Here is a 57,464-nt window from a genome sequence, read left to right as displayed (position 1 = left end):
ATCTATTTGCTGATGGATGCGGGCATCGAGCAGCTCAACAGCGCGAAGAAATTTGTGCGTGTTAAGCAGACCGTGCGTGTGGAAGAGGGTGACAAATGGGCTGAGATCAAACCGTATAACGGTTTCTCGCTCGATTTCACCATCGACTTCAAACATCCGGCTATCGATTCCAGCTCACAGCGCTATGCGATGAACTTCTCTGCTGACGCCTTTGTTCGTCAAATCAGCCGGGCGCGTACATTTGGCTTTATGCGTGAAATCGAATATCTGCAGTCTAAAGGCCTGTGCCTGGGCGGTAGCTTAGATTGTGCGATAGGTCTGGATGATTTCCGCGTACTGAATGAAGAAGGTCTGCGTTTTGAAGACGAGTTTGTCCGTCACAAAATGCTGGACGCGATTGGCGACTTGTTTATGTGTGGTCACAACATCATTGGCGCATTTACTGCGTTCAAATCGGGCCACGCGCTGAACAACAAGCTGTTGCAGGCGGTTCTGGCTAAGCAGGAAGCCTGGGAATGGGCAACCTTCGAAGACGAAGCTGAACTGCCAGTGGCATTCAAAGCACCGAATCTGGTTCTGGCTTAACGGCTCCAGAACGCGAAACGGCTGGTTATGCTGACACCCTCTCCGGTCAGCGGTACCAGCCGTTTTTTTATTGCCTTCCGTAATACACCGGATAACTGCGACCTTACCCGCAAAGTGCTGTCAGTTCTGCTGAATTGCTGAACAATCACACGCGTTTTCTCACGCCGCCTCTTTAATCCCAGGTGTGGATGCCCCACATTAATGTTACTATCTGTGGCGCTTTTACAGGCCGAAATCCGTTGCGGCTCGCGGCGGGTACACGAAATCAAGAGCGCAACAGAGCATGCGCGATGGAAAGGTTGTGATCGGGATTCTTCTGCGCTGGCGACAATTGGGTAGACGCTATTTCTGGCCCCATCTCCTGTTAGGGATGGTCGCGGCCAGCTTTGGCCTGCCAGCCTGTGCGCAAAGCTCCGAACTCAGCGCCTCGCCTGAATCGCCGGCCAGCAGTCTCTTTCTGGGCAATGCTAACCGTTTTGATCATTTAATCCGGCTTCAGGACGCGTCCCGACGTCCAGGCTTCAGCGTGGATTACTGGCATCAGCACGCCATCCGCACCGTTATTCGTCACCTCTCTTTCACGCTGGCACCGCAGGTTCAGGCGGAGCAACAGCAATTACCGCTGGCGGCACAAAAGCTGGCGCTGATCGACTCACTGCATAATTTACTGACATCACATTCTGCGCTGCACACTGCACCGCAGCAGATATCTGCACCGCCTCTTTTCACGGCGACTACCCGCTCATGGGTAGAATGGCATGCCAGCGTGCATGGCATTCGCGCCGGACCCGCCCGATTGTTCTGCTAATATTTTTGGTTTTATTCACTCTGTTTAGATTTCGCAGTCCGGAATGCTCCGGCTGAAAGAGAATATATTTACTATGTTAAGCAAAATATTGACCAAGGTTTTTGGTAGCAGTAACGATCGTACACTGCGCCGCATGCGCAAAGTGGTGGACGTCATCAACAAGATGGAGCCTGATTTCGAGAAGCTCTCTGATGATGAACTGAAAGCGAAAACCGACGAGTTTCGCGAGCGCCTGAAAAAAGGTGAATCGCTGGAGAGCCTGATTCCTGAAGCCTTTGCGACCGTGCGTGAAGCGAGTAAACGTGTGTTCGGCATGCGTCATTTCGACGTTCAGCTGATCGGCGGCATGGTCCTTAACGACCGCTGCATCGCTGAAATGCGTACCGGTGAAGGTAAAACTCTGACTGCGACCCTGCCAGCCTATCTGAATGCGCTATCCGGCAAAGGCGTTCACGTGGTGACCGTCAACGACTATCTGGCCCAGCGTGATGCGGAAAATAACCGTCCACTGTTTGAGTTCCTGGGTTTAAGCATCGGTATCAACATGTCGGGCCTGCCGGCTGTGGCGAAGCGTGAAGCCTATGCTGCTGATATTACCTACGGCACCAACAACGAATATGGCTTTGACTATCTGCGCGACAACATGGCTTTCAGCCCGGAAGAGCGCGTACAGCGTAAACTGCACTATGCGCTGGTGGATGAGGTCGACTCCATCCTGATCGATGAAGCGCGTACGCCGCTGATTATCTCCGGTCCGGCAGAAGACAGTTCTGAGCTTTACACCAAAGTGAACAAGATCATCCCTCATCTGGTTCGCCAGGATAAAGAAGATACCGAAACCCATCAGGGTGAAGGCGACTTCTGGGTCGATGAGAAAGCGCGTCAGGCTCATATGTCTGAGCGTGGTCTGGTGAAAGTGGAAGAGCTGCTGGTCAGCCAGGGCATCATGGAAGCGGGCGAGTCTCTCTACTCACCGACCAACATCATGCTGATGCACCACGTCACGGCGGCGCTGCGTGCGCATGCACTCTTTACCCGCGATGTTGATTACATCGTGAAAGATGGCGAAGTGGTGATTGTCGATGAACACACCGGCCGTACCATGCAGGGCCGTCGCTGGTCCGATGGTCTGCATCAGGCGATTGAAGCGAAAGAAGGCGTTGAGATTCAGAACGAGAACCAGACGCTGGCCTCTATCACTTTCCAGAACTACTTCCGTATTTACGAGAAGCTGGCCGGTATGACCGGGACTGCCGATACCGAAGCGTTCGAATTCAGCTCTATTTACAAGCTCGACACCATTGTGGTGCCAACCAACCGTCCGATGGTACGTAAAGATCTGGCTGACCTGGTTTACATGACCGAGAAAGAGAAGATCGATGCCATTATTGAGGATATCCGTGAGCGTACTGCCAACGGTCAGCCAGTGCTGGTGGGAACCATCTCGATTGAAAAATCAGAAGTGGTTTCTAACGAACTGACCCGTGCCGGTATCAAACATAACGTCCTGAACGCCAAATTCCACGCCCGCGAAGCGGATATCGTGGCGCAGGCCGGTCAGCCGGGTGCGGTCACTATCGCCACCAACATGGCCGGACGTGGTACGGATATTATGCTGGGCGGTAGCTGGCACGCTGAAGTGGCTGAACTGGAAGAGCCGACTGAAGCGCAAATCGAAGAGATTAAAGCGGCATGGCAGATTCGTCACGATGCGGTGCTGGCGTCCGGTGGTTTGCACATCGTCGGCACTGAACGTCACGAATCGCGTCGTATCGATAACCAGCTGCGTGGTCGTGCTGGTCGTCAGGGTGACGCCGGTTCTTCACGCTTCTACCTGTCGATGGAAGATGCGCTGATGCGTATTTTTGCCTCAGACCGCGTCTCGAATATGATGCGTAAACTGGGCATGAAGCCAGGCGAAGCGATTGAGCACCCATGGGTCACCAAAGCGATTGCCAACGCACAGCGTAAAGTTGAAAGCCGTAACTTCGATATTCGTAAGCAGCTGCTGGAATATGATGATGTGGCGAATGACCAGCGTCGCGCGATCTACAGTCAGCGTAATGAGCTGCTGGATGTCTCTGACGTTAGCGAAACCATCAACAGTATTCGCCACGATGTCTATAAAGCCACCATCGACACCTATATTCCGCCACAGTCGCTGGAAGAGATGTGGGATGTGCCGGGTCTGGAAGAGCGTCTGCGTGCTGACTTCGATCTGAACCTGCCAATTGCAGAGTGGCTGGATAAAGAGCCTGACCTGCACGAAGAAGTGCTGCGTGAGCGTATCATGACCCATGCTACGGAAAGCTACGCTGAGAAAGAGCAGATCGTTGGCGCAGAGATGATGCGGAACTTCGAAAAAGGCGTGATGCTCCAGACGCTGGATTCGCTGTGGAAAGAGCATCTGGCTGCGATGGACTATCTGCGTCAGGGCATCCATCTGCGTGGCTATGCGCAGAAAGATCCTAAGCAGGAGTACAAGCGTGAGTCCTTCGCTATGTTCGCTGCGATGCTGGAATCACTGAAGTATGAAGTGATCAGTACCCTGAGCAAAGTGCAGGTGCGCATGCCTGAAGAGGTTGAAGCGATGGAGCAGCAGCGTCGTGAAGAAGCCGAGCGTCTGGCGCAGCAGCAGCAGCTGAGCCACGTAGAAGAGGATGCGCTGGCAGAACCGGCGGCAGAGCAGAGCGGTGAACGTAAAGTCGGCCGCAACGATCCCTGCCCGTGTGGTTCCGGTAAGAAATACAAGCAGTGTCATGGCCGTATCGCCTGATACGCAATGCTGATGAAAAAGGAGCCGCTGGCTCCTTTTTTTATGCCCGCGGCCCATCTCGCCAGAGCAGACGTAAAGCGGTTAACTTCCGCTAGAGCATGTTCTAAAATCAGCCCTCACTCATTACGACCGGACAGTTTCCATGAAGCACCTGCAGGTTGCGGTTGGCATCATTCGCAATGCCAGTAAACAAATTTTCCTTGCCCAGCGCGCGTCAACGTCTTACATGGCGAACAAATGGGAGTTTCCCGGCGGTAAGATTGAAGCGGGCGAAAGCGCGGAAGAGGGGCTCGTCAGAGAACTCCACGAAGAAACCGGTATTGAAGTGACCGATGCGCGCCCGATTGGTCATGCCGACCATACCTATGATGATCTGCGCGTGACGCTGCATTTCTTTCTGGTCGAAGGCTGGAAGGGAGAGCCGTGGGGTAAAGAGGGGCAGCCGCAGCGTTGGGTTGATCAGCAGGCGCTGGTCGCCGACGAATTTCCGGCCGCGAATCATCAGCTGATTGCGCGTCTGGTCGCCGGCGAGCTCTGAGCGGATGGGGCAGTGCGCCCCAGCTTTTTGTCAGCGATCTTCTTCGCTCCAGTTTTCACTGTCGTTCATATCATCGCTGCTGGGAATGCGTTTCTCTTCGGCAGCCCATTCCCCTAAATCGATTAGCTGACAGCGCTTACTGCAAAACGGCCGAAACGGGCTGAGTTCATCCCAGATCACATCTTTGCCGCACTGCGGACAGGAGACGGTCATGACTTCTTGCTGCATAGTTACCTCTAACAACAGGCCAGCTGGAAGTTAAGGCGGGCGGGCACTTCGCCGCGCTCGCTGTCCAGCGGCATAAAACGAATGGCGTAGCGGCTTTTGTGTCCGGACACCTGTGGATAGAGCGCATCGTCCAGCGACAGCTGCAGTCTCAGCAGATCGGCATCCTCGGCATTATCCTGATAAAAGCCATTGAGGCTGGTCTGCGTATGGAACGAACCCGACTGGCGGATCAAATCCAGCACCATCGCCAGGGCATGATGGAGTGGCTCCAGGGTCTGCATCCAGGCCTCAACCTGTGCATCGCGGACTTCCTGTGGCAGATGCAGCCAGATGTGCAGTCCCGGCAAATCAAAGCTGCAGCATCCGCCGGGGATACTCAGTCGCTGACGTACCAGGGCAATCAGACGATCCTCGCGCAGTTGCTGGCCCATACGCGGTGCGTTCATCAACTGCGTTGACTGAATTTTGAGTTTATCGCGCAGGGCATCCACCAGCGTCATATCGACGCCGGGCACGTCAGCCCACGCCCGTAATTTTTGCTGCTGGCGCTCAAGCTCTTTCAACAGTTCTGTCCGCATATCGCCGCGCTCAAAAATATCGAGCAACTCGCCAGTCAGGCGAAAAAAGGTCAGCGCATTAACGGTTTTATCCAGTGGTGTCGTTTCATCTAACTGATTTATCAAAAACTCAACCCGTAACCAGGTTCGCATTTTTTCATTCAGTGGGTGTTCAAACAGAACGGGTGTACTCATGGTATTAATCCTGTTTCGTTGCCGCCAGCCTGAGATAGCGCTGATGAAGTTCGGCTACCTGTGGCAAGGCGTCGTCGGGCTCGCCACTGTTATCAATAATGTCATCGGCACAGGCAAGCCGCTGCTGGCGCGTGGCCTGTGCGGCAAGAATACGTTTCGCCTGTTCGACGGAAAGATGGTCACGTTGCTGGGTGCGCGCTAACTGCGTTGCCTCATCAACGTCTACCACCAGTACCCGATCAGCCTGGTGCTGTAACTGATTTTCCACCAGTAATGGCACCATCCAGAGCACATAAGGTGAGGTGGCCTGGGCGATCAGTTCTCGTGTCCGGGCATTTATCAGCGGATGCAGTAGCGCGTTTAACCAGCATTTCTCTTCAGGCTGCTGAAAAATAATGTCGCGAAGCTGTTTACGATCGAGCATTCCCTGATCCGTCACGATTGACGCGCCATAGCGTGCCTGAATAGCCTGCAAAGCGGGCGTGCCAGGTTCAACAACTTCACGGGCGATCAGGTCAGCGTCAATAATTTCCACGCCAGACGCGGCGAATGCCTGGGCAATCGTACTCTTTCCACTGCCGATTCCCCCTGTAAGCGCGACGGTATAGGGCATGTTTCTCACCTGACTTCATATTCCGACATAGGTTCAGGGTAATGATCTGGATAAAAAAGGCAAAAATGCGCGGCAGATCACACCGATAAAGCACAACTAAATTTAACGGATTGTAGCGTAAATAAAGTGAAATTCGCAGTCTTGTCGCGCAGCGAGAGGCGCGTATCATAACGTCACTGGAGCTGTGCTTACTTCGTGAATGACGATTCATTGCCACTTACCAGGACACTGTTTATGCGTATTGAAGAAGATCTGAAACTGGGCTTTAAAGATGTCTTGATCCGCCCCAAACGTTCAACGCTGCAAAGTCGCTCACAGGTTGAGCTGGAGCGAAGCTTTACCTTCAGACATTCAGGCCTCAGCTGGAGCGGCGTACCGATCATCGCCGCCAACATGGATACCGTCGGCACATTTTCGATGGCCGAGGCGCTGGCCAGTTTCAATATCCTCACTGCCGTCCACAAGCATTACAGCGCAAACGACTGGCGGGCGTTTATTCAGCGCGTGCCTGCGACAGTCCTGAATCATGTGATGGTTTCAACCGGCACGTCAGAAACAGACCTCAGTAAACTGGTCGCGATTATGGCGCTTTCCGACGATCTGCAGTTTATCTGCATTGATGTGGCTAACGGCTACTCACAGCATTTTGTCGATTTCCTGCAGCGCGCGCGTGAAATGTTCCCGGCTAAAACCATCTGTGCCGGTAACGTGGTCACGGGCGAAATGGTGGAAGAGCTTATCCTCTCCGGCGCGGATATCGTCAAAGTCGGTATTGGCCCGGGTTCGGTCTGTACTACGCGGGTGAAAACCGGCGTGGGTTATCCGCAGCTTTCTGCAGTCATTGAGTGTGCTGATGCGGCGCATGGCTTAAGCGGACAGATTGTCAGTGATGGCGGCTGTTCCGTACCGGGCGATATCGCCAAAGCCTTTGGCGGCGGCGCTGACTTCGTGATGCTGGGTGGCATGCTGGCGGCGCATGATGAGTGTGAAGGGCAGGTGGTCGAGGAGAATGGCGAAAGCTTCATGCTCTTTTACGGCATGAGTTCCGAATCGGCAATGAAGCGTCATGTCGGCGGTGTCGCGCAATACCGTGCAGCGGAAGGTAAAACCGTGAAGCTGCCATTGCGGGGGGCGGTCGCTGACACCGCGCGTGATATTCTGGGAGGACTGCGTTCCGCCTGTACGTACGTCGGGGCTGAGCGCCTCAAAGAGCTGACCAAGCGCACGACCTTTATCCGGGTTAACGAGCAGGAAAACCGCGTTTTTAATCGATAGTCTTTCGGGGCGCACTCTGCGCCCCCTCAATGCATTGCATCACCCAGCCCAAACACCGGCAGATACATTGCAATGACCAGCGTGCCGACAATGCCGCCAATCACCACCATCATCATCGGTTCCAGAGACGCCGCCAGTGTGTCAGCGCGCTCTCGCGTTTCTGCCTCGTGCCATTCTGCCAGGCGGGCCAGCATCAAATCCAGTGCGCCCGCCTCTTCACCCACCCGAATCAACTGACCACACAAGGGCGTGAAAAGCGAATGCTGCATCAGCGCCTGATGCAGAGGACTGCCTTGAGCAATATGCTGCTGCAGTCCGGCTATCGCTTCCCGCCAGAGCAATGAGGAGAGCGTGACTTCAACGGCCGCCAGCCCCTGGAACAGGGTTAATCCGGCGCGTTGCGTGAGATTCAGGATGGTATAGATCTGCGTCAGTTGCGTGCCTCGCCACAACCCGGAAAGCAGCGGGATGCGCAGGAAAAGCGTCTGTTCACGACGTTGCCAGCCTGGAGAGCGTCGTCGCAGCTGATGCCATCCAGCCAGCATCAGCGAAACACCAAAGGCCAGCACAGCGCCCCATTCCTGAAGCGCGGCAGATAACTGCATGACCGCGGCTGTAAACGCGGGCAGTGGCGCGTCAAAGGAGTCATACACCGCAACGAACTCTGGCAGCACGAACAGCAGCATACCGCAGGTGACCGCTATCGCCACCAGCAGAATGAACAGCGGATAGCGTAACGCCTTTGCCACCTGATGCCATAACTGCTGCTGGCGGATCTGCTGCTGAGCCAGCTCACTGCAGCAGACATCCAACTGCCCCGTCAGTTCGCCCACTTCCATCAGCGCCGGATAGAGCGGCGGAAAAATCTGCGGCCATTCACGCAAAGCCTGTGAAAAAGGGGCACCGCTGAGTACCCGATGATGCAGGGCAAGCATCAGAGCCCGCCAGCCTGCATGAGGGTGCCCCTCCGCCAGCAAAGCCAGACTTTCTGCCAGTGGCAGGCCCGCTTTGAGCAGGGTAGCCAGCTGACGAATCAGATCGGTTTTGTGCTGCCACGTCCAGTCCCTCTGACGCAGGATTTTTTCCCGCTTCCAGTTCACTGGCAGAAGATCGCGCTGCGCCAGGATGAGTAGCAGGTTGTCAGTGTTGGCAGCCAGAAGCTGACCACTGAGTAACTGGCCCTGGCAGTCGACCGCCTGCCAGCTAAATAAAGCTGCGTTAGCCATCGTCCAGCCCAATCACCCGTTGCATCTCTTCCAGCGAGGTATCGCCCCGGCTTACCGCTTCCAGGCCGGAAACCAGTAAAGTGCGCAATCCCTGCTGTTTGGCCAGACTAAGCAGATTCTCAAGCGGCATCTCGGCTGCAATCGCATTCTGCAGCCTGGCATTGATCGGCAGAAGTTCAAACAGTGCCAGCCGGCCAAAATAACCGGAAAAGCAGTGATCGCAACCGGGCGCCCGCCAGGTTTGCAGGGTGCCGGGCCAGAGTTCCGCAGGATAGTGCGCCACCGCCTCAGCAGGCTGACGGCAATGGGGGCAGAGGCGCCGCACCAGACGCTGCGCAACAATCAGTTTCAGCGCCGACCCCAGCAGATAACCGGGAATCCCCATCTGCCGCAGCCGGGTTAGCGTTTCGGCGGTGGAGTTGGTGTGCAGCGTCGACAGCACCAGGTGCCCGGTCTGAGCCGCTTTCACCGCAATCTCCGCTGTTTCGGCATCGCGGATCTCGCCCACCATGATCACATCCGGATCCTGTCTCAGCAGCGCCCGCAGCACGCGGTTAAAATCGAGACCGTTTTTGGTGTGGATCTGCGTCTGGTTAATGCCGGGCAGCGGGATCTCAATCGGATCTTCAACGCTGCACAGATTTTTTTCCGGTTTATTCAGGGCACTAAGCCCGCTATAGAGCGTAAACGTCTTGCCGCTGCCGGTGGGGCCGGTGACTAGGATCAGTCCCTGTGGCTGGGCCAGTGCGGCGCAGAACAGACGCAACTGGGCAGCGGGTAAGCCGAGCTTATCCAGAGACAGCGCCGCGCTTTCACTCTGCAACAGACGGACCACGGCTTTCTCGCCGCCATAGATGGGTAAGGTCGCCAGGCGGAAAGAGGCGGGTTTACCGGCAATCTCCATGCTGAACTGACCATCCTGCGGTAACCGGCGTTCGGCGATATCCAGACCGCCAAGGATTTTCAGTCGTGCCAGCAACGCCGCAGGTTGAGTGGAAGGCAGTGAAGAGAGCGGATGCAGTACGCCATCAATGCGCAGTCGTACACGCAGACCCTCGCGGCAGGGTTCGATATGCACATCGGAAGCCCGTCGTTCCAGTGCCTGACGCAGGATGAGTTGTGTCGCTTCAATGGCTGACCCGGCAGGTGTCTCTTCGCGCGCTACCAGCGGTTTATCAGCATGCTGGAGCTGGTCAAGCCGGGCCTGCGGCCAGCATTCGATCTCAATCTGACACTGGCTGGCAAAATTGAGTGCTTCAGTCAGTCCGGGCGGCACGCTCTCCGCGACTGCAACGCGCAGCAGACTGGCATCATGGTGCAGAACCAGAGCGCGATAGTGCTGGCATAATGCCGCAATCGTCTCATCAGGCTTGCTCATCGCTGGCTCCTTTATCCGCAAAGCGGAATTGTTCCCGGCAATTGTCCTGCAGGCTGGTGTTACTGCTGGTGCAGCTACGTTGCCAGCTGATGCCGCCCTCTGTGCTGTCCCAGATCGGTAGCATTTCAACGCTCAGGCCATTCAGACTCTCCTGGCCAGTCAGCGTAATCACTCCGTTGGTCACGCTCAGTGCTGAGACATAGCGCGATCCTCTGGCTGCCGGAATACCGGCTTCTCCGGCCTGGCATTGCGTCGGGCCGCCGCGTTCCATGGCGCAAAGCTCAACCGCCGTTTTGTAGGGCACCATCGTCTGCAGCATGTCGGTGAGGGCCGCGCGCTGCAGATAATTTTGATAAGCGGGAAGGCCAATGGCACTTAAGATCGCCACAATACCCACCACAATCATCAGTTCAACCAGCGTAAATCCACGTTGATAATTCATGACTTCGTCTCCTGATTTAAGAAGGCGACAGGGTAAAAATCGGGGGCGGTGAAAGACAGTCAGAGATCGGCGAACTGGAAAGCGTGATGTGAAGAGATTTCAGAATTGCAGCGCAGTCGAAACTGCGCCGGAAGCGGGATCGCAAAATCGCCGTGTTGGAGGACGGCTCAGGCTATTTTTGTTTGAATCGCATCGAGAGGTCCAGCGCCCGCACATGCTTGGTCAGTGCGCCCACCGAGACGTAGTCCACGCCGGTCAAGGCGATCTGCGGCAGAGTGGTTTCGGTGACGTTGCCGGAGACCTCGAGCAGCGTCCGCCCCTGGTTGAGTTCAACGGCTTCACGCATCGCTTCCAGACTGAAGTTGTCCAGCATCACAATGTCGGCTTCCGCTTCCAGCGCCTGACGTAACTCTTCCAATGATTCCACCTCCACTTCAACCGGCACATCGGGTTGCAGCCACTGCGCGCGTTCGACTGCCTGAGCAATCGATCCGCTGGCAATGATATGGTTTTCTTTGATCAGATAGGCGTCAGAGAGGCCCAGGCGATGATTGCTGCCTCCGCCGCACAGTACGGCATATTTCAGCGCAGTCCGCAGTCCTGGCAGGGTTTTGCGCGTGTCCAGCAGCTGCGTCTGACTTCCCGCCAGCAGTGCGACATAGCGGCTGACTTCGGTGGCAACACCCGAGAGCGTCTGTACAAAATTAAGCGCCGTCCGCTCGGCGGTCAGCAGCAGGCGGGCAGGCCCCTCAATTTCAAACAGCAACTGATCCGCTTCGATCCGATCACCATCTTCAACATGCCAGTTCAGAGCCGCATGCGAGCCAAGCTGAATGAATACCTCTTCAACCCAGCGTTTACCACAGAAAACACCGGCTTCACGGGTGATGACCTGCGCATGGGCCTGGGTATCGGCGGGTAACAGCTGTGCGGTAATATCGCGGTCAGCATCGATCTCACCACCGAGGTCTTCTTTTAACGCCAGCGCAACGGCATCCGGGATGTCACTTTCAATGCGTTTAATCAGGGCCTGACGGCGGCTGTCGGGATCATAACCACGGGATGACATAAGCATTTTACTCCAGAAACAGGAAGGACAGAGGCGGTCACAATAGCCTGAACCGGCATCAGGTTCCAGCAACGGATAGTATTTTGTTTAGTATCCTTAACAAAGGGCAATTTAATGTCACCAGACCGACACACTAAGAGGCAAGAATCCTTTATTATTCATGCTATTCTCAGCCTGGTGAAATAAGGAAAAGCGGTATGAAAATCAAACAGGGCTGGCTGACCGGTGTGCGTCACGTGCCGTCAACGCATTGTAATGAACGCCCTGACGATGAGGCGCCTTCACTGCTGGTGATCCACAATATCAGCCTGCCACCCGGTGAATTTGGCGGTCCCTGGATCGACAGACTATTTACCGGCACATTACCGCCCGATGCCCATCCCTATTTTGCGGATATCGCCGCGCTGAAAGTGGCAGCACATTGCCTGATTCGTCGTGATGGGGAGATCGTGCAGTATGTCTCCTTTGACAAACGCGCCTGGCATGCAGGCATTTCGCAGTTTGAAGGACGTGAAAACTGCAACGACTTCTCCATCGGTATTGAGCTGGAAGGAACTGACAGCGAGCCGTATAGCGAGGCGCAATATCGGGCTCTGCAGCAGGTCACGCAGTTACTGCTGCAACACTACCCGGTAACGCCTTCACGTATCACGGGGCACAGCGATATCGCGCCGGTACGCAAAACCGATCCCGGACCTGCTTTTGACTGGGACTACTACAAACAGCTGTTAACGCAGCAAAAATCGTGATTTTTGCGGAGTCAGTATGACGTTGTTTACCTTGTTATTGGTTTTAGGCTGGGAGCGCCTGTTTAAACTGGGCGAGCACTGGCAACTCGAACACCGGCTGGAGCCGATTTTTCGCCATCGCCGCCATTACTCCATGATGCGAACCCTGCTGATGACCGTACTGGCGATGGCGCTGACCGCGCTGGTGGTCTGGAGTCTGAAAGGATTACTGTTTGGCGTATTGCAGTTGCTGTTCTGGATCGTTGCCGGACTGCTCTGCATCGGTGCCGGCTCAGTACGTCAGCACTACCATAACTACCTGAAAGCGGCCAGCCATGACGATGACGCGGCACATCAGGCGATGGCAGCTGAGCTGACGCTAATCCATGGTGTGCCGGTGGAGTGCAGCGAACGTGAGTTCCTGCGCGAGCTGCAGAATGCGCTGATCTGGATAAACTTCCGTTTCTATCTCGCCCCGATGTTCTGGCTGGTGGTGGGTGGACCGTGGGGACCGGTGCTGCTGGTGGGTTACGCGTTTCTGCGCGCCTGGCAAGGCTGGCTGGCCAGACACGGCACACCGATGGCGCGTGCACAATCGGGCGTGGATGCGATTCTGCATCTGCTCGACTGGATCCCGGTGCGGCTGGCGGGTGTCGCTTACGCACTGCTGGGCCATGGCGAAAAAGCGCTGCCCGCCTGGTTTGCCTCGCTGACCGATCGTCACCGTTCTCAGTATCACGTGCTGACGACGCTGGCGCAGTTCTCACTGTCGCGCGATCCGCACAGCGATAAAGTTGAAACGCCACGGGTGGCCGTGGCGTTAGCGAAACGGACTTCGCTGGTGCTGGTTGTTGCCGTCGCGTTGCTGACGATTTACGGCACGCTGGTGTAATCAGCAGGTGGCACGCCGAAATCGGGCGTGCCATCATCCCGCCAGCTGAAATATTTTAGTCGGGTATGGCGGTTCGGATCCCAGAGCGGATCGCCCTCAATTTCCGTGTAATTACGTGCGTGGTAAACCAGCACGTCGCGTCCTGTCTCATCCTGGGTAAAACTGTTGTGGCCCGGCCCGTACTGGTGGTTGTCCCAGCTGGACACAAATACCGGCCGTGCTGATTTCTGCCAGGCCGCGGCATCAAGCGGGTTGGCATCCGCGGTAATCGACAGGATCCCCAGACAATAATTCTCATCGGTGGCGCTGGCGGAATAGGTCACAAACAGCCGATCGCCGTGACGAATGACCGCCGGTCCTTCATTAACGCTGAACCCGGCACACTCCCACTCATATTCCGGCCGGCTCAGCATTACGGGCGTGCCTTTCAGCGTCCAGGGATTCAGCAGCTCAGCCAGATAGAGGTTGGAGTTACCGGGAATGACGGGATCTTTCTGCGCCCAGAGATACCAGTTTTTGCCCTGATGCACGAAGTGGGTGGCATCCAGAGAGAAGCTGTCTAAATGGGTGAAGACCCTGCGGCAGGGCTGCCATTCGCCCTGCAATGGATCTGCGGCCTCGCACACCAGTGCGTACATCCGATGCTGGAATAATCCCTCTTTAATATCGCGCGTCGGTGCCGCCGCGAAATAGATCACCCACAGCCCGTCGATATAGTGCAGCTCCGGTGCCCAGATGAGTTCGCTGCAGGGACCGCTCTCCGGCTTGCGCCAGACCACCACCGGCTCTGCGCTGCGCAGGTCAGCCAGCGTGGTGGCGCGGCGAATCTCCAGCCGGTCATACTCCGGCACCGATGCCACAAAATAGTAGTGCTGCTCATGGCGCAAAATAAAGGGATCGGCGCGCTGCTCAATAAAAGGATTTGGCAGGATTGAAGTCATTTAACATCTCCGGTTGGCGTGGCAGCACGGTTGTGCAGACGAACAGTGTGTAAGTCGTGGAAGTTTTCGCGACGCAGCGCCAGATCCTGCTGGATGGTGAGCATCATTTTGCGGTCAACCTTCATCAGCCGCACCACACCTGCGGTAATCAGATAGCCGATACCCGGAATAACGGTGAACAGCAGCATGATGCCGTCAATCGCCTCGGCTGACTGCTGTTTTGCGCCCGCGTTGTAGCCATATATTGAGAGCAGAAAACCGACCATCGCACCGGCGACCGCCAGTCCTACCTTAAGGAAGAAGAGGTTGCCGGAGAAGCTGATGCCGGTAATGCGTTTACCGGTTTTCCATTCGCCGTAGTCATCCACATCAGCCATCAGCGACCAGTGCAGGGGGGAGGGGATCTGATGCAGAATATTCAGCACAAAATAAGCCACCACGACCATCAGGGTGGCGTGCGGATCGATCCAGTAAAAGCCGCTGGAAAAAAGGGCCAGTACGATATTCGTCCAGAAGAAAACTTTGAGTTTGCACCAGCGATCGGTGAGCAGTTTTGCCAGCGTGCTGCCGAACATCATGCCAATCACTCCCAGGCTGATAAACAGCGTGGCGAAGTGCGTTGACTGGCCCATGACCCAGGTCACGTAATACATGGTGGCCGCCATGCGGATAAAGCCAGGACAGACGTTACAGAAGGTCAGCAGCAGAATGCGCACCCACTGGTCATTCTTCCAGACGTCACGCAGATCTTTCTTCAGGTCATCATTGCTCGGCACGGCCGGGCGAATACGTTCCCGTACCGTGGCAAAGCAGAACAGAAACATCGCCAGACCAATGGTGGCCAGTACCGCCATCGCCATCTGGTAGCCGCGTGCTTTGTCTTCACCACCAAACCACTCCGCCATCGGCAGCAGCGACAGTGACAGTATCAGCGTCGCGATGCCGACCATGACAAAGCGGTAAGACTGGCAGGAGACGCGCTCACCGGGATCGTTGGTAATCACGCCGCCCAGAGAACAGTAAGGAATGTTAATCGCGGTGTAGGTCAGCGACATCAGAAAGTAGGTGACGAAGGCCCAGATTACCTTGTTGTGATAAGTCCAGTCGGGCGTGGTGAACATCAATACGCTGAAGACCACATAGGGCACGGAAACCCACAGCAGCCAGGGACGAAAACGGCCCCAGCGACTCTGAGTGCGATCGGCGATGGCACCCATAATCGGATCGGTGACCGCATCCAGTACTCTGACCGAGAGTAACAGCGTTCCTACCAGCGCCGGGGCCAGTCCGAAAACATCGGTATAGAAGTAGTTCAGGAACAGCATGATGGCACCGCCAATCATGTTGCATCCGGCATCGCCCATGCCATAACCCAGCTTTTCTTTAAATGAGAGTGCTGCGGGCTTCATTTTGCTTCTCCTGCAAACCGTGAAGCCAGTGATTATTAGGGTTGAAGCCGTCTGTGACGCAGCAGCAATTGGTTACAGAGATGGACAAAACAGGCGGGCGCAAAAAAATGTGAACTGATACGCACCAGCGAGCCAGTTCACATTACTTTATAGAGGGTATTTTTAACGAAAGGGGGTTTACGCAGCGCTGTTGTTCTGGCCTTCAACCAGTCCGCCAACGAAGCTGCCAAGCCAGCCACCAATATTGCCAAAGAGAGTGCTGGCAACAGAACCTACTAAACCGGAAATAAATGGCACCGGGATCAGGGAGCCGAGTATATTACCGATTAATGAACCGGCCTGCTTACCCACAGTGGTAGTAATATCCTGAATCATGCCACAGCCACTTACGGCCAAAATTTCTGATGGTGCGAGTTCCCGCATAATAATTTTTTCCTTAATCAGGTTAGAAGCAGGAAAAAATTACCATCTCAAGCCAGTAATAAAAATAGTAATAGAGCTAAAGTGGCCGGTGCGCCCTGACAGCGCGCACCGGATGAGCAAAAAGATCAGGCTTTCTGCGTCTGGTTCTTAATAAAGTAACCTATACCCAGAATGACCAGCCAGACCGGGATCAGCCAGACTGAGATCGCCATACCCGGCGTGGTCGCCATCAGCACCAGAATTCCCGCCAGGAAGATCAGGCAAATCCAGTTACCCGCCGGATAGAGCAGCGCTTTAAAGCGGGTTGTGACGCCCTGCTGATCTTTCTTACGACGGAACTTGAGGTGCGCCAGGCTGATCATCGCCCAGTTAATCACCAGTGCGGAGACCACCAGCGACATCAGCAGGCCAAATGCTTGACCCGGCATCAGGTAGTTGATCAGCACGCACAGTGCAGTGGCAACAGCCGAGACCAGAATTGTTAAGACCGGCACACCGCGACGATCGACCTTGAGCAGCGCTTTTGGCGCATTGCCCTGCTGTGCCAGACCAAACAGCATCCGGCTGTTGCAGTAAACGCAGCTGTTATAGACCGACAGGGCCGCCGTCAGGATCACCACATTCAGCGCATTCGCCACCATGGCATCGCCCAGCTCGTGGAAGATAAAGACAAACGGGCTGACTTCTGACGTAACACGGCTCCACGGCATCAGAGACAGCAGCACCGCCAGCGAACCAATGTAAAAAATCAGGATACGCCACAGCACCTGGTTCGTTGCTTTTGGAATGCTCACTTCCGGGTTATCAGCCTCTGCTGCGGTGATACCCACCAGCTCCAGTCCGCCGAACGAGAACATAATAATTGCCATGACCGCGACCAGACCGCCGATGCCATGCGGGAAAAAGCCGCCCTGATCCCACAGGTTGCGCACGGTCGCCTGCGGACCCGCGTGACCGCTGAACAGCAGCCAGCCACCAAACAGGATCATGCCGATGACCGCGACCACTTTAATAATGGCAAACCAGAACTCCATCTCACCGAACACTTTCACGTTAGTCAGGTTGATGGCGTTGATCATGACAAAGAAGATGGCTGCCGAGGCCCAGGTCGGAAAGTCGGGCCACCAGAATTGGATATATTTGCCGACGGCAGTGAGCTCGGCCATGGCGACCAGCACGTAAAGGACCCAGTAGTTCCAGCCTGAGGCGAAGCCGGCAAAGTTACCCCAGTATTTGTAGGCGAAGTGGCTGAAGCTGCCGGCAACCGGCTCTTCAACCACCATTTCACCCAGCTGACGCATGATTAAAAAGGCAATAAAACCGGCAATCGCATAGCCCAGAATAACGGCCGGTCCGGCGGATTCAATGACCGATGCACTGCCCAGAAACAGGCCAGTTCCCACTGCACCACCCAGCGCGATGAGCTGAATATGGCGGTTCTTAAGACCACGTTTCAGCGCTTCGCCTTGCTGTTGTTCCATACAAACCTCGTGATGTTTTTATTCTTCTTTTGCAGCGCAGTCCGCTGTAATGAAGTAGTTACAATAACGTATTGATTATTTTACGGTATCCGGCGTGCTGAATGCTGCCATCTGCTACCCTGGCGACAAGAATAGTGATAAGCGAATCGCTTTGCACCTGCTTTCGCCTTTCGTGCTGAGAGTTGACTGAAAAAACGCCGTCGCGGTCACGTCTGTCCCCCGCAAACTTCTGCCATGAAATGCCGTTAATGACGAATAGCTTTCACTTATGGTTACCGCTGCGCTCAGGCCCTGGGCGGGTGTAAGGTTTGGTAAAAGTGCATTTATTTAACATCTACAGGAGCATGGATTTTTCATTTTTTTAACCGCGAGTTAGCGTCAGCACAGGCTTGCGGGATATGTGAATGTCGCAGACACCATATAGACACAAGGTGAATACTTTGTTACTTTACCGGCACCTCTTTGCAATTGGTATTACCAATTTACTCCGGACGATTGGCTTAATAAGAAGGGATGATGGCTTACAGTAAGATTCGCCAACCCAAGCTCTCCGACGCTATCGAGCAACAGCTCGAATCCCTGATTATGGAAGGGACCCTGCGTCCGGGAGAGAAGCTGCTCCCTGAGCGCGAACTCGCTAAACAATTCGATGTCTCACGTCCATCTCTCCGCGAAGCGATCCAACGCTTAGAAGCGAAAGGATTATTGCTGCGCCGTCAGGGCGGCGGAACATTCGTACAGGAGCATCTCTGGCAAAGCATGAGTGACCCACTCGTTGAGCTTCTCGCTGACCATCCGGAATCACAGTTTGACCTGCTGGAAACGCGTCATGCCTTAGAGGGCATCGCGGCCTATTACGCGGCGCTGCGCGGCACGGAAGAAGACCTGCTGCGCATTCGCGACTGCCATGTGCACATCCAGCAGGCGCAGGACAGCGGCGATTTAGACGCCGAAGCGGACGCCGTGATGCAGTATCAGATCGCTGTCACAGAAGCGGCCCATAATGTTGTGCTTTTACATTTGCTACGCTCAATGGGCCCTATGCTGGAACAAAACGTCCGTCAGAATTTCGAATTGCTCTACTCGCGCCGGGAAATGCTGGCAAAAGTGAGCGGTCACCGCGCCAGAATCTTTGAGGCGATTGTGGCTCGTGAGCCAGAAAAAGCGCGCGAGGCTTCACACCGTCACCTGGCGTTCATAGAGGAAATCTTGCTGGACAGAAGTCGGGAGCAGAGCCGTCGTGAACGCTCCCTGCGTCGTTTACAGCAACGTAAGGAATAACGTGCGACAAAGATCGTACGGACATCAGACGAGCCTGCCTGCATCTGCTTAAACAGGCTCCCGATTATTCAACGTATTAGACACAGATAAGGAACACACCCATGTCAGAACGTTTACACAATGACGTGGATCCGATTGAAACTCGTGACTGGCTACAGGCGATCGAATCGGTCATCCGTGAAGAAGGTGTTGAACGTGCACAGTATCTGATTGATCAGGTACTGGGTGCAGCCCGCAAAGGCGGCGTAAAAGTGGCTGCAGGTTCGTCTGCAATCAGCAACTACATCAACTCTATTGCCGTTGAAGATGAACCCGATTATCCGGGCAACACCTCTCTTGAACGTCGTATCCGTTCCGCAATCCGCTGGAACGCCATCATGTCGGTGCTGCGCGCGTCGAAGAAAGATCTGGAACTCGGTGGTCACATGTCCTCCTTCCAGTCTTCTGCGACGATTTATGAAGTGTGCTTCAACCACTTCTTCCGCGCCCGTAGTGACAAGGATGGCGGCGATCTGGTCTATTTCCAGGGCCACATCTCTCCAGGCATCTATGCCCGTGCGTTCCTTGAAGGTCGCCTGACTGAAGATCAAATGAACAACTTCCGTCAGGAAGTTGACGGTAAAGGTCTCTCTTCTTATCCGCACCCGAAATTAATGCCGGAATTCTGGCAGTTCCCGACCGTATCAATGGGTCTGGGTCCATTGTCAGCGATCTATCAGGCGAAATTCCTGAAGTATCTGGAACACCGTGGCCTGAAAGACACCTCTGCTCAGACCGTTTATGCCTTTCTGGGTGACGGCGAGATGGATGAGCCGGAATCAAAAGGTGCGATCACCATCGCAACTCGTGAAAAACTGGATAACCTTGTCTTCATCATCAACTGCAACCTGCAGCGTCTGGATGGCCCGGTAACCGGTAATGGCAAGATCATCAACGAGCTGGAAGGCATCTTTGCCGGTGCTGGCTGGGAAGTGATCAAGGTCATCTGGGGCGGACGCTGGGATGAGCTGCTGCGCAAAGATACCAGCGGCAAGCTGATTCAACTGATGAACGAAACCGTTGACGGTGACTACCAGACCTTCAAATCCCGTGATGGTGCCTATGTGCGTGAGCACTTCTTTGGTAAATATCCGGAAACCGCCGCGCTGGTTAAAGACATGTCCGATGATGAAATCTGGGCACTGAACCGTGGCGGCCACGATCCGAAGAAAATCTACGCGGCACTGAAAAAAGCGCAGGACACCAAAGGCAAGCCAGTACTGATCCTGGCGCATACCATCAAAGGTTATGGTATGGGCGACACCGCGGAAGGCAAAAACATTGCTCACCAGGTGAAGAAGATGAACATGGATGGCGTGCGCTATATCCGTGATCGCTTCAACGTGCCGGTTGCTGACGATAAAATCGAAGAACTGCCGTACGTCACCTTTGAGAAAGGCTCAGAAGAGCATGCTTATCTGCACGGTCAGCGTGAGAAGTTAGGCGGCTATCTGCCAACGCGTCAGCCGAAGTTCACTGAGAAGCTGGAAATGCCAGCACTCGAAGAGTTCAGTGCGCTGCTGGATGAGCAGAACAAAGAGATCTCGACCACTATCGCCTTTGTACGTGCCCTGAACGTGATGCTGAAGAACAAGTCGATCAAAGATCGCCTGGTTCCGATCCTCGCCGATGAAGCGCGTACCTTTGGTATGGAAGGTCTGTTCCGTCAGATCGGTATCTACAGCCCGAACGGTCAGCAGTACACACCGCAGGACCGCGAGCAGGTTGCCTACTACAAAGAAGACGAGAAAGGCCAGATTCTGCAGGAAGGGATCAACGAGCTGGGCGCAGGTTCATCCTGGCTGGCTGCGGCGACCTCTTACAGCACCAACAACCTGCCGATGATTCCGTTCTACATCTATTACTCGATGTTCGGCTTCCAGCGTATCGGCGATCTGATGTGGCTGGCGGGCGACCAGCAGGCGCGCGGCTTCCTGGTCGGCGGCACCTCCGGTCGTACGACGCTGAACGGCGAAGGTCTGCAGCATGAAGATGGTCACAGCCATATTCAGTCTCTGACTATCCCGAACTGTATCTCTTACGATCCATCTTATGCCTATGAAGTGGCTGTCATCATGCATGACGGTCTGGTGCGTATGTATGGCGAAGCGCAGGAGAACGTTTACTACTACATCACCACGCTGAACGAAAACTACCACATGCCAGCCATGCCGCAGGGCGTGGAAGAGGGTATCCGTAAGGGTATCTATAAGCTGGAAACGGTAGAGGGCAGCAAAGGTAAAGTGCAGCTGCTGGGCTCAGGTTCTATCCTGCGTCACGTGCGTGAAGCGGCGCAGATCCTGGCGAAAGATTACGGTATTGGCTCTGATGTCTACAGCGTGACCTCGTTCACCGAGCTGGCGCGTGATGGTCAGGATTGTGAGCGCTGGAACATGCTGCATCCGACTGAAGAAGCGCGTGTACCTTACATCGCTCAGGTGATGAATGACGCACCTGCTGTTGCTTCAACCGACTATATGAAACTGTTCGCTGAGCAGGTTCGTAGCTATGTCCCGGCCAGCGATTATCGCGTACTGGGTACCGATGGCTTTGGTCGTTCTGACAGCCGTGAGAACCTGCGTCATCACTTTGAAGTTGATGCATCTTATGTGGTGGTTGCCGCGCTGGGTGAGCTGGCTAAACGCGGCGAGATCGAGAAGAAAGTGGTGGCCGATGCGATCACCAAATTCAATATCGATGCCGATAAAGTTAACCCGCGTCTGGCTTAAGAGGTAATAGAGTAATGGCTATCGAAATTAAGGTACCGGATATCGGGTCTGACGAAGTTGAAGTCACCGAGATTCTGGTGAAAGTTGGCGACAAGGTGGAAGCCGAGCAGTCGCTGATCACCGTGGAAGGCGACAAAGCCTCAATGGAAGTGCCGTCGCCGCAGGCGGGCGTAGTGAAAGAGATTAAGATCTCAACCGGTGACAAAGTTGAGACCGGCTCACTGATCATGGTGTTTGACGCTGAAGGTGCTGCTGAAGCAGCACCAGCACCGGCCGCAGAGAAAAAAGCGGATGCGGCACCAGCGCCAGCCGCTGCTACGGCCACTGCCAGCAAAGAAGTGGCGGTTCCGGATATCGGCGGTGACGAAGTCGAAGTCACTGAGATTCTGGTTAAGGTTGGCGACAAAGTCGAAGCCGAGCAGTCACTGATTGTGGTGGAAGGTGATAAAGCCTCAATGGAAGTCCCGGCTCCGTTCGCGGGTGTGGTCAAAGAGATCACCATTGCGACCGGCGACAAAGTCAGCACCGGTTCAGCCATCATGGTCTTTGAAGCAGAAGGCGCAGCACCGGCCTCTGACGCGAAGCCAGAAGTGAAAGAAGAAGCAGCATCGGCACCCGCCGCTGCGGCAGGCGCAAAAGAAGTTAACGTTCCGGATATCGGCGGTGATGAAGTCGAAGTCACCGAGATCCTGGTCAAAGTTGGCGACAAAGTTGACGCTGAGCAGTCACTGATCGTGGTTGAAGGCGACAAAGCCTCAATGGAAGTCCCTGCGCCGTTTGCAGGTACTGTCAAAGAGCTGAAAGTTGCCACTGGCGATAAAGTCAGCACTGGCTCACTGATCATGGTGTTCGAAGTCGAAGGTGCTGCTCCGGCCGCCCCTGCGGCAGCGAAACAGGAAGCCGCACCGGCACCTGCTGCCAAATCTGATGCTAAGCCAGCCGCCGCGGCACCAGCAGCTAAAGCCGACAGCAAAGGTGAGTTCGCAGAGAACGACGCTTACGTTCACGCGACCCCGGTGATCCGTCGCCTGGCGCGCGAGTTCGGTGTGAACCTGGCGAAAGTCAAAGGCACCGGTCGTAAAGGTCGCATTCTGAAAGAAGACGTGCAGACTTACGTGAAAGACGCCGTGAAACGCGCTGAAGCAGCACCTGCTGCTGCAAGCGGCGGCGGTCTGCCGGGCATGCTGCCATGGCCGAAAGTTGATTTCAGTAAGTTTGGCGAAATCGAAGAAGTCGAACTGGGTCGTATCCAGAAAATTTCTGGCGCGAACCTGAGCCGTAACTGGGTGATGATCCCGCACGTTACGCATTTCGACAAAACTGATATCACCGATCTGGAAGCGTTCCGTAAGCAGCAGAATGCTGAAGCAGAGAAGCGTAAGCTGGATGTGAAATACACGCCTGTCGTGTTCATCATGAAAGCGGTTGCTGCGGCGCTTGAGCAGATGCCACGCTTCAACAGCTCGCTGTCTGAAGATGCGCAGAAACTGACGCTGAAGAAATATATCAACATCGGTGTGGCGGTTGATACGCCAAATGGCCTGGTTGTTCCGGTCTTCAAAGACGTGAATAAGAAGGGCATCACCGAGCTGTCGCGTGAACTGATGGCGATTTCGAAGAAAGCGCGTGACGGTAAGCTGACAGCGGGCGACATGCAGGGTGGATGTTTCACCATCTCCAGCCTGGGCGGCCTGGGCACCACACACTTCGCGCCGATCGTTAACGCGCCGGAAGTGGCTATCCTGGGTGTCTCTAAATCGGCGATGGAGCCAGTGTGGAATGGTAAAGAGTTTACGCCGCGTCTGATGATGCCGATTTCTCTCTCCTTCGACCACCGCGTGATCGACGGTGCTGATGGTGCGCGATTCATCACCATTATCGGCAATATGTTGTCTGACATTCGTCGTTTAGTTATGTAAATGTGAAGAAGGCCGGCGGATGCCGGCCTTCCTTTAACGATTCGTCGCGCCGCTGTTGGCAGTTTGTTAACAATTCTGTAAACTCTTGCGGTGAAAGTCCCGGTGGAACAAGGGCATTATAAGAACGTCTGACCCGCCGGATATCAATTAAGAGGTCATGATGAGTACAGAGATTAAAACCCAGGTCGTGGTACTTGGGGCAGGTCCTGCAGGTTACTCTGCAGCCTTCCGTTGTGCGGATTTAGGTCTGGAAACCGTACTGGTAGAGCGTTACAGCACCCTCGGTGGTGTTTGTCTGAACGTCGGTTGTATCCCATCTAAAGCGCTGCTGCACGTTGCTAAAGTGATTGAAGAGGCAAAAGCCCTTGAAGAGCACGGCATTGTGTTTGGCCAGCCATCTACTGATATCAACAAGATTCGCAGCTGGAAAGAGAAGGTTATTAACCAGTTGACTGGCGGCCTGTCAGGTATGGCAAAAGGTCGTAAAGTCACCGTGGTGAATGGCCTCGGCAAATTCACCGGTGCTAACACCCTGATGGTGGAAGGAGAAGGCGGCGCGACCACCATCAATTTCGACAACGCCATCATCGCTGCGGGTTCACGCCCAATCGAACTGCCATTCATTCCACATGAAGATCCACGCGTCTGGGACTCTACCGATGCGCTGGAACTGAAAGAAGTGCCGAAGCGTCTGCTGGTCATGGGCGGCGGTATCATCGGTCTGGAAATGGCGACGGTCTATCACGCGCTGGGTTCAGAGATCGATGTGGTTGAGATGTTCGACCAGGTTATCCCTGCTGCGGATAAAGACGTGGTGAAAGTCTTTACCAAGAAAATCAGCAAGAAATTTAACCTGATGCTGGAAACTAAAGTGACCGCCGTTGAAGCAAAAGACGATGGCATTTACGTTTCAATGGAAGGCAAAAAAGCACCAGGCGAAGCGCAGCGTTATGACGCGGTGCTGGTTGCTATCGGTCGTGTGCCGAACGGTAAAGGTCTGGATGCCGGTAAAGCGGGCGTGGAAGTGGACGATCGCGGCTTTATCCGCGTCGACAAGCAGATGCGTACCAATGTGCCACACATCTATGCTATCGGCGACATCGTCGGTCAGCCGATGCTGGCGCATAAAGGCGTGCATGAAGGCCACGTAGCGGCAGAAGTGATCTCTGGTCTGAAGCACTACTTCGATCCGAAAGTGATCCCTTCGATTGCCTATACTGAGCCAGAAGTTGCCTGGGTCGGTCTGACCGAGAAAGAAGCGAAAGAGAAGGGCATCAGCTACGAGACCTCCACCTTCCCGTGGGCTGCCTCTGGCCGTGCTATCGCTTCAGATTGTGCAGACGGCATGACCAAGCTGATTTTCGACAAAGAGACGCACCGTGTTATCGGTGGCGCGATTGTCGGTACTAACGGCGGCGAGCTGTTAGGCGAAATCGGTCTGGCCATTGAGATGGGTTGTGATGCGGAAGATATTGCGCTGACCATCCACGCTCACCCGACCCTGCATGAGTCAGTAGGCCTTGCTGCAGAAATCTTCGAAGGTAGCATCACCGATCTGCCTAACGCGAAAGCGAAGAAGAAGTAAGTTTCTGCTGCTGCAAAGAGAAAGCTCCCGTTACGGGGGCTTTTTTTTGGTCTGGATTTGGTGTTGGATATTATGTGTGCATTTGGGATGATTCAGGGTGTAAAATCTGGTGAAATTTTAGGGTGTGTAAAAGCTTATATAAATCAAAGGGATGTTTTTAGAGTGTTCCCCGCGTGAGCGGGGATAAACCGCTATCCTGAAGCGTCACTTAATCAGGAGGCATGTGTTCCCCGCGTGAGCGGGGATAAACCGCGACTTAGCCGGACCAAACAGTGCCCTGATTTGTATTCCCCGCGCCAGCGGGAATACAGAACAGACGTACATAGCGAGCCACATCATTGAGGACCACGATATGAGATATCCGATTTACATTCACAGAACTGACACAGGAACTTATAGCGGATTTGTGCCGGACATTCAGGGCTGTTTTTTTGCTGATGATACGTTTAACAAAACGATAGAGGATGCGGCTAGCGCTATAGATGCACACGTAGAGTTCACCGTTAATGAAGGTGGCCGTATACCCGTTGCGCGGACGTTCGAAATTTATGCAGATGATCCGGACTGTCAGGGCGGGACCTGGGCCTATGTCGATGTCGATTTGAGCAAGTATGATGGCCAGCCTGTAAACTAAATATTACGTGTTCCCCGCGTCAGCGGTAAAAAGCTGATGAGCTGTTAAAAACATGTCTCAGCGTAAGTATGTTCCCTGCTTCAGCAGGGAACTACTGGTGGTTTGCCACCTATGGTGTTTTTCAAAATCCGGCGTAATGTTAAAATAAATTCAAATCAATTAATGAGTTATGCTCTTCTCCTGCGCCACCCGCTCAACAAACATCTGCGCCAGTTCAGCAATGGCACTGTTGCCGGGCAGCCTCTCTTCATTGATATACATCACCAGCGTACTACTGCGTCGGCGACCCTGGAGCAGGGGCAGGGGACGGAGTTCACCGCTCTCTAAGAGGCCCGCGATATTCTGTTCCGGTAGCCAGCCATAGCCAAGCTGGTGCTGGACCGCTTCAATCGCTGCCGACAGGGTAGTGAATGACCAGTTTTCTGCCTGATCGCCACTCACCTCTGACTGCTGCTGTTGCTGGCGATCCAGAATGGTAATGCAGGGCCAGCGCGCCAGTGTGGCAGCATTAAGCGGGGCAGGTTCACTGTGCAGCGGGTGATCGCGATGGGCGACGGCAACGAAATCGACGCTCATCAGGCTTTCGCCAGCCAACGGCTCAGCGCCATATTGCGCCACCAGCCAGAGATCGGCCTGTTGTTCTGCCAGCCTGTCTGGTGTTTCGCTGCGGACAATTTCGCTAAACCAGATGCGCACATGTGGATAGCGTTGCTGAAATATATTGAGCACATCAAACAGCAGAGGTTTTGGAAAGGTAGCATCCACCATTAAATCAATGCGCGAACGTTCCCCCCTTCGCAGAGCACTGGCCTTAGCTTCAAGCGCGCTAAATCCTTCCAGTAGTGGACGTACCTGCGCAAGTAACTGATGTCCTTCAGCACTCAGAACGGCACGGCGTCCCACCTGCTCCAGCAGTTCCATGTCGAGCCGTTGTTGAAGCAGACTCAACTGATAGCTTAATGAGGACTGACTGCGATTATTCTTCTCCGCGGCCAGCGCAAAACTCCCTTCCTTTACGACGGCGTCGAGCAGATACCACTGTTCCAGCGTTGTTTTGTACATGGCAATCCATCTAAAAATTGAATAATTTAGTGCTAAAAATAGCGTTATTAATCGCTTTTGTAACGCGCAATAATCACCTCAAGGAAAACAAATGAGGAATGCATTATGAGCACTTTTGATAAACATGACCTGTCTGGCATCGTTGGCAAACATCTGGTTTACACCTATGACAATGGCTGGAACTACGAGCTCTACATTAAAAATGCCAGCACCATCGACTATCGCATTCACAGTGGCATGGTCGGCAATCGCTGGGTTAAAAATCAGCATGTTTATGTGGTTCGCCTGGCGCAGGATGTCTATAAAGTTTCCTGGACTGAACCAACCGGCACTGATGTCAGCCTGGCCGTTAATCTGGCGGATAAAATTTTCCACGGCACCATTTTCTTCCCACGCTGGGTCATGAACAATCCGGAAAAAACCGTCTGCTTCCAGAATGATCATCTGGAAGAGATGGCGAAATTCCGCGAAGCGGGTCCGGCTTATCCAACCGAAGTGATTGATGAGTTCGCGACGCTGACCGTGATTCGTGATGTGGGTGAAAACAACGAAAGCGTGATTGACTGCCCGCCTGATCAGCTGCCCGCCAATTTTCCGGAAAACCTGAAAAATTAAGAGTGAACAGAAGAGGTCATGATGACCTCTTCTGCTTAGCTATTTATGACTTGTAGCTTCTGATGTGTAACGTATGAGGACGAAAAAATGGATTTATCGACGAAGGTTTTTATCAGCAGTGACCAGCACGACGGTTTCGGTGTCAGTTCCACCATCATCATGGGTGAGAAAGAGGCGATGTTAGTCGACGCCCAGTTCACGCTGTCGAATGCGCATCGATTAGTCGCTGAAATTATCGAAACCGGTCTCGACCTGAAACGCATTTTTATTACCCACCTGCATCCCGATCATTTTCTGGGTCTTGAAGTGATTAAATCCGTCTTTCCGGATGCCGAAATCTTCTCCTATAAGCAGGTCGCCGAAGACGTTAATGACGCCTTTGACTTCAAAATTGATTACTGGGGTAAGCAGGTATTAAAAGAGAATGGTGCCCGCACTAAGTTTCCGATTACTGAACTGGAAGAGGATACGATCTGGCTGGAAGGGCAGGAGATTAAAATTCTGAGCGATCTCAGTGGCGATTGTATTCGTGTGACACCGCTCTGGATCCCGTCGACGAAAACGCTGATCGCCTCCGACGTGGTCTTCGCTGATGCACACGTCTGGATTGCCGATATGCGCACGCCGGATCGCATACAGAAATGGATGGAAAGCCTGGACAAGCTGGAAGCGCTGGAGCCGAAAGTGCTGATCCCTGGGCATTCGCGCACTACGCCAACCCTCAGCCCGTCGGCGATTGGCTTTACCCGCACCTATATCAACGATTTCATCAGGACGCTGCATAAGGTCAAAAACAGCGAAGAGCTGGTGCAGGAGATGGAGCGAATCTATCCCAACCTGCCGGTGAAAATCTGTCTCGACTACAGTGCACGGATTCTGAAAGATCACTACGTCTGGCCGGGTGACTGGCCGGTATCACTGCGGGAAATGAAAACCACGCTGTAATCGTCTCTGGCGTCAATAACACCAGGCCTGTCTCCGGCCTGGTGTTGATATCTGCCCGCATTCACCTCTGTGGTAACCCCGAAGCCCGTTCACTTCTATTCCTGCCAGTTATCTATTTCCCTGAATCACTTCACTAAAACTGCGCCAAGGCTGACTTAACCCTGCCGTTTCTTCTGTGAAATCCGTTACGCTGCAAAGAGACCCAATCAGCCAGCTTAGCTGGCTGATGCGGGATAATAAGCGGGCAGAACGAGCGCAGAGGATTATGTTGTATTTTTGTAAACAGATTAACAAACAGACGAAATCCTGCTATTCTGCCCTCCGCGAAACCGGGCACCTCAACCTGGACGAGAAAGGGAAGTGTGTTCTCCATAAGTGAGCAAGGTGGTCGGAAAGCCCTACATAATGAGAGCGAGGATAACGTCGTGCTAGAAGAATACCGTAAGCACGTTGCCGAGCGTGCTGCCCAGGGAATTGTACCTAAGCCTTTAGAGGCTTCCCAGATGGCCGCGCTGGTTGAACTGCTGAAAAATCCACCTGCGGGTGAAGAAGAATTTTTGACCGATTTATTGGTCAACCGAGTCCCACCTGGCGTCGATGAAGCGGCGTATGTCAAAGCCGGTTTCCTGGCGGCTGTCGCCAAAGGCGAAGCAACCTCTCCTCTGATATCTCCTGAAAAAGCGGTTGAACTGCTCGGCACCATGCAGGGCGGTTACAATATTCATCCGCTGATTGAAGCGCTGGACGATAGCAAACTGGCACCCATCGCGGCGAAAGCCCTTTCACACACGCTGCTGATGTTCGACAACTTCTATGATGTCGAAGAAAAAGCGAAAGCGGGTAATGAATACGCGAAGCAGGTGATGCAGTCCTGGGCCGATGCGGAGTGGTATCTGTCACGCCCTGAGCTGGCTGAGAAGATCACCGTTACGGTGTTTAAAGTCACTGGCGAAACCAACACCGACGACCTCTCTCCGGCCCCGGATGCCTGGTCACGTCCTGACATTCCACTGCACGCTCTGGCGATGCTGAAAAATGCCCGTGAAGGCATTGAGCCGGATGAAGCGGGCAATATCGGCCCGATCAAACAGATCGAAGCACTGAAGACCAAAGGCTTCCCACTGGCCTATGTCGGCGACGTGGTCGGAACCGGTTCTTCACGTAAATCCGCAACCAACTCGGTGCTGTGGTTTATGGGCGACGACATCCCGAACGTGCCGAATAAAAAAGGCGGCGGCGTGGTGCTGGGCAGCAAAATTGCACCCATCTTCTTCAACACGATGGAAGATGCGGGCGCACTGCCGATTGAAGTGGACGTTAATGCTCTGAATATGGGCGATGTCATCGACATCTATCCGTTCAAAGGCGAAGTCCGCAACCACGAAACCAACGAACTGCTGGCCAGCTTCGAACTTAAAACCGAAGTGCTGATTGACGAAGTGCGCGCCGGTGGCCGTATTCCGCTGATCATCGGTCGCGGCCTGACCACCAAAGCGCGCGAATCGCTGGGTCTGCCGCACAGCACCGTGTTCCGTCAGGCGAAAGATGTTGCGGAGAGCACCCGTGGGTTCTCACTGGCGCAGAAAATGGTTGGCCGTGCCTGTGGCGTCGCCGGTATTCGTCCGGGTGCCTATTGCGAACCGAAGATGACCTCGGTTGGCTCGCAGGATACCACCGGTCCGATGACCCGTGACGAGCTGAAAGATCTGGCTTGCCTGGGCTTCTCGACCGATCTGGTGATGCAGTCCTTCTGTCACACCGCCGCCTATCCTAAGCCGGTGGATGTGAACACGCACCACACGCTGCCAGACTTCATCATGAACCGTGGCGGTGTCTCACTGCGTCCGGGCGACGGCATTATTCACAGCTGGCTGAACCGTATGCTGCTGCCGGATACCGTAGGAACCGGCGGTGACTCCCATACCCGTTTCCCAATCGGCATCTCTTTCCCGGCGGGTTCAGGCCTGGTGGCGTTTGCGGCAGCGACGGGCGTTATGCCGCTCGACATGCCGGAATCGGTACTGGTGCGCTTCAAAGGTAAGATGGAGCCAGGCATTACTCTGCGCGATCTGGTTCACGCCATTCCGCTGTATGCCATCAAACAGGGTCTGCTGACCGTTGAGAAGAAAGGTAAGAAAAACATCTTCTCTGGCCGCATTCTTGAGATTGAAGGTCTGCCGGATCTGAAAGTCGAGCAGGCGTTTGAACTATCCGATGCGTCAGCCGAGCGCTCCGCTGCGGGCTGTACCATCAAGCTGGATAAAGCGCCGATTATCGAATATCTGAACTCCAACATCGTGCTGCTGAAGTGGATGATCGCAGAAGGCTACGGCGATCGCCGTACGCTGGAGCGTCGCGTTGAAAGCATGGAGAAATGGCTGGCCGATCCTCAGTTGCTGGAAGCCGATGCGGATGCGGAATACGCCGCCGTGATCGAAATCGATCTGGCTGACATCAAAGAGCCGATCCTCTGTGCGCCAAACGATCCCGACGATGCCCGTCTGCTCTCTGACGTTCAGGGCGAGAAGATCGACGAAGTGTTTATTGGTTCGTGCATGACTAACATTGGTCACTTCCGTGCTGCCGGTAAACTGCTGGATAGCCACAAAGGCCAGCTGCCAACCCGTCTGTGGGTGGCTCCGCCAACCAAGATGGATGCGGCGCAGCTGACCGAAGAGGGCTATTACAGCGTATTCGGCAAAAGCGGTGCGCGTATCGAGATCCCGGGCTGTTCACTCTGTATGGGTAACCAGGCCCGTGTGGCTGATGGTTCGACGGTGGTTTCCACTTCGACCCGTAACTTCCCGAACCGTCTGGGTACCGGTGCTAACGTCTACCTGGCATCTGCAGAGCTGGCGGCAGTGGCTTCACTGTTAGGCCGTCTGCCAACGCCGGATGAGTATCAGCAATTTATGGCGCAGGTCGATAAAACGGCCAGCGACACCTATCGCTATCTCAACTTCGACCAGCTGGCGCAGTACACCGACAAAGCTGACGGCGTGATTTTCCAGACCGCAGTCTGATTCCTCACCTGGCAGTAACCGAAAGGGGCGATGATTCGCCCCTTTTTTACGCCTGTGCATTGAGGACGGTTCGATCAAAAGCTGGATTTCGCCAGACAGCCTGTAATAATGCGCGACGTATCACACTATGCCGTGCAGGCAGCGCTGACACTCATTGAGTGACGCGATGACGTTAAGAGGAACGGGCGATGGAATATGAATTTTTACGCGATGTGACCGGACAGATTAAGGTTCGTATGTCGATGGATCATGAAGCGGTCGGCCACTGGTTCAACGAAGAGGTGAAAAACGATCCAGGATTGCTGGATGAAGTGGAAGCCGCAATCGAAGACGTCAAAGGCAGCGTGCGTCAGTGGCAGCGCATCGGCAGCGAGTACACCATCCTGCTGGATGAGGAAGAGGTGATGATTCGCGCTAATCTGCTGGCACTGGAAGATGACGGGATGGAAGAGGGGATGAACTACTACGACGAAGAGAGCCTCTCCTTCTGCGGCATTGAAGATTTTCAGCTGGTGATCGCCGCTTATCGCCAGTTTGTGAACCAGTACGGTAAACCCGTACGGTAATTTTTACGCTAATACAGGCCGGGCCACCTGAGCCGCCCGGCCCATCCATTAACTCAGCGACGCACCACCGCACATCACCAGCTGCTGACCGGTGATCGCTGCTGCCGCAGACGAAAGCAGGAAGCCAACCAGCCCGGCCACTTCCTGCGGCTGAATATAGCGCCCGATTGGCGGCAAGCGCGGCGGTGAACTGGCCCGGCCCGGCTGTTGCAGCATCGGCGTTTCGGTCGCTCCTGGCGCGACAATATTGGCCGTAATGCCGCGCGGTGCCAGCTCTGTCGCCCAGCTGCGCACCATGCCGATCATCGCCGATTTGGTGGCCACATACTGACTGCGGCCCGCCGCACCGCCTGACGTGCGACTACCCAGCAGCACGATTCGGCCGCCCGCGCTCATCCGGGGCGCAAAATGATTGGCCAGCTGTTCAGCAGCGACAACATGCAACTGCCACAGCCGTGTGCTGGCGTTCAGATCCAGCTCTCCAAGCGGCGCGGCCTGCATCATTCCCGCAGCATGGATCACCGCCTGCGGCACCGGCAGTTTGTCCAGTAAAGCCTGCAATGCCGCGCTGTCGCTGATGTCGATCTGATGGCTCTGCCAGCCCGTGTCTGCCCGGTTTATCGCCGAGCGGCTCAGGCCAATCACCTGCCAGCCCTTATCCAGCAGGCGATCCACAATCGCCTGGCCGATGCCGGAACTGGCTCCGGTCACCAGCGCCATCTTTTCAATCACGCATCACCTCCCTGCACCCAGGACTCATCGACCCGCACATACTTGATCGCCTGGCGATACCAGGTGTAAGCGATATGCAGTTCGCCGTTCACACCCTGTTTGATACTGGGGTAAGAGAACTCACGGTTTAACTTCTGCTGAGAGTTATTGGTCATGCAGTAGCCATCGCCCTCGTCCAGATTGCGCTGCAGCGGCCAGCTTTTGCCGCCATCCGTTGAGATAGCCAGCGTCATTGGCGCACGTGGCGCGCCCCAGAAGGCGGTTCGCCCGCTGTGCACTACCGGCTCGGCGGCAACCGCAACGTCACCGTCTTCTTCATCATCTTCAATTTCGTCATACAGCGACAACCGGCGCTCGCTGGCCCCTTCGGCGCTCATGGCATTGAACACCAGCGCCAGATGACCGTTGCGCAGCGTCGTGACCTGAATAGACGAGTTATTGTTGGGCAGCGACAGCGGCTCAGGCGCACTCCAGCTTTCCCCCTGATCAAACGAGCGGCTCTGGTAGATGTGGTCGGCCCAGCGGCTGCGGTAGAGCGCCAGCAGCGAGCCATCATTCAGCAGGGTGACGTTCATATGAACGCAGCCGGTGCTGTCAGGCACGCTGACGTCGCGCCAGCTCTGGCCTTTATCTTCAGAGATTTTTACCGCGCTGACGTCATAGCTGCCGACCCACTTTTCGCCGGGCTGTGTCAGGCAGTAAAACACCGGCAGTAACCAGTTGCCGTTGGGCAGCACGACAATCGGCTGACGAATAAAGGTGCCGGGCTTATCCAGCAGGGTTTTGATCTCGCCCCAGTGCTTGCCGAAATCGTGAGACTGGCGATAGCGCACGATTGCAGTGTCCTGATTGCCCGATTTCTGCGCCGTCCAGAGCAGCCACAGGACCTGATCGGGATCGAGAAACAGCACCGGGTTCTGTTCTGAGCGACCCGGATCGTCAGAAAGCTTCTGCGCGTCACTCCAGCGATCGCTGCCTTTTGACAGCCGGGAACACCAGACCGAGATATCGGCAATCCCTTCCTGCGTGCCACCAAACCAGACGCAAAGCAGATCGCCATCGGGCAGCGGCAGCAGGTTAGCCGCATGGTTTTGCGGGCAGGAGGAGGGCAGCATCGCAATCTGCTGAGCGCTATCCTGCGGGTGCGGCGCAACCAGGCCGGTGCGTTCTGCGGTGACGGTTTCCTGAGTCATATTAGGCTCCACTATTTTGTGCATTGTGTTGCGGTTGAGGCTGAGACTGGCGTGACGGGATACAGCGGTCAATCACCATAATGATGGCCGGCGTAATCAGCGCCACATACATATTGTCGATACCGAACGGATTACCCATCAGGAACCAGACGGACGTGACCACGCAGGCCCCAATCAGACCGGCGTTGGCACCGCGCGTGCTCTTAAACCAAGGCAGATAGAACGCCATGATCGCCACCACGGTGATCGACAGGCGAATCGCGCGGGTAAAGAAGGAGAGCTTCAGCACTTCCGGGAAGAACAGGACAAACAGCAGCGGGAAGAAGCCGATGGCAATGGAGATCCAGCGCGTCACTTTAAATTCGCGCTCCGGCGTCGGGTTACGCCAGGGCACGTAAAAGTCTTTTACCACCAGCGAGGCGATGGCCAGCGCAACGGTGCCTACGCTGACGAAAATCGAGGCTACCAGCGAGGTGGTGACAATGCCTGCCAGCCACGGTGACATATCCTGCAGAAACACTGGCAGCGCATAGAGGCTCTTGATATCAGGATGCGCAAACTTCGCCGCCACGCCAATCAACGCCATTGCCAGACCGATCGGCAGGCAGAAGATGAAGGCGACCCAGGTGGCGCGCTTCGCGGACTTCACATCTTTGGTGGATGAGATCGCCTGGATCACAAACTGCGTACAGAAGATCGATCCCACGGTCCCGATCAGCCAGGCAACAATGGTACTGGCCCCGACGTGACCATCCCACGTCCAGTAGAACGCCGGCATTTTCTCGATCATCGGGGATACGCCGCCGGTCATCTTCAGTGCCACATAGAGGATGATCAGGATCCCCATATACTTGATGGCGCTGTGCAGCAGCGTAACCCATGCAACGCCTTTCATGCCGCCAAACGCAAAGTAGAAGGTACTGACCACCGCCGTGATAAAGGCCGCCTGCGTCAGGTTGATCTTCAGCACGGTGGAGATCGCCGCCGCACCACTGATGTAGTTCCCGACGTTTACCAGCAGTAGCGCATAGATCATGATTAGCGAGATAATGTTTTTGGTTGAGCTGCCAAATTTCTCGGCGATGGCTCCAGAGATAGTGATCTTCCCGGTGTTATAAATGCGTTTGACCAGAATCAGGCCAAACAGCGGAAAACCTATCGCGGCACCGATGACCGACCAGGAGGCGGCGAAGCCATCCTCAAAGGCTGCCTGGGCGGTGCCGATGGTCGATTTTGCCCCGATATACTCTGACATCAGCATGATGCCGACGATAAAGGCCGGCATGGCGCGAGAGCCTTCCATAAAGTCGCCGCTGGTTTTACTGCGTAACCGCCAGGTCAGCCAGGTGGTGAACAGGATATAGGCGACCACCATGCCGACGATCAGTAAGGTGCTCTCAGTTGAAAATGCTTTCATCATGACCTCGATTGTTCTGGCAGATGGCGACCATCAGGTTCGTTCTCATCTGACCGATAGGGTACAAAGGCGATGGACGTTATTGCAGGTAGTGGTTCACAATTTGACGGATCTGCTGCTGTTCGTCGGCGCTGAACTGCACCGCATAGCGGCTTTCACCTACCTCAAAGCCCTGCAGGCTGACCGCTTTTTTCACGGCGGCCGGTGAGAAACCGATGCTGTACAGCGCAGTGCGCAGGCCGGTGACGTTCTCCTGTGCCTGATGCGAACCGGCAATGTCCCCGGCACTGAAGCGCGCCCAGATGGCGTTAATTGCCTCCGGTGCCACGTTTGCCAGTCCGGAAATGGAGGCGGAGCAGCCATCGACAAATCCCTGATGAATCAGCGAGTCAGGGCCGTTCAGCACATCAAAGCCCTCACAGTCGGCGGTGGCCTGCAGAAATCCGCTCAGACTTTCATAGCTGCCTGCGGAGTCTTTAATGCCGATGATGTTCGGGTGCGCGGCCAGCGTACGAACGGTCTCTGGCTGCAGGGTATTGCCGGTTCGCGCCGGAATGTTGTAGAGGAACAGCGGCACCGTCAGCGCGTCCGCTACGCGCTGATAGTGGTCGATCAGCTCCTGCTGTTTCAGCGGCACAAACCATGGCGTGATCGCCGAGACGGCATCCACGCCCAGGCGGGCAATCTGTTTGCCGAGCCGGATCGTTTCACGGGTCGAAATCTCGCCGATGTGCGCCACGACGGCCGCGCGACCGTTGACCTCATCGACGCAGGTGGTGGTGACGGCGATCTTCTCCTGCTCGTTCAGCACAAAGAATTCGCCGTTGGTGCCGCCACAGAAGATGCCGTTACCGGCGTTGATCTGGCGTCTGACCTGCTCACGCTGTCTCATCGGATCAAAGGCACCTTCACGGTCAAAGGTGGTGACGATGGCGGTCAGTACGCCGTTGATTTTCTTATTCATGACAATCCTCATTACGCCTGGCAGGAAGGGAACAGCGTCAGGTAGACGGCGCGCACATCGTCGGCGGTGACCGCCATCGGCACGTTTTTCATCAGGCGCTGTACGTCGAGTGCCGCTTCCACTAAATAAGGCAGGTGATCCGGGCCGATGCCCAGTGCTTCCAGGCTGGCAGGCAACTGCAACCGCGCAACCAGCGCGGTGAAGTAGTCGACCAGCGCGTGTGATTTCTCTTCATCGCTTAAACGCACGTCGGCGTCGGGCAGCAGGTCATAGGCCTGAGCGAATTTGCTCACCGCGGCCGGACGGACAAAGCGCATGCAGGGGGCCAGCAGAATGGCGTTGGCAACGCCGTGTGGCAGGTGATATTTGCCGCCAAGCGGATAGGACATCGCATGCACCAGATGCGTCCCGGCATGCGCAATCGATGCGCCGCCATAATATGAGGCCCAGAGCACCTCCAGCCGTGCCTGCAGATTCTCCGGCTCGCGCAGCGTCGTTTCGAGATGAGCGAACAGTTTCTTCATCCCAATCAGCGCATAGTTGTCGCTGACCGGGTTGGCCACGTTGGCGGTGAAGCACTCAATCAGGTGACAGAGGGCATCAATGCCGGTTGACGAGGCGATGTGCGGTGGCATGCTGGTGGTGAGTTCCGGCACCAGCGCCACCACATCGGGCAGCATCACCGGTGAAATAATGCCGACTTTGGTCTCTTTCTCCGGGATCGCCAGAATCGCATTGGGCGTCGCTTCAGAGCCGGTGCCGGCAGTGGTCGGGATGAGTATTGAACGGGTGCGGCGCTGCGGTTTTTCCCCTGCCAGCAGGGCGTCCAGCGACGGTGCGCCGTCGATGCACAGCACTGACAGCAGCTTCGCCACATCCAGCACGCTGCCACCGCCGATACCAATCACCATGTCGGCCTGGCGCTGCGAGAGCGATGCGATAATGGCTGCCACATCATGCTGGCTCGGCTCAGGCGGGACGCTGTTGACCACGCTGATACGCGGGATCTGATCCCGGAGTTGCCCCATCAGCGCCTGTACCGCCGGAATCGCTTCAATGTTCCGGTCAGTCACCACTACCGCTGTCGTTACCCCATTCAGCAGATAGCGCATGTCGTTTAACGCCTGATATCCGCTGATCACCGTGCTGTTAATGTTCATTTCATACCCTTATTTCTGTCATGTCTGAGTAAATGATTAATTTTGCTCAGCGCAATGCGAAGTCCATCACTCTCTGTGGCTAATTTTATAAGGCATATCGATTTCGATTAATTTGAACTTGCTCACATATAATCAATCATGATTGAATATAATCAAACACAGAGGCAATAGCCTGACAGGAGTGAGGATGGGCGTATCAGTATGGAAAACCCCGGTGCTGGTCATCGCCGATGACTTTACCGGTGCCAACGATGCAGGTAGCGGGCTGGCACAGGCCGGAGCCCGTGTACATGTGCTGTTCGGCACCGGAGCATCGCTGCAAGACGAAGCAGCGGATGTGCTGGTGATCAGCACCGACAGCCGGGCTGCCAGCGCCACTCAGGCCGCAGAGCATGTTACGCAGGTGGTGCAGCATTACGCGGCACAGCTTCAGCAGGGCTGGCTGTTTAAAAAGATCGACTCCACGCTGCGCGGCAATGTCGGGGCCGAAACGGTGGCGGCACTGCGCGCCAGCGGCAAAAGGCTGGCGCTGGTGGCACCGGCCTTGCCGCGTCTGAGACGCACCACACGTGAGGGCAGCGTGTGGGTCAATCAGCGGTTACTGACGGATACCGAATTTGCCAGCGATCCCAAAACCCCGATCCTCAGCGCCCGCATTCTCGATCAGATGCAGATCGACGGCACGGAGATCGATCTCGCCACGCTGCGCAGCGATCGGCTGGATGCCGTGTTAGCCGCAGCACACGGCGTCGTGGTGGTGGATGCCGAAACGGAGGCCGACCTGGCGCGACTCATAAGCGCTGCGTCGCGGCTGAGTGAGACGCCCCTGCTGGTGGGGGCGGCCGGATTAAGTGATGCGCTGGGCGCTGCGCTCTCAGTTCGCCCGTCGCGGCCCGTGCTGGCGGTGGTGGGATCGATGAGCCGCCAGGCAGAACAGCAGATCGCCGCGCTGGTTAACCAGCACGCGGTTGAGATCGTGGATGTTGATATCCGTCAGCTGTTTCAGCAGCCCGCCTGGTCCGAGCGGGAGCGCTGGCGCGAACAGGCGGCTGCTGCCCTGCGTGCCGGTCGCCATACGGTGATTCGCACCTGCCAGCATGAATCCCAGCGGCACGCGATCGAGGATCTCTGCCAGCAGCACCGCGTGACGCGCCAGCAGCTGGGCGAGGCGATCTGTCAGCTGCTGGGCGAAATGACCCTGAGTCTGTGCCGGGCACAGCTGCCGCATGCGCTCTATCTGTCAGGCGGCGACGTGGCGATTGCCGTCGCGCAGGCACTGGGGGCCAGCGGCTTTAAAATTCAGGGTCTGGTGGCGGGCTGTGTGCCGCACGGGGTCTTGCTTAACAGTGAATTTACTCTGCCGGTGATGACCAAAGCGGGTGGCTTTGGTGATGAAAATACCCTGGTAGCAGCCATTGGTTTTATTGAGGAGAAGTCGAGTGAGTAAAATTATTGCGATCACCATGGGCGATCCGGCGGGCATCAGCCCGGAAATCATCATCAAAGCGCTCTCTGAAGGTGAGCTGAATGGCATCCCTGCCGTAGTGATTGGCTGTGCCAGTACGCTGCGCCGCATTATGGCGATGAACATCACCCCACAGGCCGAGCTGCGGGTGCTGGATCGGGTAGCCGATGCGCGGTTTGCGCCCGGCATTATCAATGTGATCGATGAACCGCTGGCCGATCCCGATGCGCTGAAACCTGGCGTGGTGCAGAAAGAGGCGGGGGATCTGGCGTGGCGCTGCGTGAAGCGTGCCACCGAACTGGCACTGGCCGGTGAAGTGCATGCAATGGCTACCGCGCCGCTAAATAAAGAGGCGATGCATGCGGCGGGTCATCTCTATCCGGGTCACACTGAACTGCTGGCGCACCTTACCGACACCAAAGATTACGCCATGGTGCTCTATACCGATAAGCTTAAGGTGATTCATGTCACGACCCACATTGCGCTGCGTAAGTTCCTCGACACATTGAACCAGACCCGCATCAAAACGGTGATTGGTATGGCGGACACCTTCCTGCGTCGTGTCGGTTACAGCGCCCCGCGTATCGCCGTCGCGGGTGTCAATCCGCACGCCGGTGAGAACGGGCTGTTTGGCGATGAAGAGATAACCACCGTTGCTCCCGCGATTGAGGCGATGAAAGCGCAGGGGATTGATGTCTCCGGGCCTTGCCCGCCGGACACGGTGTTCCTGCAGTGCCAGGATGGACGCTATGACATGGTGGTGGCGATGTACCACGATCAGGGGCATATCCCGCTTAAACTGCTGGGTTTCTATGATGGCGTGAACATCACTGCAGGCCTGCCGTTTATCCGCACCTCTGCTGACCACGGCACGGCATTTGATATCGCCTGGACAGGTAAAGCGAAGTCTGACAGCATGGCGATCTCAATTAAACTCGCGATGCAGCTCGCATAGGGAAATATGAAGGGACAGAGCCGTCTTGACCAGATTATGGATTACCTGAAAAGCCATAATCTGGTGACTGTTGAGCAACTGGTCAGTGCGATTTCCGCCTCACCCGCCACGATTCGACGTGATTTAATTAAGCTGGATAAAGAGGGCGTAATCAGCCGCAGTCATGGCGGCGTCACCCTGAATCGTTTCATTCCTGCCCAGCCGACCACGCTGGAGAAAATGCAGCGGAACCTGGCCGAGAAGCAGGCTATCGCCGGGTGCGCTGCCAGCTTTGTCCGGGCGGGGGACGCGGTGGTGCTGGATGCCGGTACGACTATGCTCGAGCTGGCGCGGCAGCTCACGCATCTGCCGCTGCGGGTGATTACCGCCGACCTGCACATTGCGCTGTTTCTGTCTGAGTTTAAGCAGATCGAAGTGACGATCATTGGCGGTCGGATTGATGACTCCAGTCAGTCGTGCGTGGGCGAACATGGACGGCGGTTGCTGCGTAGCATCAATCCTGATATCGCCTTTGTCAGCTGTAACTCATGGAGCCTTGAGCGCGGCATTACCACGCCGACTGAAGAGAAAGCGGGGCTGAAACACGATCTGCTGGCCAATGCGGCGCGCCGGGTCCTGCTGGCGGACAGCAGTAAATATGGCTCCTGGTCGCTGTTCTGCGCCTCACCGGTGGATGACCTGACCGACGTGGTGACCGACAGCCGGTTAGATGAAGAGGTCTGCCGCACGCTGCGCGAGCGCGGTATTACGCTGGCGCTGACCTCTGCCTGAACCAAACGCGCCGTGCTTTTCCAACCTTATCGTAAAGCTGGGCGAGAGCAGCACCGCGCGTTTATCTTCTGCAATTGCCCCTAGCGTGCGTAGGCGTCATGCTCTTCGCGCGTCATGGCCGGCGCGTCTACCGTAACCCGTTCAAAACTCAGATTCGTTACGCCCGCTATTTTGCCAAACTCCTGCGCCTGCAGCGTGATATCGCTGAAACTCAGCCGTTCAATCGGATTTTCCGGCGTGCCTTCAATAAAAAAGGCGCGAGAAAATGTCGCAGGCTCAGTCAGGCTGCTGCGGATATGACTGATACTGATATTCTCAACCCGCGTCAGGCCAGCATCACCTGTGACGCCTGATGCCAGCTTACGCCAGTGTGGCGGCTGTTCGGTGTCGGCGGTCTGCTCGCTGTAGCTATACTGCGGGAACCAGTTCAGCTGCAGCATAAACGGATAACAGACATCTTCCATCTTCAGATGGCGGACCACGATGTTTTTGATCCAGCCGCCGCGATTACGGGCGGACTTGATGCGAAAGCCGACACCCGTGCCGGAGAAACGGTTGTGTTCGATGATGACATTTTCGATACCGCCAGAGGTTTCGCTGCCCAGGGTAATGCCCGAACCTTTCAGCAGGGTGCAGTCGCGAATAATGATATCGCGTGCGGTTCTGCCGAGCTGCTGTGCTTCCGCGCCGCGACCCGATTTCACGCAGATATTGTCGTCATTGCAGGAGACCGTACAGTTTTCAACGCGAACCAGCTGGCTGGAATCAATATCAATGCCGTCGGTGCTGGGTCCGGTGGCGTTCATCACACGCAGCCGCTGCAAATTCACCTGTTTCGAATAGCAGACGTGCAGGTTCCAGAAGCCGGAATCCTGTGAGGTAAAGTCCTCCAGCGTCACGCATTCACTCTGATAAACCACCACGTTACGTGGACGCTTGCAGTCGTAATCCACCACCCAGCGCAGGCCGCGACGGGTATAGTCCGCCAGCATCCCGCTGTTTTCGTCGTCGCCCCAGAATTTATGCCACCAGACGGCACCCTGTCCGTCGAGCGTGCCGCTGCCGCAGACGGTAACGTTGCGGCAATGATTGATGTTAAGTATCGCTGCGGGCCAGACCATATCAATCCCCGCGACGCGGGTAACGATGTCCGGATAATCCTCCAGCCGCTCGCTGCCAAGCAGTACAGCATCTTTCGCCAGCTCCAGCGTCATCTCACTTTTCAGAAACAGCGCGCCGGTCAGAAAACGGCCAGCCGGGATCAGCACCGTGTCGCCGGCTGATGCGCTATCAATCGCGCGCTGTATCGCCTGAGTGGAAAGTGAGGTGGCGTCCGGGACGGCAGCGAAATCAATAATGTTAATTCTTGCCATTTTTTTGCCTGTAGTAGATGAAGAAGTAAGCGTTCAGGGCTGAAAGTAGCACGCTCTGACAGGACAATTATTGCTGGCGATCAGGGAATACCGGCGGTTACCGTGATGAAAAGTCGCAGGGATAAGCGGGAAGAGGCGCGCAGGTTATGGGGTGTCACGCTGCGCGCCGGATCATCAGAGGGTCTTCAGGCCCACTGAGGGAATATTTCTGCCGTAGTAGATCTCACGCATCTCTTTCCACAGCAGGTCGGTGATGCGTTTGTGCTCCTGCGGGCTGAGATCTTCCGGGCGGGTGTTAAACAGGTAGTGCTTCAGGTCAAACTCTTTCAGCAACATCTTGGTGTGGAAGATGTTCTCCTGATAAACATTCACATCCACCATGTCATACATCGCTTTCATATCGTCAGACATGAAGTTCTGAATCGAATTGATTTCGTGATCGATAAAGTGCTTCATCCCTTTCACGTCACGGGTAAAACCGCGCACCCGGTAATCGACGGTAACGATGTCTGACTCGAGCTGGTGGATCAGGTAGTTCAGCGCCTTGAGCGGTGAGATCACGCCACAGGTTGAGACTTCTATGTCCGCGCGGAAGGTGCAGAGCCCGCCTTCAGGGTGGCTTTCCGGATAGGTGTGCACGCAGATATGGCTTTTATCCAGATGCGCCACCACCGAATTGGGCAGCGGGCCTGGATGCTCGGAGTTATCGATATCTTTGGGATCGATAGGCTCTTCGCTGACCAGAATCGTGACGCTGGCTCCCTGCGGTTCATAATCCTGGCGTGCAATATTAAGCACGTTAGCCCCGATAATGGAGCAGGTTTCGGTCAGGATTTCCGTCAGACGGTTGGCGTTATATTGTTCATCAATGTAGGCGATATAACCATCGCGTTCAGCTTCAGTATTCGCATAGCAGATATCGTAAATACAAAAACTCAGGCTTTTCGTCAGGTTGTTGAAGCCATGTAGTTTTAGCTTTTGCAATTTCGTTCACCCCCTTAAAAATATACTGTCAGCACGCGGCCGATAGCGCATTTAACAGATATTGCGGCAGGGCAAAGCTGCCGGTATGGATCGCTGGTGTGTAGTAACGGCAGGTCAGGCCAGCGGCCTCGAAACGCGCCTGCAGGGTGGCGGTATCGAGCTGGCGCAGCGCCGGATTATCACTCGCCCAGGCAAAGGTCATGATACCGCCGTAATAGGTCGGAATCGCCGCCTGATAAAAACTGACATCTGCAAAGTAATGGCCCAGCTTGCGATGGCTGTTTACGGCCTCATCCTGCTGCAGGAAGCAGACGCCATTTTGTGCCACGAAGATGCCATCTTCATTAAGGGCCGCTTTGCAGCCGGCATAAAATTCGGAGGTAAACAGACTCTCGCCCGGACCAATCGGATCGGTGCAGTCGGAAATAATGACATCGAACTTTTCCTGCGTCTGATTAACGAAGTTAACCCCGTCATCGATCACCAGCGTAAAGCGCGGATCGTCATAGGCGCCTGCGCTGTGGTTCGGCAGATACTGGCGACAAAAGGTCACTACACCTGCATCGATTTCCACCATGGTAATCTTTTCGATTTCCGGATGACGTGACACTTCACGCAGCATTGCGCCGTCACCGCCGCCGATGATCAGGACGCTCTTCGCCGCGCCGTGCGCCAGCAGCGGAACGTGGGTCATCATTTCATGATAGATAAATTCGTCGCGTTCGGTGGTCTGTACCACGCCGTCCAGCGCCATTACGCGCCCCATCGCGGCATTTTCGAAAATGATTAAATCCTGATGCGCAGTCTTCTCACGGTAAAGCTCTTTATCGACCGTGAAATACTGGCCAAAACCAGCATGAAGGGTTTCATACCACGTTTCATTGTGGGCCATGGTGCTCTCCTCTGATGACATCGCCATGAAGATGGGCGGCACATGATAGCTAACACTGACCGTGGTTGCACGGTCAATGTCCGACAGCAGAGGGCAGAGTAATTACCTGACGTAGGCCAGCAGGCTCAGTGAATCGCGGGCCAGTGACTTGCACTTTTTGTCGTTGGTGATGGCGATGCCGCTGAGATCGCGATAGCTGTCTTCACCCAGCGCTTTCATGTTGTAGTTGCTGTAATTGCTTAAATCCCAGCGGTTCTGCTGGGCAAAAAAGACCAGCGCTTTGCGAATCTGTGCGTCCGGTAAATCCTGATAGCCACAATCATTTTTCAGATAGACGAAAACCGCCGTGAGATCGGCCAGATCTTCCGCTTCGGATTCGCTCAGGGCAAAACTGGTGGAGGAGAAGCCAAGGAGTCCCGTCAGCAGCAGGATCTTGATGCTTTGCTTCATAGTCGTTCTCTTCAATGGATATTACTCATGACGTTAGCACAGTTATTCTCAGGTTTTCGATTAATTTGGCGCTGTGAGCCGCTGCTCCGCCTTTTTTCATCAGATTCTCACGGCTAGCACTTGACCTTCCCATAAGGTCAGGGTTTAGGCTGTGCGCTCTGATGCCACAAGGATGATCACCATGCAACGTCGACACTTCCTGAAACTCACCGCCGCACTGAGTGCAGCCGGGGCCTTACCACTCTGGAGCCGTTCGCTGATGGCAGCCACCCGTCCGCTGCTGCCGATTCCGTCACTGCTGGAACCGGATGCCAGGGGCAGCTACAGCCTTACCGCGATGCGGGGCACCACGCAGTGGAATGGCAAAGCGGTGCCGACCTGGGGCTATAACGGCAGCCTGCTGGGACCGGTGCTGAAGATGCAGAGTGGCAAACCGGTGACGGTGAACATCCATAACCGGCTCAGCGAAGCGACAACCCTGCACTGGCACGGGCTGGAAATTCCCGGCGCGGTCGATGGCGGTCCGCAGGCAGTGATAGCGGCAGGCGGCTCACGTCAGGTCTCTTTTACCCCTGACCAGCCCGCTGCAACCTGCTGGTATCATCCGCATCTGCATGGCAAAACCGGGCATCAGGTCGCACAGGGACTCGCGGGACTGATTCTGCTGGAAGATAAGGAGAGCGGCACGCTGCGTCTGCCCACGCAGTGGGGCGTGGATGATGTGCCACTGATTTTCCAGGATAAGCAGCTGACCAAAGAGGGTAGCCGCATTGATTATCAGCTCGACGTGATGCGCGCAGCCGTGGGCTGGTTTGGCGACATGATGCTGACCAACGGCGTGCAGTATCCGCAGCATGCGGTGCCGCGCGGCTGGCTGCGTCTGCGTCTGCTGAACGGCTGTAATGCCCGTTCGCTGCACGTTGCCGCCAGTGATAAACGTCCTCTCTATGTGATTGCCAGCGACGGTGGATTGCTGGCTGAGCCGGTGAAGCTCGACGCACTGCCGATCCTGCCGGGTGAGCGTTTCGAGGTGATGATCGATACCTCTGACGGTAAAGCGTTTGATCTGGTGACGCTGCCGACCGAACAGATGGGCATGACGCTGCCGCCGTTTGACCAGCCGCTGCCGCTGGTACAGATTCTGCCGCTGCGGGTGATGGCCAGCGCCACGCTGCCGGATAAGCTGGCGACGCTGCCTGCGCTTCCCGCCACCGACGGACTGACGACACGCTGGCTGCAGCTGATGATGGATCCGCAGCTGGACCAGCAGGGGATGCAGGCATTAATGCAGCGCTACGGCGAGAAAGCGATGGGCAAGGGCGGTCATCATTCGATGCCAGAGAAAACGGCTGCCGGGCCGATGCCACCGATGGAAAACATGGAAGGGATGGATCACAGCATGCACGGCAATACGCCGCCCGCCGGCTACGATTTCCGCAACGGCAATAAGATCAACGGCCAGGCCTTCGATATGACCAAACCGTCGTTTGCGGTGAAGCTGGGTGATTATGAGAAGTGGACGATTTCAGGAGAAGGCGACGCCATGCTGCATCCGTTCCATATTCACGGCACCCAGTTCCGCATTCTCTCCGAGAACGGCAAACCGCCCGCTCCGCACCGGCAGGGCTGGAAAGATATGGTGAATGTCGACGGCTGGCGCAGTGAAGTGCTGGTGCGCTTCAACTATGTCGCTGCCGCCGAACACGCTTACATGGCCCACTGCCACCTGCTGGAGCATGAAGACACCGGCATGATGCTGGGCTTTACCGTGAGCTGATTACGCCTGATCCAGCGCCAGCCTGATGTCTTCAATCAGGTCACCGGCGTTCTCAATGCCAATCGACAGCCGCACCGTGGCGTCAGTGATACCAATACGCTGACGCACCGCCTGCGGCACGCCGGAGTGGGTGGTGCTGCCAGGATGGCTGGCCAGCGACTCGGTGCCGCCCAGGCTCACCGCCTGTTTGAACAGCGACAGCGCATTGAGAAAACGGAACGCAGCGGGCTGATCGCCGACGATATCGAACGAGAAGGTCGAACCTGCGCCGCTGCACTGCTCGCGATACGTTTTCCCTTCAGCGCTCTCCGCATCCAGATAGGGCAGCCAGTGCAGTTTCGCCACTTTCGGGTGATCGCGCAGAAACGCCGCGACCGCTTCGGCATTGTGAAAGGCTTTCTCCATCCGCAGCGACAGCGTTTCCAGCGAGCGGCTGAGCATCCAGCTTGAGTGCGGATCCAGCTGCGTACCGATGGCGCTGCGCAGGGCGCGGACTTTCGCCATCAGCGCTTTACTGCCCATCGCCGCGCCTGCAATCAGGTCTGAGTGACCGCCCACATATTTGGTCAGCGAGTAGAGCGAGAGATCCGCGCCCAGCGTCAGCGGCTTCTGGAACAGCGGGCCGAGCAGCGTATTATCACAGGCGATAATCGGTCGTGAACCCTGCTGCTGGTCAATCTCATCGGCAATGCGTGCCATCAGGCGGATATTGACCAGGCTGTTGGTGGGATTTGCAGGTGTTTCAATCAGGATCACCGCTACCCGGCCCTGAGCCATCGCCTGCTGAGCGGCTTCACGCACTTTGACTTCATCATTCCCGTCGCTGAAACCAACCGCTTTAATATCCAGATTGTGCAGCGTTTTGCTGAGCAGCGTTTCGGTGCCGCCATACAGCGGCTGAGAGTGCAGGATCACCTCGCCGGGACGGGCAAACGTCAACAGGGCCGTGGAGATGGCGGCCATCCCGGAGGAGAAGAGCGAACAGCTCTCCGCCTGCTCATAAACCGCCAGCCGATCTTCAACGATTTCGCTGTTCGGATGGTTAAAGCGCGAATAGACCAGCCCGCCCGATTTGCCTTCCGGCGGCTCACGACGACCAGAGACGTAATCAAAGAAGTCCCGTCCCTCTTCGGCGCTGTTAAAAACAAAGGTTGAAGTCAGAAACACCGGCGGCTTTACCGCACCTTCAGAGAGGCGGGGATCATAGCCATAGTTCAGCATCTGGGTCTCGGGGTGCAGCGGCCTGTCGCCGATATGCGTCTTTTTGCTTGATGATGAAGTCATTGCGATCTCCGGCCAGCGGCGCGAGTAGGGTAACGATCTGTTGGATAAAGGCTACCACGCAGCGAATCATGCTGGTAAATGCCAGAATGTTCTAAGGTAATACGCATTTCAGTGACTTAAAGGCCACAGGTAATAATTTTCGCGACGTAATCGTTTGCATGCAGGGTCGCACAGTCGTCGCTGTTGCGTCTGTGATAGACTTCGGGGCTTTTCTGACGTAACCGGGCTGAACGCAATGAAACACACTGTTGAAGTGATGATCCCTGAACAGGCAATCGCCACGCGCATCGCTGAACTGGGCAAAGAGATTAACGAGCACTACCGCGACAGCGGCAGCGATATGGTGCTGGTGGGGCTGCTGCGCGGCTCATTCATGTTCATGGCTGATCTCTGTCGCGCCATTGATGTGCCGCATGAAGTCGACTTTATGACGGCGTCCAGTTACGGCAGCGGCATGTCCAGCACGCGTGATGTGAAAATCCTGAAAGATCTGGATGAAGACATTCGTGGCAAGGATGTGCTGATCGTCGAAGATATCATCGACTCCGGTAACACCCTGAGCAAAGTGCGTGAGATTCTGCAACTGCGTCAGCCAAAATCACTGGCGATCTGTACCCTGCTGGATAAGCCAGAGCGCCGTGAAGTTGAAGTCAATGTCGAGTATGTCGGCTTTGCAATTCCGGATGAGTTCGTGGTGGGCTTTGGTATCGACTATGCTCAGCACTATCGCCATCTGCCTTACATCGGCAAAGTGGTGCCGCTGGAATCCTGATACTGATCTGACCGCACATTCTTCCAAGGCCTGCACTGGTTGCCTGGTGTAGGCTATGTCGCGTTTTACGCCGCGATCGGCTCAGGCCTCGCCGTTCATCTGCAGATTAGCAATGCCGTGACGGTAGCGCTGTTCAAGGATCTCCCGGCTGTTTGCCGTGACATCCAGGTTACGCAGGCAGCCATCCTGAATGCCGTAAACCCAGCCGTGCAGGGAGACATCCTTGCCACGTTTCCAGGCAGATTGCAGAACGGTCGAGTGCCCCAGGTTATAGACCTGTTCAATAACGTTGATTTCGCACAGTTTGTCCAGGCGCTTATCCGGCGGGAGTTCCCCCAGCAACACGCTATGCTTGTACCAGAGGTCGCGGATGTGCAGCAGCCAGTTGTCGATTAATCCCAGCTCCGGGTTATCCATCGCCGCCTGCACGCCGCCGCAGCCGTAGTGGCCGCATACGATAACGTGTTCCACTTCCAGCACTTCGATAGCGTACTGCACTACGGACAGACAGTTCAGATCGGTGTGGATCACCAGATTGGCGACGTTGCGGTGAACAAAGAGCTCGCCCGGTTCCAGTCCTGTCAGGCGCTCGGCAGGGACACGGCTGTCAGAACAGCCAATCCACAGGAAGCGCGGTTTTTGTGCCTGGGCGAGCCGCTCAAAAAAGCTGGGATCTTCTTCAACCAGCAGTTTTGACCATTCGCGGTTGTTTCTGATCAGGGTATTGATGTCTGTCATGGCGTTGAGCGACCGGTTACTGCGCAAAGTGCGCGCGCGTACTATATGCCAGGGCCTGATAAATTTAAACGGCATTGCAATGCCATCAAAACAGGGTATGGATGCAGAATGACTTATGCACTGGAACTTTCCCGGCTGACCAAGACCTATCCCGGCGGCGTGCAGGCGCTGAAGGGCATCGATCTTAACGTTGAAGCGGGTGACTTTTATGCACTGCTGGGGCCAAACGGTGCCGGTAAATCGACCACCATCGGGATTATCAGTTCGCTGGTCAATAAATCCGAAGGTAGCGTGCGGGTGTTTGGCTACGATTTAGAAAAAGATGTGGTGAATGCCAAGCGCCAGCTCGGCCTGGTGCCGCAGGAGTTTAACTTCAACCCGTTTGAGACGGTGATGCAGATCGTCGTCAACCAGGCGGGTTACTACGGCGTCGAACGTCGTGAAGCCAATGAGCGGGCGGAAAAGTATCTGAAGCAGCTCGACCTGTGGGGAAAACGCACCGAACGTGCCCGGATGCTCTCCGGCGGGATGAAGCGCCGCCTGATGATCGCCCGCGCACTGATGCACGAACCAAAACTGCTGATTCTGGATGAGCCGACGGCTGGCGTGGATATCGAACTGCGGCGCTCAATGTGGGTGTTCCTGAAAGATCTCAATGCCAAAGGCACGACTATCATTCTCACCACCCACTATCTGGAAGAAGCCGAGATGCTGTGCCGCAACATCGGCATTATCCAGAGCGGTGAGCTGGTGGAGAACACCTCGATGAAAGCGCTACTGTCCAAGCTCAAATCAGAAACCTTTATCCTGGATCTGGCACCGCGCAGTCCGCTGCCAAAGCTGGAGGGGTTCCAGTACCGGCTGACCGATACCTCAACGCTGGAAGTGGAAGTGCTGCGTGAGCAGGGCCTCAACAGCGTCTTCAGCCAGTTGAGCGCGCAGGGTGTGCAGGTGCTGAGTATGCGCAATAAAGCCAACCGTCTGGAAGAGCTGTTCGTTGGCCTGACGACGCAGGGAAAAACAGGAGCAAAAGCATGACACATTTGTACTGGGTGGCACTGAAAAGCATCTGGGCCAAAGAAGTTAACCGTTTCGCCCGTATCTGGATCCAGACGCTGGTGCCGCCGGTCATCACCATGACGCTCTATTTCATCATCTTTGGCAACCTGATCGGGTCGCGCATTGGTGAGATGCACGGCTTCAGCTATATGCAGTTTATCGTGCCGGGATTGATCATGATGGCGGTCATCACCAACGCCTACGCCAATGTGGCATCGTCCTTCTTCAGTGCCAAATTCCAGCGCAACATTGAAGAGCTGCTCGTTGCACCCGTGCCGACCCACATTATCATTGCCGGCTATGTGGGCGGCGGTGTGGCGCGTGGCATCTGCGTCGGCATTCTGGTAACGGCTATTTCGCTGTTCTTTGTGCCGTTCCACGTTCACTCCTGGCCGATGGTGGCGATTACGCTGCTGCTGACCGCGATTCTGTTTTCACTGGCCGGTCTGCTCAACGCCGTCTTTGCGCGCACCTTTGACGATATCAGCCTGATCCCGACCTTTGTGCTGACGCCACTGACCTATCTGGGCGGCGTATTTTATTCGCTGAGTCTGCTGCCGCCGATCTGGCAGGCTATCTCTAAACTGAATCCAATTGTTTATATGATTAGCGGATTCCGTTATGGCTTCCTGGGCATTAATGATGTGCCGCTGGTGTTTACGCTCTCGGTACTGGTGGCCTTTATTCTGGTGTTCTACTGGCTGGTCTATGCGCTGATTCAGCGCGGACGCGGACTGCGCACCTGACAATAGGTTGAATGGTAAGGGCCACGCTGCGATAAGGGCGTGGCTTTAGTGGTTTAATTGCAGAAGCAGAAATAAAAAGGGCCGCCCATTTTAAGGGCGGCCCTTTTTTGTCAGGCGATCAATTAATCAGGCGATTTGTACCGGCAACGCTTTCGCCAGACGCTTCATCTGGTTGTCACCTTCAAAATAGGCGACCTTAGGCTGCCACTGACGCGCGACGGCATCCTCTACCTGCACATATGAGCAGATAATTAAAATATCGCCTTCGCAGGCGCAGCGGGCAGCCGCACCGTTGACCGAAATAATTTTCGAGCCACGCTCAGCCGCGATAGCGTAGGTGGAAAAGCGCTGACCGTTAGTGACGTTGTAAATATCGATCGCTTCATATTGCAGAATGCCGGAAGCATCCAGGAAATCCTGATCGATAGCGCAGGAGCCTTCATAGTTGAGGTCCGCCTGCGTCACTTTTACGCGGTGCAATTTGCCTTGCAGAACTGTGCGAATCATAGCCAGAAACCTTATCAGAGAAATAAAATAACCTGCAGCGGGCGTAGTTACAGCGTCAGGTCAACAGTTTGATTATCAATCAGTCGGGCTTTACCCAGCCAGGCGGCCATCAGCACCACCGCACGCTGGCTGTCCACTGTCAGCGGCTGCAGCGTGTCCGCATCACAGATTGCCAGGCCATCAGGACGCAATCCCTGTGCCAGCAGAGACTCGCTGGCGGCCTCGATGATCTCTTCAATGTGACGCTCGCCGTTCTCAAGTCGCTGAGCCATCTGATGCATCACCTGGCTCAGCACCGGGGCCAGCTGACGCTCATCGTCTGTCAGGTAGCCGTTGCGTGAACTCAGCGCCAGGCCATCTTTGGCCCGCACGGTTGGCACGCCAACAATCTCAATGTCGAAGCCCATATCAGCCACCATTTTACGAATGATAGCCAGCTGCTGAAAATCCTTTTCACCGAAACAGGCAATATCGGGCTGCACCAGATTAAACAGTTTGCTGACGATGGTCGCCACGCCGCGAAAATGGCCTGGACGCGTTGCCCCTTCCAGCAGGGAAGAGAGCACCGGCACTTCAACAAAGGTCTGATTCTGCGTGCCCTGCGGATAGACTTCAGCCGGTGACGGGGCAAAGACCACGTCAACCTGGTGACGGTTCAGCTTTTCACAATCTTCCTGCAGGGTGCGCGGGTAGCGGGCTAAATCATCGGCACGATCAAACTGCATCGGATTGACGAATATCGAGACAATGACGATGTCGCCGCGCGACCGGGCTTCATCCACCAGCGTCAGATGGCCTTCATGCAGGTTGCCCATGGTCGGCACCAGCGCAATGCGTTTACCCTGCTGACGCCAGCGGCGGACTTCCTGGCGCAGCATCAGCAGCGTTTCAATAATCAACACGGTGACTCTCCTGAATTACTGGAAACTGTGCTCTGCCGCCGGATAGGTTCCGGCCTCGACTTCGGCGATATAGTGGCGAATCGCCGCGCGAACGTCGCCGGTCTCCGCCAGGAAATTTTTGGCAAATTTGGGAATGTGACCACCGGTCACGCCCAGCGCGTCATGCATCACCAGAATCTGACCATCGGTGACGTTACCGGCACCGATGCCGATCACCGGGATGGTGAGCGCCTCGGTGATCCGCTGTGCCAGCGACACCGGCACGCACTCCAGCACCATCAGCTGTGCGCCTGCCGCTTCCAGCGCCAGCGCATCGGCCAGCAGCTGATCGGCACCGGCCTCATTACGCCCCTGCACTTTATAGCCGCCAAAGATATTTACCGATTGCGGGGTCAGGCCAAGATGACCGCACACCGGCACGGCGCGTTCGGTCAGCCTCTGTACGGTCTCAGCCAGCCAGCTGCCGCCTTCCAGTTTCACCATATTGGCACCGGCACGCATCAGCTGTGCGGCACTCTCAAAGGTCTGATCTGGCGTGGCATAACTCATAAAGGGCAGGTCGGCGAGTAGCAGGGCCTGTGGCGCACCACGGCGCACGGCGGTGGTGTGATAGGCGATGTCGCTGACCGTGACCGGCAGGGTGGAGTCGTGCCCCTGCACCGTCATCCCTAAGGAATCACCAACCAGCAGCACCTGAATGCCTTCATCAGCAAACAGGCGGGCAAAACTGAAATCGTAGGCGGTCAGCGTCGCGAATTTTTTACCGCTGGCTTTCGCCTGACGCAGATGTGAAATCGTGGTGGGTTTCATGGCGCTCTCAACTCAGGAATTCTGATGGGCGCAGTTTACTGGATAGCGTGAAAGAGCGGAATCAGAGATGTGCGTTTGTCTGATCAGCCATGCCACAGCGTGATGCTGCGACTGTCGAGGGTGGCCAGAACGGCGCTGAGTGCGCGGCCATCGGGCAGACGGGCATCGGGCGCAATCGCCAGCAGCGGCACCAGCATAAAGGCGCGATTCAGCAGGTCATAGTGCGGCACAATCAGCCGCTCAGTGTTGATTACGGCGTCGCCAAACAGCATCAGATCGATATCCAGCGTGCGCGGCCCCCAGCGTTCCGCCTTACGCACCCGACCATGATCCCGCTCAATCTGCTGGGTATGGTCAAGCAGGGCTTCAGCGCTGAGACTGGTCTCCAGCGCCACGGCGGCATTGAGAAAATCGGGCTGGTCGGGCGGGCCATAAGGCGGTGTACGGTAGAACGGCGAGGTCGCGATGCGTTGCGTCTGCGGCAATGCATCCAGTGCCGTCAGCGCTGCATCAACCTGATGCAGCGGATCGGCCAGATTACTGCCTAATGCGAGGTAAACCTGTGTCATGACACGTTTTGATTGTCACGACGTGGTGCGGAAGAGCGGCGGCGCGGACGACGCGATTTATTGCGCGGCACCGGATCGTCACCCAGGTTATTCAGCATGTTTTTCTGATGCGGCGGCGCAGCCACCTGGAATTCCCCCCACCACTGGCTCAGACGCAGCAGCTCCGGGTTGTTCTCCACTTCCGCCCGCAGCGCCAGCAGATCGTATGCGGCGCGGAATTTCGGATGCTCCATCAGTTTCCAGGCGCGTTTACCGTGACGGCGTGACATGCGTAATTGCAGCAGCCAGATATCTCGGATCAGCGAGGTAATACGTTTTGGAATCGCCAGCGCACGGCAGGCTTCGTCCAGCGTATCGTTCATCGCCATCGCAAAGGCTTCGAAGTAGGTCAGGCCACTCTCCTGCGCAATGCGTTCGGCCGCTTCAAGCTGCGGATACCAGAACATTGCCGCAAACAGGAACGCCGGATTCACGCGCATGTCGTTATGAATGCGGTTGTCGGTGTTTTTCAGCACCTGTGCCAGCATCCGCTCCATGTGGCTGTCACTGTTTTCCGTGAAGTTGCGCGCCAGCGTCGGGAACAGCGGCTGGAACAGCTGATATTCACACAGCTTCAGATAAGTGCTGTAGCCATAACCCGCCTGCAACAGCTTCAGGGACTCTTCAAACAGGCGCGCGGGCGGGATATCACGCAGCAGCGAGGCCAGACGTGGAATCGGCTCGGCGGTTTCCGGCGCAATGCTCATATTAAGTTTGGCGGCAAAGCGCGCGACTCGCAGCATGCGCACCGGATCTTCGCGGTAGCGGGTTTCCGGATCGCCAATCAGGCGAATGATGCCCTGTTCGAGATCGCTGATGCCGCCAACGTAGTCGCGCACGCTGAAATCAGCCACGCTGTAGTAGAGGCTGTTGATGGTGAGATCGCGGCGCTGGGCATCATCTTCGATAGAGCCGAAGATATTGTCGCGCAGCAGCATGCCGCTCTGGGCGCGCTGCGAACTGTTGCGATCTTCCGCAATCTCTTCAACCTGATGATGTCCACGGAAGGTGGCAACTTCGATCACTTCCGGGCCAAACATCACGTGTGCCAGTCGGAAACGGCGACCGACCAGGCGACAGTTGCGGAACAGCTTGCGCATCTGCTCAGGCGTGGCGTTAGTGGTCACGTCGAAATCTTTGGGTTTTTGCCCCAGTAGCAAATCGCGCACGCCACCGCCTACCAGATAGGCTTCATAACCGGCTTTGTTCAGGCGATAGAGCACTTTGAGGGCATTTTCGCTGATGTCTTTACGTGAGATGGTATGGCTTTCACGAGGGATGATGGTCATCAGACGCTCTGGTTCAACCTCTGCTGGGGCTTCCTCTTCATCACGCTTCAGGACTTTCCGGCAAAAATTAGCTACTCGGGTAAAAATGGGACACCTCGACAGTGGCAATAAGGGTGTAGGTAAAATCAGCGGCTAATCATAGCCTGTTGAGAACCGTTTGAGAATGCTGTTGTCTATGCATCCGGTTTCAGGGCGTTCTGTTGCGGCATCAAAGCGATATTCCACTGTGACACCGCATCAGACAGCAGTTTGTCCTGCGTTAAGTCCTGCCAGCCGCGTGAAACAGGCTGTCCGAGGAAGCGCAATGCCGCTACCAGCAGGGGTCTGGCATCGCCATCGGGCAGTGAAGGCGCGTGATTCTGCTTCGATAACTTATTGCCATCGTGATTAAGCGCCAGCGGCAGATGCAGCCAGGCCGGCACCGGCCAGCCAAACTGCTGATAAAGTGCAATCTGCCGTACCGTCGGTTCAATCAAATCTGCGCCGCGCACCACTTCGGTAATGCCCTGAAAATGATCGTCGACGACCACCGCCAGGTTGTAGGCAAACAGACCATCGCGACGGTGAATAATAAAATCTTCCTGTGCCAGACGCCTGTCCGCCTCTACGCGCCCGCGTAATCGGTCATCAAACGCAAAGACCGGCGCATGCTGGCGTAAACGCAGCGCGGCATTCTCTGGTCCACGTTGCCGTTCACGGCAGTAACCATCATAGAAACCGCCAATCTCCTGAATGCGACGTCGGGGACAGGTGCAGAAATAGCTCTGACGATGCTGCTGCAGCCAGGCCAGCGCCTCACGGTAGGCCTCATGACGTTGCGACTGCCACAGCACCTCGCCATCCCATGTCAAACCGTAGTGTTCCAGCTGATGCAGGATGCGGCTGGCGGCACCTGGCACTTCCCGCGGCGGATCGATATCTTCAATTCTCACCCGCCAGATGCCGTTTTGCGCGCGCGCGCTCAGGTAACTGCCCAGGGCAGCAATCAGCGAGCCAAAATGAAGTTCACCAGAGGGAGAAGGGGCGAAGCGACCAATGCAGGAGGATGACATAGGATTCAGAAGTGACCACGCAGTGGACAAAACAGTCGTTGTTCCACTGCGCGGTAACAGGCTGGACGCGGCATCAGCCGGCCATTTGTTTCTCACGAATTTCTGCTAACGTCTTACAGTCGATACAGAGATCGGCAGTAGGACGTGCTTCGAGACGGCGGATACCAATCTCAACGCCACAGGAATCGCAATAACCGAAGTCGTCGTCTTCGACTTTCTTCAGTGTCTTCTCGATCTTTTTAATCAGTTTACGTTCGCGATCGCGGTTACGCAGCTCCAGGCTGAACTCCTCTTCCTGCGCGGCACGGTCAACCGGGTCCGGGAAGTTAGCGGCTTCATCCTGCATATGCGATACGGTACGATCGACTTCGTCCCGCAATTGATTACGCCAGGCTTCCAGAATCTTGCGAAAATGGGTCAGCTGCGCGTCGTTCATATACTCTTCGCCAGGCTTAACCTGATAAGGCTCAACGCCAGCGATAGCGAGAATACTCAGGGACGATGTTTTACGGTTTTGACCTTCTTGCATGTTGCTTCTCCTGGATAACACGCACTATACCCTCTGACTGACGTCCCGCAGGGGCGTTGCTGCCGGCCTGCATCTGACGTCTGCGGGGTACATCGATCCCCCATTGGGGAAAAAAACAGGCCGCTATAAATAACAGAAGCAGTCAGGGTTGGCAATTCTTGATGAACACACCTTGACAAGCCTGTGAGGAACAGCGTAATCAGCCCTTAGTTCAGAACATTCTTACCACATAAAATTGCAAAAGATATTACAAGGTTACGTTGATCGGCGATTTAAGAAACATTCCCTCCGCCGATAAGTCTGCCTGATACGCTAAAACCTCTACACCTTCCCGTTGCGCCTGAGCCAGTTGTTCTGCATACGCCGCATCAATGTGACGTGCCGGAGAAACGTCCTCAATCCCCGAGTGCAAAACGGCAAACAACAAAACGGCCCGATGACCCTCTGCCGCCACTGTCGCCAGCTCGCGCAGATGTTTTCGTCCTCGAACCGTCACCGCATCCGGAAAATAGCCTTTACCTTCATGTAAAAGGGTTACGGATTTCACCTCAATATAGCAGTTGCGTCGTGCCTCTGCTTTGAGCAGGAAATCAATTCTGCTTTTTTCACTGCCATATTTCACTTCCGCCTGTCGATGCGAATAACCGGCCAGCGATGGCAGCCGATCCTGGTCCAGCGCTTCAGCCACCAGCTGATTCGCACGCAGGGTATTTACGCAGATCCAGTGGCCCTGCTGCGTTTCGGTCAGCTCCCAGCTGTGGGGATATTTGCGCGTCAGGCTGTCGGATGTGGAATACCAGACGGTATCGCCCGGTGTGGCGCAGCCGGTCATGGCCCCGGTGTTGGCGCAGTGGATCGTCAGCACTTCGCCCTCTGGCGTCTCGACATCGGCCAGGAAACGTTTGTAACGGACGATCAGGCGGGCGGATTTAAGGGGCGGAGAGAAGTGCATGCGGATCCTGAGACGTTAATGGCCAGCTGGCCAGCGCGCGATAGCGGGTACGCCCTCTGGCATAGTCAGAGGCAAACAGTGAAAAGGTGGAGACGCGAAAACGCCAGTGAAAACCGCGTGG

The 57,464-nt window shown here is 55.6% G+C and carries 55 protein-coding genes (2 of these 55 cut by a window edge); 23 read left to right on the top strand and 32 right to left on the bottom strand.

Annotated elements, in window-relative coordinates; genetic code table 11:
- The 4 genes from lpxC to mutT all read left to right on the top strand — a co-directional run.
- On the top strand, window positions 1-585 hold the 3' portion of the coding sequence (gene lpxC / locus F3I44_RS08810) for a UDP-3-O-acyl-N-acetylglucosamine deacetylase (RefSeq protein ID WP_013356769.1). The gene continues 333 nt to the left of window position 1, outside the view; only the last 585 of its 918 coding nucleotides appear in the window; its start codon lies off the left edge, out of view; the stop codon is at window positions 583-585.
- A 301-nt stretch (window positions 586-886) separates the two neighbouring features.
- Entirely contained in the window at window positions 887-1,393 is a 507-nt protein-coding gene (secM, locus tag F3I44_RS08805; protein ID WP_368668617.1) for a secA translation cis-regulator SecM, read from the top strand.
- 73 nt (window positions 1,394-1,466) lie between these two features.
- Window positions 1,467-4,169, top strand: coding sequence for a preprotein translocase subunit SecA (gene secA, locus F3I44_RS08800; RefSeq protein ID WP_150010813.1), 2,703 nt, complete (start codon window positions 1,467-1,469; stop codon window positions 4,167-4,169).
- Between the two features lie 142 nt (window positions 4,170-4,311).
- A complete protein-coding gene (gene mutT, locus F3I44_RS08795) occupies window positions 4,312-4,707 on the top strand; it encodes an 8-oxo-dGTP diphosphatase MutT (RefSeq protein ID WP_009092119.1) in 396 nt (131 codons plus the stop codon).
- Window positions 4,708-4,737: 30 nt separating this feature from the next.
- On the opposite strand, the gene yacG is transcribed toward mutT, so the two are convergent.
- The 3 genes from yacG to coaE are packed head-to-tail and all read right to left on the bottom strand — an operon-like array spanning window position 4,738 to window position 6,300.
- Complete coding sequence (yacG, locus tag F3I44_RS08790) at window positions 4,738-4,935, bottom strand: DNA gyrase inhibitor YacG (protein WP_150010811.1); 198 nt, start codon at window positions 4,933-4,935, stop codon at window positions 4,738-4,740.
- 8 nt (window positions 4,936-4,943) lie between these two features.
- Window positions 4,944-5,687 carry a cell division protein ZapD gene (gene zapD / locus F3I44_RS08785; protein ID WP_150010809.1) on the bottom strand — a complete coding sequence of 248 codons (744 nt, stop codon included), beginning with the start codon at window positions 5,685-5,687 and terminating at the stop codon, window positions 4,944-4,946.
- A 4-nt stretch (window positions 5,688-5,691) separates the two neighbouring features.
- Window positions 5,692-6,300, bottom strand: coding sequence for a dephospho-CoA kinase (gene coaE / locus F3I44_RS08780; RefSeq protein ID WP_150010807.1), 609 nt, complete (start codon window positions 6,298-6,300; stop codon window positions 5,692-5,694).
- A 234-nt stretch (window positions 6,301-6,534) separates the two neighbouring features.
- Here coaE and F3I44_RS08775 point away from each other — a divergent pair, with 234 nt between their 5' ends.
- Window positions 6,535-7,575 carry a GMP reductase gene (locus F3I44_RS08775; protein ID WP_150010805.1) on the top strand — a complete coding sequence of 347 codons (1,041 nt, stop codon included), beginning with the start codon at window positions 6,535-6,537 and terminating at the stop codon, window positions 7,573-7,575.
- Between the two features lie 26 nt (window positions 7,576-7,601).
- Here the strand turns inward: F3I44_RS08775 and hofC are convergent, their stop codons facing one another.
- The 4 genes from hofC to nadC form a co-directional block, all read right to left on the bottom strand.
- Complete coding sequence (gene hofC, locus F3I44_RS08770; RefSeq protein WP_150019377.1) at window positions 7,602-8,801, bottom strand: protein transport protein HofC; 1,200 nt, start codon at window positions 8,799-8,801, stop codon at window positions 7,602-7,604.
- Window positions 8,794-10,179 carry a type II secretion system protein GspE gene (gene gspE, locus F3I44_RS08765; RefSeq protein ID WP_150010801.1) on the bottom strand — a complete coding sequence of 462 codons (1,386 nt, stop codon included), beginning with the start codon at window positions 10,177-10,179 and terminating at the stop codon, window positions 8,794-8,796. The genes hofC and gspE overlap by 8 nt, the downstream gene beginning before the upstream one ends.
- Entirely contained in the window at window positions 10,166-10,621 is a 456-nt protein-coding gene (gene ppdD / locus F3I44_RS08760) for a prepilin peptidase-dependent pilin (protein WP_150010799.1), read from the bottom strand. The genes gspE and ppdD overlap by 14 nt, the downstream gene beginning before the upstream one ends.
- 172 nt (window positions 10,622-10,793) lie before the next feature.
- The gene (gene nadC, locus F3I44_RS08755; RefSeq protein WP_150011009.1) at window positions 10,794-11,690 is read right to left on the bottom strand and encodes a carboxylating nicotinate-nucleotide diphosphorylase; all 897 of its coding nucleotides are present in this window, start codon (window positions 11,688-11,690) and stop codon (window positions 10,794-10,796) included.
- Window positions 11,691-11,887: 197 nt separating this feature from the next.
- Here nadC and ampD point away from each other — a divergent pair, with 197 nt between their 5' ends.
- Window positions 11,888-12,439: a 1,6-anhydro-N-acetylmuramyl-L-alanine amidase AmpD gene (gene ampD, locus F3I44_RS08750; protein ID WP_135910086.1), complete on the top strand. Its 552-nt coding sequence runs from the start codon at window positions 11,888-11,890 to the stop codon at window positions 12,437-12,439.
- A gap of 16 nt (window positions 12,440-12,455) precedes the next feature.
- Window positions 12,456-13,310 (top strand): beta-lactamase regulator AmpE, encoded by an 855-nt coding sequence (gene ampE, locus F3I44_RS08745; RefSeq protein ID WP_150010797.1) that lies wholly within the window; start codon window positions 12,456-12,458, stop codon window positions 13,308-13,310.
- Here the strand turns inward: ampE and F3I44_RS08740 are convergent.
- The 4 genes from F3I44_RS08740 to aroP all read right to left on the bottom strand — a co-directional run bounded on the left by F3I44_RS08740 (window position 13,292) and on the right by aroP (window position 17,564).
- Window positions 13,292-14,251, bottom strand: a complete 960-nt coding sequence (locus F3I44_RS08740) for a family 43 glycosylhydrolase (protein WP_150010795.1) — start codon at window positions 14,249-14,251, stop codon at window positions 13,292-13,294. The two genes, ampE and F3I44_RS08740, sit on opposite strands and share 19 nt — an antisense overlap.
- On the bottom strand, window positions 14,248-15,660 hold the full coding sequence (locus F3I44_RS08735; protein ID WP_150010793.1) for a glycoside-pentoside-hexuronide (GPH):cation symporter: 1,413 nt from the start codon (window positions 15,658-15,660) through the stop codon (window positions 14,248-14,250). Before F3I44_RS08735 ends, F3I44_RS08740 begins: the two co-directional genes overlap by 4 nt.
- Before the next feature lie 177 nt (window positions 15,661-15,837).
- Window positions 15,838-16,035 (bottom strand): hypothetical protein, encoded by a 198-nt coding sequence (locus F3I44_RS08730; RefSeq protein ID WP_150010791.1) that lies wholly within the window; start codon window positions 16,033-16,035, stop codon window positions 15,838-15,840.
- Between the two features lie 173 nt (window positions 16,036-16,208).
- Window positions 16,209-17,564 carry an aromatic amino acid transporter AroP gene (aroP, locus tag F3I44_RS08720; protein ID WP_150010789.1) on the bottom strand — a complete coding sequence of 452 codons (1,356 nt, stop codon included), beginning with the start codon at window positions 17,562-17,564 and terminating at the stop codon, window positions 16,209-16,211.
- A 516-nt stretch (window positions 17,565-18,080) separates the two neighbouring features.
- Here aroP and pdhR point away from each other — a divergent pair.
- From pdhR to F3I44_RS08695, 5 genes are all read left to right on the top strand, one after another.
- Window positions 18,081-18,845 (top strand): pyruvate dehydrogenase complex transcriptional repressor PdhR, encoded by a 765-nt coding sequence (gene pdhR, locus F3I44_RS08715; protein WP_033781878.1) that lies wholly within the window; start codon window positions 18,081-18,083, stop codon window positions 18,843-18,845.
- 101 nt (window positions 18,846-18,946) lie between these two features.
- The gene (gene aceE / locus F3I44_RS08710) at window positions 18,947-21,613 is read left to right on the top strand and encodes a pyruvate dehydrogenase (acetyl-transferring), homodimeric type (protein ID WP_013356789.1); all 2,667 of its coding nucleotides are present in this window, start codon (window positions 18,947-18,949) and stop codon (window positions 21,611-21,613) included.
- Window positions 21,614-21,627: 14 nt separating this feature from the next.
- Complete coding sequence (gene aceF / locus F3I44_RS08705) at window positions 21,628-23,532, top strand: pyruvate dehydrogenase complex dihydrolipoyllysine-residue acetyltransferase (protein WP_150010787.1); 1,905 nt, start codon at window positions 21,628-21,630, stop codon at window positions 23,530-23,532.
- A gap of 160 nt (window positions 23,533-23,692) precedes the next feature.
- The gene (lpdA, locus tag F3I44_RS08700; RefSeq protein WP_150011007.1) at window positions 23,693-25,117 is read left to right on the top strand and encodes a dihydrolipoyl dehydrogenase; all 1,425 of its coding nucleotides are present in this window, start codon (window positions 23,693-23,695) and stop codon (window positions 25,115-25,117) included.
- Window positions 25,118-25,469: 352 nt separating this feature from the next.
- Window positions 25,470-25,751, top strand: a complete 282-nt coding sequence (locus F3I44_RS08695) for a type II toxin-antitoxin system HicB family antitoxin (RefSeq protein WP_150010785.1) — start codon at window positions 25,470-25,472, stop codon at window positions 25,749-25,751.
- Between the two features lie 159 nt (window positions 25,752-25,910).
- Here F3I44_RS08695 and F3I44_RS08690 read toward each other — a convergent pair whose 3' ends face one another.
- Window positions 25,911-26,813 (bottom strand): LysR family transcriptional regulator, encoded by a 903-nt coding sequence (locus tag F3I44_RS08690; RefSeq protein ID WP_150010783.1) that lies wholly within the window; start codon window positions 26,811-26,813, stop codon window positions 25,911-25,913.
- A 105-nt stretch (window positions 26,814-26,918) separates the two neighbouring features.
- Between F3I44_RS08690 and F3I44_RS08685 the strand changes: the two genes are divergently transcribed.
- The 4 genes from F3I44_RS08685 to yacL all read left to right on the top strand — a co-directional run bounded on the left by F3I44_RS08685 (window position 26,919) and on the right by yacL (window position 31,962).
- Window positions 26,919-27,428, top strand: coding sequence for a phenolic acid decarboxylase (locus F3I44_RS08685; protein ID WP_010253965.1), 510 nt, complete (start codon window positions 26,919-26,921; stop codon window positions 27,426-27,428).
- Window positions 27,429-27,515: 87 nt separating this feature from the next.
- Window positions 27,516-28,373 (top strand): MBL fold metallo-hydrolase, encoded by an 858-nt coding sequence (locus tag F3I44_RS08680; protein ID WP_150019376.1) that lies wholly within the window; start codon window positions 27,516-27,518, stop codon window positions 28,371-28,373.
- Window positions 28,374-28,798: 425 nt separating this feature from the next.
- Window positions 28,799-31,396 (top strand): bifunctional aconitate hydratase 2/2-methylisocitrate dehydratase, encoded by a 2,598-nt coding sequence (gene acnB, locus F3I44_RS08675; RefSeq protein ID WP_150010779.1) that lies wholly within the window; start codon window positions 28,799-28,801, stop codon window positions 31,394-31,396.
- Between the two features lie 188 nt (window positions 31,397-31,584).
- A complete protein-coding gene (gene yacL / locus F3I44_RS08670; RefSeq protein WP_013356797.1) occupies window positions 31,585-31,962 on the top strand; it encodes a protein YacL in 378 nt (125 codons plus the stop codon).
- 48 nt (window positions 31,963-32,010) lie between these two features.
- On the opposite strand, the gene F3I44_RS08665 is transcribed toward yacL, so the two are convergent.
- From F3I44_RS08665 to F3I44_RS08645, 5 genes are all read right to left on the bottom strand, one after another.
- Window positions 32,011-32,682 (bottom strand): SDR family NAD(P)-dependent oxidoreductase, encoded by a 672-nt coding sequence (locus tag F3I44_RS08665; protein ID WP_190285921.1) that lies wholly within the window; start codon window positions 32,680-32,682, stop codon window positions 32,011-32,013.
- Between the two features lie 8 nt (window positions 32,683-32,690).
- Window positions 32,691-33,887 (bottom strand): exo-alpha-sialidase, encoded by a 1,197-nt coding sequence (locus F3I44_RS08660; protein WP_150010775.1) that lies wholly within the window; start codon window positions 33,885-33,887, stop codon window positions 32,691-32,693.
- Window position 33,888: 1 nt separating this feature from the next.
- Entirely contained in the window at window positions 33,889-35,304 is a 1,416-nt protein-coding gene (locus F3I44_RS08655) for a sodium:solute symporter family protein (RefSeq protein WP_150011005.1), read from the bottom strand.
- A gap of 79 nt (window positions 35,305-35,383) precedes the next feature.
- A complete protein-coding gene (locus F3I44_RS08650; protein WP_150010773.1) occupies window positions 35,384-36,268 on the bottom strand; it encodes a dihydrodipicolinate synthase family protein in 885 nt (294 codons plus the stop codon).
- Between the two features lie 11 nt (window positions 36,269-36,279).
- A complete protein-coding gene (locus tag F3I44_RS08645; protein ID WP_150010771.1) occupies window positions 36,280-37,428 on the bottom strand; it encodes an iron-containing alcohol dehydrogenase in 1,149 nt (382 codons plus the stop codon).
- A 187-nt stretch (window positions 37,429-37,615) separates the two neighbouring features.
- Here F3I44_RS08645 and F3I44_RS08640 point away from each other — a divergent pair, with 187 nt between their 5' ends.
- The 3 genes from F3I44_RS08640 to F3I44_RS08630 are packed head-to-tail and all read left to right on the top strand — an operon-like array spanning window position 37,616 to window position 40,619.
- Window positions 37,616-38,875, top strand: coding sequence for a four-carbon acid sugar kinase family protein (locus tag F3I44_RS08640; RefSeq protein WP_150010769.1), 1,260 nt, complete (start codon window positions 37,616-37,618; stop codon window positions 38,873-38,875).
- The gene (locus tag F3I44_RS08635; protein WP_150010767.1) at window positions 38,868-39,848 is read left to right on the top strand and encodes a D-threonate 4-phosphate dehydrogenase; all 981 of its coding nucleotides are present in this window, start codon (window positions 38,868-38,870) and stop codon (window positions 39,846-39,848) included. Before F3I44_RS08640 ends, F3I44_RS08635 begins: the two co-directional genes overlap by 8 nt.
- 6 nt (window positions 39,849-39,854) lie before the next feature.
- A complete protein-coding gene (locus F3I44_RS08630) occupies window positions 39,855-40,619 on the top strand; it encodes a DeoR/GlpR family DNA-binding transcription regulator (protein ID WP_150010765.1) in 765 nt (254 codons plus the stop codon).
- Window positions 40,620-40,699: 80 nt separating this feature from the next.
- Here F3I44_RS08630 and F3I44_RS08625 read toward each other — a convergent pair whose 3' ends face one another.
- From F3I44_RS08625 to F3I44_RS08610, 4 genes are all read right to left on the bottom strand, one after another.
- Window positions 40,700-41,992 carry a glycoside hydrolase family 28 protein gene (locus F3I44_RS08625; RefSeq protein WP_150010763.1) on the bottom strand — a complete coding sequence of 431 codons (1,293 nt, stop codon included), beginning with the start codon at window positions 41,990-41,992 and terminating at the stop codon, window positions 40,700-40,702.
- 174 nt (window positions 41,993-42,166) lie between these two features.
- The gene (gene speD, locus F3I44_RS08620) at window positions 42,167-42,976 is read right to left on the bottom strand and encodes an adenosylmethionine decarboxylase (RefSeq protein ID WP_003854677.1); all 810 of its coding nucleotides are present in this window, start codon (window positions 42,974-42,976) and stop codon (window positions 42,167-42,169) included.
- Window positions 42,977-43,004: 28 nt separating this feature from the next.
- Window positions 43,005-43,868, bottom strand: coding sequence for a polyamine aminopropyltransferase (gene speE, locus F3I44_RS08615; RefSeq protein WP_150010761.1), 864 nt, complete (start codon window positions 43,866-43,868; stop codon window positions 43,005-43,007).
- Window positions 43,869-43,970: 102 nt separating this feature from the next.
- Window positions 43,971-44,318 carry a YacC family pilotin-like protein gene (locus F3I44_RS08610; RefSeq protein ID WP_150010759.1) on the bottom strand — a complete coding sequence of 116 codons (348 nt, stop codon included), beginning with the start codon at window positions 44,316-44,318 and terminating at the stop codon, window positions 43,971-43,973.
- A gap of 181 nt (window positions 44,319-44,499) precedes the next feature.
- On the opposite strand from F3I44_RS08610, the gene cueO reads away from it, so the two are divergent.
- A complete protein-coding gene (cueO, locus tag F3I44_RS08605) occupies window positions 44,500-46,095 on the top strand; it encodes a multicopper oxidase CueO (protein WP_150010757.1) in 1,596 nt (531 codons plus the stop codon).
- On the opposite strand, the gene F3I44_RS08600 is transcribed toward cueO, so the two are convergent.
- Complete coding sequence (locus F3I44_RS08600; RefSeq protein ID WP_150010755.1) at window positions 46,096-47,379, bottom strand: cystathionine gamma-synthase family protein; 1,284 nt, start codon at window positions 47,377-47,379, stop codon at window positions 46,096-46,098. It abuts the gene before it with no gap.
- Between the two features lie 235 nt (window positions 47,380-47,614).
- On the opposite strand from F3I44_RS08600, the gene hpt reads away from it, so the two are divergent.
- The gene (gene hpt, locus F3I44_RS08595) at window positions 47,615-48,151 is read left to right on the top strand and encodes a hypoxanthine phosphoribosyltransferase (protein WP_105099563.1); all 537 of its coding nucleotides are present in this window, start codon (window positions 47,615-47,617) and stop codon (window positions 48,149-48,151) included.
- A gap of 81 nt (window positions 48,152-48,232) precedes the next feature.
- Here the strand turns inward: hpt and can are convergent, their stop codons facing one another.
- Window positions 48,233-48,889, bottom strand: a complete 657-nt coding sequence (can, locus tag F3I44_RS08590; RefSeq protein WP_033784496.1) for a carbonate dehydratase — start codon at window positions 48,887-48,889, stop codon at window positions 48,233-48,235.
- A gap of 108 nt (window positions 48,890-48,997) precedes the next feature.
- Here can and F3I44_RS08585 point away from each other — a divergent pair, with 108 nt between their 5' ends.
- Entirely contained in the window at window positions 48,998-49,927 is a 930-nt protein-coding gene (locus F3I44_RS08585; RefSeq protein WP_150010751.1) for an ABC transporter ATP-binding protein, read from the top strand.
- Entirely contained in the window at window positions 49,924-50,694 is a 771-nt protein-coding gene (locus F3I44_RS08580) for an ABC transporter permease (RefSeq protein WP_150010749.1), read from the top strand. Before F3I44_RS08585 ends, F3I44_RS08580 begins: the two co-directional genes overlap by 4 nt.
- A gap of 126 nt (window positions 50,695-50,820) precedes the next feature.
- On the opposite strand, the gene panD is transcribed toward F3I44_RS08580, so the two are convergent.
- From panD to thpR, 9 genes are all read right to left on the bottom strand, one after another.
- A complete protein-coding gene (gene panD, locus F3I44_RS08575; RefSeq protein WP_013356815.1) occupies window positions 50,821-51,201 on the bottom strand; it encodes an aspartate 1-decarboxylase in 381 nt (126 codons plus the stop codon).
- 47 nt (window positions 51,202-51,248) lie between these two features.
- Complete coding sequence (gene panC, locus F3I44_RS08570; RefSeq protein WP_150010747.1) at window positions 51,249-52,103, bottom strand: pantoate--beta-alanine ligase; 855 nt, start codon at window positions 52,101-52,103, stop codon at window positions 51,249-51,251.
- A 15-nt stretch (window positions 52,104-52,118) separates the two neighbouring features.
- The gene (panB, locus tag F3I44_RS08565; RefSeq protein ID WP_150010745.1) at window positions 52,119-52,913 is read right to left on the bottom strand and encodes a 3-methyl-2-oxobutanoate hydroxymethyltransferase; all 795 of its coding nucleotides are present in this window, start codon (window positions 52,911-52,913) and stop codon (window positions 52,119-52,121) included.
- An 83-nt stretch (window positions 52,914-52,996) separates the two neighbouring features.
- On the bottom strand, window positions 52,997-53,482 hold the full coding sequence (gene folK, locus F3I44_RS08560; RefSeq protein ID WP_150010743.1) for a 2-amino-4-hydroxy-6-hydroxymethyldihydropteridine diphosphokinase: 486 nt from the start codon (window positions 53,480-53,482) through the stop codon (window positions 52,997-52,999).
- Entirely contained in the window at window positions 53,479-54,897 is a 1,419-nt protein-coding gene (gene pcnB / locus F3I44_RS08555; RefSeq protein WP_218832235.1) for a polynucleotide adenylyltransferase PcnB, read from the bottom strand. The genes folK and pcnB overlap by 4 nt, the downstream gene beginning before the upstream one ends.
- A gap of 86 nt (window positions 54,898-54,983) precedes the next feature.
- Window positions 54,984-55,862 (bottom strand): tRNA glutamyl-Q(34) synthetase GluQRS, encoded by an 879-nt coding sequence (gene gluQRS, locus F3I44_RS08550; protein ID WP_150010741.1) that lies wholly within the window; start codon window positions 55,860-55,862, stop codon window positions 54,984-54,986.
- 73 nt (window positions 55,863-55,935) lie between these two features.
- On the bottom strand, window positions 55,936-56,391 hold the full coding sequence (dksA, locus tag F3I44_RS08545; protein ID WP_008925615.1) for an RNA polymerase-binding protein DksA: 456 nt from the start codon (window positions 56,389-56,391) through the stop codon (window positions 55,936-55,938).
- A gap of 247 nt (window positions 56,392-56,638) precedes the next feature.
- On the bottom strand, window positions 56,639-57,343 hold the full coding sequence (gene sfsA, locus F3I44_RS08540) for a DNA/RNA nuclease SfsA (protein WP_150010737.1): 705 nt from the start codon (window positions 57,341-57,343) through the stop codon (window positions 56,639-56,641).
- A protein-coding gene (gene thpR, locus F3I44_RS08535) for an RNA 2',3'-cyclic phosphodiesterase (protein WP_150010735.1) crosses the window boundary here: on the bottom strand, window positions 57,321-57,464 show its 3' end. Its footprint extends 414 nt past the window's final position; only the last 144 of its 558 coding nucleotides appear in the window; its start codon lies beyond the right edge, outside the window; it ends in the stop codon at window positions 57,321-57,323. Before thpR ends, sfsA begins: the two co-directional genes overlap by 23 nt.

Origin of the sequence: Pantoea sp. F_5 (genome assembly GCF_008631595.1) — a bacterium.
In the GTDB taxonomy this organism is placed as follows: Bacteria; Pseudomonadota; Gammaproteobacteria; order Enterobacterales; family Enterobacteriaceae; genus Pantoea; species Pantoea gossypiicola.
The sequence above is the reverse complement of the archived record's forward strand: the minus strand, read 5'-3'. Positions and strand labels throughout refer to the sequence as shown.

Coding starts and splice junctions, on each gene's coding strand:
- dksA (WP_008925615.1), bottom strand. CDS start 56,391: ATGCAAGAAGGTCAAAACCGTAAAACATCGTCCCTGAGTATTCTCGCT.
- speE (WP_150010761.1), bottom strand. CDS start 43,868: ATGGCCCACAATGAAACGTGGTATGAAACCCTTCATGCTGGTTTTGGC.
- F3I44_RS08690 (WP_150010783.1), bottom strand. CDS start 26,813: ATGTACAAAACAACGCTGGAACAGTGGTATCTGCTCGACGCCGTCGTA.
- panD (WP_013356815.1), bottom strand. CDS start 51,201: ATGATTCGCACAGTTCTGCAAGGCAAATTGCACCGCGTAAAAGTGACG.
- sfsA (WP_150010737.1), bottom strand. CDS start 57,343: ATGCACTTCTCTCCGCCCCTTAAATCCGCCCGCCTGATCGTCCGTTAC.
- F3I44_RS08600 (WP_150010755.1), bottom strand. CDS start 47,379: ATGACTTCATCATCAAGCAAAAAGACGCATATCGGCGACAGGCCGCTG.
- hofC (WP_150019377.1), bottom strand. CDS start 8,801: ATGGCTAACGCAGCTTTATTTAGCTGGCAGGCGGTCGACTGCCAGGGC.
- yacL (WP_013356797.1), top strand. CDS start 31,585: ATGGAATATGAATTTTTACGCGATGTGACCGGACAGATTAAGGTTCGT.
- gluQRS (WP_150010741.1), bottom strand. CDS start 55,862: ATGTCATCCTCCTGCATTGGTCGCTTCGCCCCTTCTCCCTCTGGTGAA.
- secA (WP_150010813.1), top strand. CDS start 1,467: ATGTTAAGCAAAATATTGACCAAGGTTTTTGGTAGCAGTAACGATCGT.
- F3I44_RS08585 (WP_150010751.1), top strand. CDS start 48,998: ATGACTTATGCACTGGAACTTTCCCGGCTGACCAAGACCTATCCCGGC.
- zapD (WP_150010809.1), bottom strand. CDS start 5,687: ATGAGTACACCCGTTCTGTTTGAACACCCACTGAATGAAAAAATGCGA.
- F3I44_RS08740 (WP_150010795.1), bottom strand. CDS start 14,251: ATGACTTCAATCCTGCCAAATCCTTTTATTGAGCAGCGCGCCGATCCC.
- F3I44_RS08660 (WP_150010775.1), bottom strand. CDS start 33,887: ATGACTCAGGAAACCGTCACCGCAGAACGCACCGGCCTGGTTGCGCCG.
- ampE (WP_150010797.1), top strand. CDS start 12,456: ATGACGTTGTTTACCTTGTTATTGGTTTTAGGCTGGGAGCGCCTGTTT.
- cueO (WP_150010757.1), top strand. CDS start 44,500: ATGCAACGTCGACACTTCCTGAAACTCACCGCCGCACTGAGTGCAGCC.
- F3I44_RS08775 (WP_150010805.1), top strand. CDS start 6,535: ATGCGTATTGAAGAAGATCTGAAACTGGGCTTTAAAGATGTCTTGATC.
- F3I44_RS08650 (WP_150010773.1), bottom strand. CDS start 36,268: ATGAATAAGAAAATCAACGGCGTACTGACCGCCATCGTCACCACCTTT.
- mutT (WP_009092119.1), top strand. CDS start 4,312: ATGAAGCACCTGCAGGTTGCGGTTGGCATCATTCGCAATGCCAGTAAA.
- ppdD (WP_150010799.1), bottom strand. CDS start 10,621: ATGAATTATCAACGTGGATTTACGCTGGTTGAACTGATGATTGTGGTG.
- F3I44_RS08695 (WP_150010785.1), top strand. CDS start 25,470: ATGAGATATCCGATTTACATTCACAGAACTGACACAGGAACTTATAGC.
- F3I44_RS08665 (WP_190285921.1), bottom strand. CDS start 32,682: ATGGCGCTGGTGACCGGAGCCAGTTCCGGCATCGGCCAGGCGATTGTG.
- folK (WP_150010743.1), bottom strand. CDS start 53,482: ATGACACAGGTTTACCTCGCATTAGGCAGTAATCTGGCCGATCCGCTG.
- F3I44_RS08580 (WP_150010749.1), top strand. CDS start 49,924: ATGACACATTTGTACTGGGTGGCACTGAAAAGCATCTGGGCCAAAGAA.
- aroP (WP_150010789.1), bottom strand. CDS start 17,564: ATGGAACAACAGCAAGGCGAAGCGCTGAAACGTGGTCTTAAGAACCGC.
- panB (WP_150010745.1), bottom strand. CDS start 52,913: ATGAAACCCACCACGATTTCACATCTGCGTCAGGCGAAAGCCAGCGGT.
- F3I44_RS08730 (WP_150010791.1), bottom strand. CDS start 16,035: ATGATTCAGGATATTACTACCACTGTGGGTAAGCAGGCCGGTTCATTA.
- yacG (WP_150010811.1), bottom strand. CDS start 4,935: ATGCAGCAAGAAGTCATGACCGTCTCCTGTCCGCAGTGCGGCAAAGAT.
- F3I44_RS08735 (WP_150010793.1), bottom strand. CDS start 15,660: ATGAAGCCCGCAGCACTCTCATTTAAAGAAAAGCTGGGTTATGGCATG.
- F3I44_RS08685 (WP_010253965.1), top strand. CDS start 26,919: ATGAGCACTTTTGATAAACATGACCTGTCTGGCATCGTTGGCAAACAT.
- F3I44_RS08655 (WP_150011005.1), bottom strand. CDS start 35,304: ATGAAAGCATTTTCAACTGAGAGCACCTTACTGATCGTCGGCATGGTG.
- nadC (WP_150011009.1), bottom strand. CDS start 11,690: ATGTCATCCCGTGGTTATGATCCCGACAGCCGCCGTCAGGCCCTGATT.
- aceF (WP_150010787.1), top strand. CDS start 21,628: ATGGCTATCGAAATTAAGGTACCGGATATCGGGTCTGACGAAGTTGAA.
- F3I44_RS08640 (WP_150010769.1), top strand. CDS start 37,616: ATGGGCGTATCAGTATGGAAAACCCCGGTGCTGGTCATCGCCGATGAC.
- can (WP_033784496.1), bottom strand. CDS start 48,889: ATGACAGACATCAATACCCTGATCAGAAACAACCGCGAATGGTCAAAA.
- gspE (WP_150010801.1), bottom strand. CDS start 10,179: ATGAGCAAGCCTGATGAGACGATTGCGGCATTATGCCAGCACTATCGC.
- aceE (WP_013356789.1), top strand. CDS start 18,947: ATGTCAGAACGTTTACACAATGACGTGGATCCGATTGAAACTCGTGAC.
- coaE (WP_150010807.1), bottom strand. CDS start 6,300: ATGCCCTATACCGTCGCGCTTACAGGGGGAATCGGCAGTGGAAAGAGT.
- F3I44_RS08625 (WP_150010763.1), bottom strand. CDS start 41,992: ATGGCAAGAATTAACATTATTGATTTCGCTGCCGTCCCGGACGCCACC.
- F3I44_RS08680 (WP_150019376.1), top strand. CDS start 27,516: ATGGATTTATCGACGAAGGTTTTTATCAGCAGTGACCAGCACGACGGT.
- hpt (WP_105099563.1), top strand. CDS start 47,615: ATGAAACACACTGTTGAAGTGATGATCCCTGAACAGGCAATCGCCACG.
- ampD (WP_135910086.1), top strand. CDS start 11,888: ATGAAAATCAAACAGGGCTGGCTGACCGGTGTGCGTCACGTGCCGTCA.
- F3I44_RS08630 (WP_150010765.1), top strand. CDS start 39,855: ATGAAGGGACAGAGCCGTCTTGACCAGATTATGGATTACCTGAAAAGC.
- pdhR (WP_033781878.1), top strand. CDS start 18,081: ATGGCTTACAGTAAGATTCGCCAACCCAAGCTCTCCGACGCTATCGAG.
- F3I44_RS08610 (WP_150010759.1), bottom strand. CDS start 44,318: ATGAAGCAAAGCATCAAGATCCTGCTGCTGACGGGACTCCTTGGCTTC.
- F3I44_RS08645 (WP_150010771.1), bottom strand. CDS start 37,428: ATGAACATTAACAGCACGGTGATCAGCGGATATCAGGCGTTAAACGAC.
- lpdA (WP_150011007.1), top strand. CDS start 23,693: ATGAGTACAGAGATTAAAACCCAGGTCGTGGTACTTGGGGCAGGTCCT.